General features: G+C 51.2%; 58 protein-coding genes (1 of these 58 running past the window's edge). 31 read left to right on the forward strand and 27 right to left on the reverse strand.

The window, feature by feature from the left end:
* Positions 1-24: 24 nt before the first annotated feature.
* Both P1U47_RS08815 and P1U47_RS08820 read right to left on the reverse strand, forming a co-directional pair.
* Positions 25-309, reverse strand: coding sequence for a hypothetical protein (locus P1U47_RS08815; protein ID WP_301028400.1), 285 nt, complete (start codon positions 307-309; stop codon positions 25-27).
* A 135-nt stretch (positions 310-444) separates the two neighbouring features.
* Positions 445-1,149: a hypothetical protein gene (locus tag P1U47_RS08820; RefSeq protein ID WP_301028401.1), complete on the reverse strand. Its 705-nt coding sequence runs from the start codon at positions 1,147-1,149 to the stop codon at positions 445-447.
* Between the two features lie 695 nt (positions 1,150-1,844).
* Between P1U47_RS08820 and P1U47_RS08825 the strand changes: the two genes are divergently transcribed.
* Entirely contained in the window at positions 1,845-2,750 is a 906-nt protein-coding gene (locus tag P1U47_RS08825; protein WP_301028402.1) for an acyltransferase, read from the forward strand.
* A 104-nt stretch (positions 2,751-2,854) separates the two neighbouring features.
* Here P1U47_RS08825 and P1U47_RS08830 read toward each other — a convergent pair whose 3' ends face one another.
* Genes P1U47_RS08830 through hflK form a run of 3 tightly spaced genes read right to left on the reverse strand, consistent with a single transcriptional unit; the run spans position 2,855 to position 5,068 of the window.
* Positions 2,855-2,977, reverse strand: a complete 123-nt coding sequence (locus P1U47_RS08830) for a hypothetical protein (RefSeq protein WP_301028403.1) — start codon at positions 2,975-2,977, stop codon at positions 2,855-2,857.
* A gap of 25 nt (positions 2,978-3,002) precedes the next feature.
* The gene (gene hflC / locus P1U47_RS08835; RefSeq protein WP_301028404.1) at positions 3,003-3,980 is read right to left on the reverse strand and encodes a protease modulator HflC; all 978 of its coding nucleotides are present in this window, start codon (positions 3,978-3,980) and stop codon (positions 3,003-3,005) included.
* Entirely contained in the window at positions 3,977-5,068 is a 1,092-nt protein-coding gene (gene hflK / locus P1U47_RS08840; protein WP_301028405.1) for an FtsH protease activity modulator HflK, read from the reverse strand. The genes hflC and hflK overlap by 4 nt, the downstream gene beginning before the upstream one ends.
* Positions 5,069-5,273: 205 nt before the next feature.
* Here hflK and P1U47_RS08845 point away from each other — a divergent pair, with 205 nt between their 5' ends.
* Complete coding sequence (locus P1U47_RS08845; protein ID WP_301028406.1) at positions 5,274-6,047, forward strand: TSUP family transporter; 774 nt, start codon at positions 5,274-5,276, stop codon at positions 6,045-6,047.
* Positions 6,048-6,061: 14 nt separating this feature from the next.
* Here P1U47_RS08845 and P1U47_RS08850 read toward each other — a convergent pair whose 3' ends face one another.
* From P1U47_RS08850 to def, 8 genes are all read right to left on the reverse strand, one after another.
* Positions 6,062-6,535: a DUF3465 domain-containing protein gene (locus P1U47_RS08850; protein WP_301028407.1), complete on the reverse strand. Its 474-nt coding sequence runs from the start codon at positions 6,533-6,535 to the stop codon at positions 6,062-6,064.
* A gap of 58 nt (positions 6,536-6,593) precedes the next feature.
* On the reverse strand, positions 6,594-8,474 hold the full coding sequence (locus tag P1U47_RS08855) for an EAL domain-containing protein (protein ID WP_301028408.1): 1,881 nt from the start codon (positions 8,472-8,474) through the stop codon (positions 6,594-6,596).
* Positions 8,475-8,481: 7 nt separating this feature from the next.
* A complete protein-coding gene (locus P1U47_RS08860; protein WP_301028409.1) occupies positions 8,482-9,141 on the reverse strand; it encodes a bifunctional 2-polyprenyl-6-hydroxyphenol methylase/3-demethylubiquinol 3-O-methyltransferase UbiG in 660 nt (219 codons plus the stop codon).
* 2 nt (positions 9,142-9,143) lie between these two features.
* Entirely contained in the window at positions 9,144-10,592 is a 1,449-nt protein-coding gene (locus tag P1U47_RS08865; protein WP_301028410.1) for a TrkH family potassium uptake protein, read from the reverse strand.
* Positions 10,593-10,620: 28 nt separating this feature from the next.
* Complete coding sequence (trkA, locus tag P1U47_RS08870; protein WP_301028411.1) at positions 10,621-11,994, reverse strand: Trk system potassium transporter TrkA; 1,374 nt, start codon at positions 11,992-11,994, stop codon at positions 10,621-10,623.
* A gap of 74 nt (positions 11,995-12,068) precedes the next feature.
* On the reverse strand, positions 12,069-13,364 hold the full coding sequence (gene rsmB / locus P1U47_RS08875) for a 16S rRNA (cytosine(967)-C(5))-methyltransferase RsmB (RefSeq protein WP_301028413.1): 1,296 nt from the start codon (positions 13,362-13,364) through the stop codon (positions 12,069-12,071).
* Entirely contained in the window at positions 13,361-14,347 is a 987-nt protein-coding gene (fmt, locus tag P1U47_RS08880) for a methionyl-tRNA formyltransferase (RefSeq protein WP_301028414.1), read from the reverse strand. Before fmt ends, rsmB begins: the two co-directional genes overlap by 4 nt.
* A gap of 8 nt (positions 14,348-14,355) precedes the next feature.
* On the reverse strand, positions 14,356-14,862 hold the full coding sequence (def, locus tag P1U47_RS08885) for a peptide deformylase (protein ID WP_301028415.1): 507 nt from the start codon (positions 14,860-14,862) through the stop codon (positions 14,356-14,358).
* 206 nt (positions 14,863-15,068) lie between these two features.
* Between def and P1U47_RS08890 the strand changes: the two genes are divergently transcribed.
* From P1U47_RS08890 to P1U47_RS08915, 6 genes are all read left to right on the forward strand, one after another.
* Positions 15,069-16,094 carry a LysM peptidoglycan-binding domain-containing protein gene (locus P1U47_RS08890; protein WP_301028416.1) on the forward strand — a complete coding sequence of 342 codons (1,026 nt, stop codon included), beginning with the start codon at positions 15,069-15,071 and terminating at the stop codon, positions 16,092-16,094.
* A gap of 59 nt (positions 16,095-16,153) precedes the next feature.
* Positions 16,154-17,254 carry a DNA-processing protein DprA gene (dprA, locus tag P1U47_RS08895; protein ID WP_301028417.1) on the forward strand — a complete coding sequence of 367 codons (1,101 nt, stop codon included), beginning with the start codon at positions 16,154-16,156 and terminating at the stop codon, positions 17,252-17,254.
* A 114-nt stretch (positions 17,255-17,368) separates the two neighbouring features.
* Positions 17,369-17,938: a Sua5/YciO/YrdC/YwlC family protein gene (locus P1U47_RS08900; RefSeq protein WP_301028418.1), complete on the forward strand. Its 570-nt coding sequence runs from the start codon at positions 17,369-17,371 to the stop codon at positions 17,936-17,938.
* 36 nt (positions 17,939-17,974) lie between these two features.
* The gene (gene hemF, locus P1U47_RS08905) at positions 17,975-18,877 is read left to right on the forward strand and encodes an oxygen-dependent coproporphyrinogen oxidase (protein ID WP_301028419.1); all 903 of its coding nucleotides are present in this window, start codon (positions 17,975-17,977) and stop codon (positions 18,875-18,877) included.
* A gap of 62 nt (positions 18,878-18,939) precedes the next feature.
* Positions 18,940-19,773, forward strand: a complete 834-nt coding sequence (aroE, locus tag P1U47_RS08910) for a shikimate dehydrogenase (RefSeq protein WP_301028420.1) — start codon at positions 18,940-18,942, stop codon at positions 19,771-19,773.
* 34 nt (positions 19,774-19,807) lie between these two features.
* Entirely contained in the window at positions 19,808-20,776 is a 969-nt protein-coding gene (locus P1U47_RS08915) for a calcium/sodium antiporter (RefSeq protein WP_301028421.1), read from the forward strand.
* A 21-nt stretch (positions 20,777-20,797) separates the two neighbouring features.
* On the opposite strand, the gene P1U47_RS08920 is transcribed toward P1U47_RS08915, so the two are convergent.
* A complete protein-coding gene (locus tag P1U47_RS08920) occupies positions 20,798-21,358 on the reverse strand; it encodes a gamma carbonic anhydrase family protein (RefSeq protein ID WP_301028422.1) in 561 nt (186 codons plus the stop codon).
* Positions 21,359-21,496: 138 nt separating this feature from the next.
* Between P1U47_RS08920 and P1U47_RS08925 the strand changes: the two genes are divergently transcribed.
* The 3 genes from P1U47_RS08925 (at position 21,497) to P1U47_RS08935 (ending at position 24,311) form a co-directional block, all read left to right on the forward strand.
* A complete protein-coding gene (locus P1U47_RS08925) occupies positions 21,497-23,530 on the forward strand; it encodes a M3 family metallopeptidase (RefSeq protein ID WP_301028423.1) in 2,034 nt (677 codons plus the stop codon).
* Between the two features lie 4 nt (positions 23,531-23,534).
* Positions 23,535-23,822, forward strand: coding sequence for a YheV family putative zinc ribbon protein (locus P1U47_RS08930; protein WP_301028424.1), 288 nt, complete (start codon positions 23,535-23,537; stop codon positions 23,820-23,822).
* A gap of 108 nt (positions 23,823-23,930) precedes the next feature.
* Positions 23,931-24,311, forward strand: coding sequence for an STAS/SEC14 domain-containing protein (locus tag P1U47_RS08935; RefSeq protein ID WP_301028425.1), 381 nt, complete (start codon positions 23,931-23,933; stop codon positions 24,309-24,311).
* 37 nt (positions 24,312-24,348) lie between these two features.
* On the opposite strand, the gene P1U47_RS08940 is transcribed toward P1U47_RS08935, so the two are convergent.
* Positions 24,349-25,542, reverse strand: coding sequence for a GAK system CofD-like protein (locus tag P1U47_RS08940; RefSeq protein ID WP_301028426.1), 1,194 nt, complete (start codon positions 25,540-25,542; stop codon positions 24,349-24,351).
* A gap of 268 nt (positions 25,543-25,810) precedes the next feature.
* Between P1U47_RS08940 and P1U47_RS08945 the strand changes: the two genes are divergently transcribed.
* The 6 genes from P1U47_RS08945 to P1U47_RS08970 all read left to right on the forward strand — a co-directional run bounded on the left by P1U47_RS08945 (position 25,811) and on the right by P1U47_RS08970 (position 31,896).
* Positions 25,811-27,448 carry a PhoU domain-containing protein gene (locus tag P1U47_RS08945; protein ID WP_301028427.1) on the forward strand — a complete coding sequence of 546 codons (1,638 nt, stop codon included), beginning with the start codon at positions 25,811-25,813 and terminating at the stop codon, positions 27,446-27,448.
* Positions 27,441-28,331, forward strand: a complete 891-nt coding sequence (locus tag P1U47_RS08950) for a GAK system ATP-grasp enzyme (RefSeq protein ID WP_301028428.1) — start codon at positions 27,441-27,443, stop codon at positions 28,329-28,331. The genes P1U47_RS08945 and P1U47_RS08950 overlap by 8 nt, the downstream gene beginning before the upstream one ends.
* A complete protein-coding gene (locus P1U47_RS08955) occupies positions 28,331-29,461 on the forward strand; it encodes an HprK-related kinase B (protein ID WP_301028429.1) in 1,131 nt (376 codons plus the stop codon). The genes P1U47_RS08950 and P1U47_RS08955 overlap by 1 nt, the downstream gene beginning before the upstream one ends.
* Positions 29,462-29,477: 16 nt before the next feature.
* Entirely contained in the window at positions 29,478-30,212 is a 735-nt protein-coding gene (locus P1U47_RS08960) for a phosphoglycerate mutase family protein (RefSeq protein WP_301028430.1), read from the forward strand.
* Between the two features lie 86 nt (positions 30,213-30,298).
* Positions 30,299-31,609, forward strand: coding sequence for a metallophosphoesterase family protein (locus tag P1U47_RS08965; protein WP_301028431.1), 1,311 nt, complete (start codon positions 30,299-30,301; stop codon positions 31,607-31,609).
* Between the two features lie 17 nt (positions 31,610-31,626).
* On the forward strand, positions 31,627-31,896 hold the full coding sequence (locus P1U47_RS08970; RefSeq protein WP_301028432.1) for an amphi-Trp domain-containing protein: 270 nt from the start codon (positions 31,627-31,629) through the stop codon (positions 31,894-31,896).
* A 148-nt stretch (positions 31,897-32,044) separates the two neighbouring features.
* On the opposite strand, the gene P1U47_RS08975 is transcribed toward P1U47_RS08970, so the two are convergent.
* The 3 genes from P1U47_RS08975 to P1U47_RS08985 all read right to left on the reverse strand — a co-directional run bounded on the left by P1U47_RS08975 (position 32,045) and on the right by P1U47_RS08985 (position 35,162).
* Complete coding sequence (locus P1U47_RS08975; RefSeq protein WP_301028433.1) at positions 32,045-32,446, reverse strand: MaoC family dehydratase; 402 nt, start codon at positions 32,444-32,446, stop codon at positions 32,045-32,047.
* 121 nt (positions 32,447-32,567) lie between these two features.
* A complete protein-coding gene (locus tag P1U47_RS08980; RefSeq protein WP_301028434.1) occupies positions 32,568-33,326 on the reverse strand; it encodes a 3-oxoacyl-ACP reductase family protein in 759 nt (252 codons plus the stop codon).
* A gap of 96 nt (positions 33,327-33,422) precedes the next feature.
* Positions 33,423-35,162, reverse strand: coding sequence for an alpha/beta fold hydrolase (locus P1U47_RS08985; protein ID WP_301028435.1), 1,740 nt, complete (start codon positions 35,160-35,162; stop codon positions 33,423-33,425).
* Between the two features lie 496 nt (positions 35,163-35,658).
* Here P1U47_RS08985 and P1U47_RS08990 point away from each other — a divergent pair, with 496 nt between their 5' ends.
* Both P1U47_RS08990 and P1U47_RS08995 read left to right on the forward strand, forming a co-directional pair.
* The gene (locus P1U47_RS08990; protein ID WP_301028436.1) at positions 35,659-36,630 is read left to right on the forward strand and encodes a transposase; all 972 of its coding nucleotides are present in this window, start codon (positions 35,659-35,661) and stop codon (positions 36,628-36,630) included.
* Positions 36,631-36,774: 144 nt separating this feature from the next.
* Positions 36,775-37,128: a hypothetical protein gene (locus P1U47_RS08995; RefSeq protein WP_301028437.1), complete on the forward strand. Its 354-nt coding sequence runs from the start codon at positions 36,775-36,777 to the stop codon at positions 37,126-37,128.
* A gap of 702 nt (positions 37,129-37,830) precedes the next feature.
* On the opposite strand, the gene P1U47_RS09000 is transcribed toward P1U47_RS08995, so the two are convergent.
* The 7 genes from P1U47_RS09000 to P1U47_RS09030 all read right to left on the reverse strand — a co-directional run bounded on the left by P1U47_RS09000 (position 37,831) and on the right by P1U47_RS09030 (position 43,444).
* Positions 37,831-39,048: a saccharopine dehydrogenase NADP-binding domain-containing protein gene (locus tag P1U47_RS09000; RefSeq protein WP_301028438.1), complete on the reverse strand. Its 1,218-nt coding sequence runs from the start codon at positions 39,046-39,048 to the stop codon at positions 37,831-37,833.
* A 189-nt stretch (positions 39,049-39,237) separates the two neighbouring features.
* Positions 39,238-39,405, reverse strand: a complete 168-nt coding sequence (locus P1U47_RS09005; RefSeq protein WP_301028440.1) for a hypothetical protein — start codon at positions 39,403-39,405, stop codon at positions 39,238-39,240.
* Between the two features lie 181 nt (positions 39,406-39,586).
* Positions 39,587-40,300 carry a divalent cation transporter gene (locus tag P1U47_RS09010; RefSeq protein ID WP_301028441.1) on the reverse strand — a complete coding sequence of 238 codons (714 nt, stop codon included), beginning with the start codon at positions 40,298-40,300 and terminating at the stop codon, positions 39,587-39,589.
* A 4-nt stretch (positions 40,301-40,304) separates the two neighbouring features.
* A complete protein-coding gene (locus tag P1U47_RS09015) occupies positions 40,305-41,159 on the reverse strand; it encodes an alpha/beta hydrolase (RefSeq protein WP_301028442.1) in 855 nt (284 codons plus the stop codon).
* Positions 41,160-41,216: 57 nt separating this feature from the next.
* Entirely contained in the window at positions 41,217-41,642 is a 426-nt protein-coding gene (locus tag P1U47_RS09020) for a CBS domain-containing protein (protein ID WP_301028443.1), read from the reverse strand.
* Positions 41,643-41,928: 286 nt separating this feature from the next.
* On the reverse strand, positions 41,929-42,792 hold the full coding sequence (locus P1U47_RS09025; RefSeq protein WP_301028444.1) for a pirin family protein: 864 nt from the start codon (positions 42,790-42,792) through the stop codon (positions 41,929-41,931).
* Positions 42,793-42,841: 49 nt separating this feature from the next.
* Positions 42,842-43,444, reverse strand: a complete 603-nt coding sequence (locus tag P1U47_RS09030) for an NAD(P)H-dependent oxidoreductase (protein ID WP_301028446.1) — start codon at positions 43,442-43,444, stop codon at positions 42,842-42,844.
* Between the two features lie 115 nt (positions 43,445-43,559).
* On the opposite strand from P1U47_RS09030, the gene P1U47_RS09035 reads away from it, so the two are divergent.
* From P1U47_RS09035 to P1U47_RS09045, 3 genes are all read left to right on the forward strand, one after another.
* The gene (locus P1U47_RS09035; protein WP_301028447.1) at positions 43,560-44,456 is read left to right on the forward strand and encodes a LysR family transcriptional regulator; all 897 of its coding nucleotides are present in this window, start codon (positions 43,560-43,562) and stop codon (positions 44,454-44,456) included.
* An 86-nt stretch (positions 44,457-44,542) separates the two neighbouring features.
* A complete protein-coding gene (locus P1U47_RS09040; RefSeq protein ID WP_301028448.1) occupies positions 44,543-45,082 on the forward strand; it encodes a DinB family protein in 540 nt (179 codons plus the stop codon).
* A 134-nt stretch (positions 45,083-45,216) separates the two neighbouring features.
* Positions 45,217-45,714: a hypothetical protein gene (locus P1U47_RS09045; RefSeq protein WP_301028449.1), complete on the forward strand. Its 498-nt coding sequence runs from the start codon at positions 45,217-45,219 to the stop codon at positions 45,712-45,714.
* Positions 45,715-45,755: 41 nt separating this feature from the next.
* On the opposite strand, the gene P1U47_RS09050 is transcribed toward P1U47_RS09045, so the two are convergent.
* The gene (locus tag P1U47_RS09050) at positions 45,756-47,036 is read right to left on the reverse strand and encodes an MATE family efflux transporter (protein ID WP_301028451.1); all 1,281 of its coding nucleotides are present in this window, start codon (positions 47,034-47,036) and stop codon (positions 45,756-45,758) included.
* A 596-nt stretch (positions 47,037-47,632) separates the two neighbouring features.
* Here P1U47_RS09050 and coxB point away from each other — a divergent pair.
* The 4 genes from coxB to P1U47_RS09070 are packed head-to-tail and all read left to right on the forward strand — an operon-like array spanning position 47,633 to position 51,971.
* Positions 47,633-48,790, forward strand: coding sequence for a cytochrome c oxidase subunit II (coxB, locus tag P1U47_RS09055; protein WP_301028453.1), 1,158 nt, complete (start codon positions 47,633-47,635; stop codon positions 48,788-48,790).
* A gap of 11 nt (positions 48,791-48,801) precedes the next feature.
* A complete protein-coding gene (gene ctaD, locus P1U47_RS09060) occupies positions 48,802-50,361 on the forward strand; it encodes a cytochrome c oxidase subunit I (RefSeq protein WP_301028455.1) in 1,560 nt (519 codons plus the stop codon).
* A 15-nt stretch (positions 50,362-50,376) separates the two neighbouring features.
* A complete protein-coding gene (locus P1U47_RS09065; protein ID WP_301028457.1) occupies positions 50,377-50,946 on the forward strand; it encodes a cytochrome c oxidase assembly protein in 570 nt (189 codons plus the stop codon).
* A gap of 41 nt (positions 50,947-50,987) precedes the next feature.
* The gene (locus tag P1U47_RS09070; protein ID WP_301028458.1) at positions 50,988-51,971 is read left to right on the forward strand and encodes a cytochrome c oxidase subunit 3; all 984 of its coding nucleotides are present in this window, start codon (positions 50,988-50,990) and stop codon (positions 51,969-51,971) included.
* A 101-nt stretch (positions 51,972-52,072) separates the two neighbouring features.
* On the opposite strand, the gene P1U47_RS09075 is transcribed toward P1U47_RS09070, so the two are convergent.
* Complete coding sequence (locus tag P1U47_RS09075; protein ID WP_301028459.1) at positions 52,073-52,324, reverse strand: DUF2909 domain-containing protein; 252 nt, start codon at positions 52,322-52,324, stop codon at positions 52,073-52,075.
* 53 nt (positions 52,325-52,377) lie between these two features.
* Between P1U47_RS09075 and P1U47_RS09080 the strand changes: the two genes are divergently transcribed.
* The 5 genes in view from P1U47_RS09080 to P1U47_RS09100 are tightly spaced (at most 41 nt apart) and all read left to right on the forward strand, a layout consistent with a single transcriptional unit that may run on beyond the window.
* Entirely contained in the window at positions 52,378-53,124 is a 747-nt protein-coding gene (locus tag P1U47_RS09080) for an SURF1 family protein (protein WP_301028461.1), read from the forward strand.
* The gene (locus tag P1U47_RS09085) at positions 53,124-53,744 is read left to right on the forward strand and encodes a hypothetical protein (protein ID WP_301028463.1); all 621 of its coding nucleotides are present in this window, start codon (positions 53,124-53,126) and stop codon (positions 53,742-53,744) included. The genes P1U47_RS09080 and P1U47_RS09085 overlap by 1 nt, the downstream gene beginning before the upstream one ends.
* Positions 53,745-53,785: 41 nt before the next feature.
* Complete coding sequence (locus P1U47_RS09090; protein WP_301028465.1) at positions 53,786-54,835, forward strand: heme A synthase; 1,050 nt, start codon at positions 53,786-53,788, stop codon at positions 54,833-54,835.
* Positions 54,832-55,740 (forward strand): heme o synthase, encoded by a 909-nt coding sequence (gene cyoE, locus P1U47_RS09095; protein WP_301028466.1) that lies wholly within the window; start codon positions 54,832-54,834, stop codon positions 55,738-55,740. The genes P1U47_RS09090 and cyoE overlap by 4 nt, the downstream gene beginning before the upstream one ends.
* A protein-coding gene (locus tag P1U47_RS09100; RefSeq protein ID WP_301028467.1) for an SCO family protein crosses the window boundary here: on the forward strand, positions 55,740-55,802 show its start. The gene runs 612 nt beyond the window's last position; the window shows 63 of its 675 coding nt (coding positions 1-63); it begins with the start codon at positions 55,740-55,742; the stop codon falls past the right edge of the window. The genes cyoE and P1U47_RS09100 overlap by 1 nt, the downstream gene beginning before the upstream one ends.

Raw genomic sequence — 55,802 nt, forward strand, 5'->3', positions numbered from 1 at the left:
ATCAGAAGTGAAAAGAGAAACCACCTAACCGGCCATCATAGTTGTCGCCGACCGGACAAGATAGTTGACGCCAGACAGTAGTGAAAGATTTTCAGATATACCGCCTTTAACTCTAGTATCGGCAGGATCCATTAGCCTAGCAAATGCCATAAACATCCTTTCACTAAGACAGAACTGAAGTCTACCAAACACAAACCCATTAAATTCATTGAGAATATCGACTGACTCTTGAGGGCCATATATTTCAGAATACAATGTGACATCTTTAGATATTTCGTCCAATAAAAACTTAATATGCTTCACATCCATGCTCTGACTCTCGTATTCGTATAACGCCCATGTAACCGCGCGATTTTTTGTGGAGTGCTTTTGTGACAAAATGTAGCGAAGCGGAATTCACAAAAGCGCGTAGCAAAAAATTGTCCGGTTGACATGTTTGTTAGCTTACTTGAATACACGATGAACCTCTTGACCGAGAATTTCCCTTGCCCCTGACTCCAGCAACTGGCCATGTGCGGCAATAATTGAATCAAAGTCTAGTAATAGCAGCTTCTCAAAATCCGGCTTCAACGAAGAACCTTTAGGGGTTACACGTTTTAGCCACGGAGGGCCAATGTTGATACCGGCTTTGAAGCCTAGTAGTTTAAACACAAACTTCGTGAACCCAGTGAAATAACTCCAATCAGCGTGGTATTGCACACTGTCAGTGGTAATAAGAAGTTTATGTTCTTTCAGAAGCAAGGCTGCCTCAGGAAACTTTGCTGACTCGAAGATAAAAAATTGTGAATTCGGTAAAGGAGGTTCAACGGTAGAGGTAATAATTGTCGATGCTTTTGGTGATTTGTAGGTATCTTGGCCAGTCTGTGCCCAGAATTCACATTTGTACCTATCAAGATAAAATGCATCATCAAGACCGTGAAAATCTCCCAGCCTCAATATGTGCTTCACACTGCCAAGCTCATCTAATCTAGCAAGACTCTGACTATTCATACGAACTGGATTAATCAAGATTAAGTCGCATTCATTTTTGAGAACGACCATGTTTCGATTCATCCGCATTCCTGGCCCCATTTTTATACTGCCATGCAGAAGATAAACATCGGAATGTAACGCCTTTAATTCATCATGTGGATACGCAGGTGGGTACATTGCTCCTCCTTAAGTAAGCTAACAGTTTTGTTATAGAGACTCGCGCCCCTCTATAACTTTGGCCCCCTTATCAAAGTCGGGGCTTCAGCATGGATTAAAAAATGCAAGGAAATTCAATGAGGTAGCAACCCCGCTATTAGCGAGTGCCGGTCAAACGAAGACTAACTCCCTTTATTTCTGTCAGATATTCCACTCCCTTGATCATATCCTGATTTTTATAAATTTCAACGAGTTAAGTAGCGATCTGAGGTGTTAATGGGAGCGGCGCTATTGTTCAAATGCCTTGACGGTGTAAAGCGGCGATTGATTTCTAGTTGTGTCGAGGCTGTCATGCCGGACTTTGATCCGGCATCTGGTGGGGTAACCGTGAATTACTTCAGTGGTAGTGGATTCTGAATCAAGTTCAGAATGACGATGTGGCGTTCAGAATGACGATGTGGGGTGTTCAGAATGACGATGTGGGGTTCAGCGTGACGATGTGGGGTTCAGCGTGACAATGTCGGGAGTTCGGAGTGACTGCGCGTAGCGCTTGTATTGTTGTTGTGTTGAATTTAATGGTAAGTGGGTGCTTACTATTATCTAAGGCATTGTATACGGCAATAAGCCCTTTTTTTTTCGTGTATCGGGCAAGGTTCCGCAACAATGTGTTCATGCGTTACAATGGCGGCTCTTGTGCCGATAACAGATAAGAACTCATGCTGAATTTTCTTCCCCACTGGCTGCGCGGCAGCCTGACCATGCTGCTGATTATTTGCTCTACCTTAGTATTGGTACCCTTCCTACTGTTGGTGGCGGTGCTTAAATTATTGATTCCAATTGCGCCGTGGCGGCGCTGGTGTACGGTGGTATCAATTGAGATCGCCAATTTATGGGTGGGCTTTAATAATGTGTTGCTCGATGTTGTTAATGATATTCATTGGGATATTGAGGGCGCCGAGGACTTAAGCCTTGATGATTGGTATTTTGTGACCTGTAATCACCAGTCTTGGGCCGATATTTTAGTGGCGCAAAAAGTCTTGTTTCGCAAAATTCCCATGCTCAAGTTTTTCCTTAAGCAGCAGTTGATTTGGGTGCCGGTTATTGGCTTGGCGTGGTGGGCTTTAGATTTTCCGTTTATGAAGCGCTATTCTGCCGCCGACATTGCCAAGAACCCCGCTTTAAAGGGTAAGGACTTGGAAACAACGCGAAAAGCCTGCGAAAAGTTTAAATACACGCCGGTGACGGTGTTTAATTTTTTAGAAGGTACGCGCTTTACCCCTGCAAAACAGCTACAGCAGCAGTCGCCCTACCAGCATCTGCTAAAACCCCGTGCGGGTGGCGCGGCTTTTGTATTGGGCGCCATGGGCGAGCAATTGCACACCATGCTCAATCTTACTATTTACTACCCCAGCGACGACCGCAGTTTTTGGCATTTCCTGTCTGGTCGCGTTAAGCATGTTGTGGTGCGTGTAGAAAAGCAGGCAATTGCCCCGCGCTATTTAAGCCGCGATTATTTGAACGACGAGCAATTTCGCAGTGAATTTCAGCAGTGGGTTTCGGCGTTGTGGCTTGAGAAGGATCGTTTGTTAGCAGAGCTTCATCAGGGTGTGAGGGCAGCGTAATAAGCGTCGCACTCGCGCTTGTTTGAGCTGTTGCTAGGGGTGTGTTCGGGGGAATAACAAGTAAGGATGAATGCGGGGCGCTTGCGCGCCACCGCCCTGCGGTATTAAAGCTTTGCGAAAGGATCTGGCCTTGAACCGGCCTTAGACTTTTTAACCTGGCGCTTTTCTTTTTGCGACAAGACCGCCTTCTTTTTGGTTTCCTTATTACTTTTCTGCTCTTTACTCATGGCAATGCTCCTTTACACGGTGGTGTTACTTTGCCGCTGGTCGCGGCGTCATACCTTTTAGGAACTTGAACAAATCACTGTCGGTAGACAGCACCAAGGTGGTCTGCTTATCAACAAGTGAGGAGTAGGCCGCCATAGTTCGAGTAAATTCATAAAACTCTACCGACTGTGGGCTCTGATTATAGGCGCTTGCGTAAATTTCGGTAGCTTTAGCGTCGGCTAAACCGCGAATTTCTTCTACTTCGCGATAGGCTTCAGACTGGATCTTGTTTAACTCCCTAACGCGGTTACCTCTAATCCGCGCTGCCTCGCCGTTGCCCTCAGATAAAAAGCGTTCGGCTATCTGGCGGCGCTCACTAATCATGCGGTCGTAAATTTTGGGTCGTACGCTGGCATTGTAATTAATGCGTTTAAAGCGAATGTCGAGCAGTTCAATTCCAAACACGCCCACTTTTTCTGCGGCCTCCTTAAATATTTCTTGCTCCACTAATTGCCGGCCTTTTTCAATGGGCACTAAGGCACCCATGTTTAGGCCCTGCGATGAGGATGCCAGCACCGCATCGCGCAGGGGAACGCGATCTTTGGTGGTGCGAATAATCTCAATTAACTCGTGTTTGGCCACCGCATTGCGGGTTTCACTGCCAAGAATATCGTCTAGGCGTGATTGGGCGCTGCGCTCGTCGCGTAGCCGCAAAAAGTATTGCAGTGGGTCAACAATGCGCCAGCGCGCAAACAGGTCAACCGAGATATACAGCTTGTCTTTGGTGGGCATATCCGACGGCGCACCATCCCATTCCAATACGCGCTTGTCGATAGGGTTCACTTCTTGAATAAAGGGCACTTTAAACTTAAGGCCCGCCTCGGTAACGGGTTCGCCAACGGGTTTACCGAACTGAGTAATAATAACTTGTTCAACTTCATCAACCGTGTACGTTGAGTTCATCAATACAAATAAACCACCAAATACCACTACCATGGCTGCGACAGATTTAAAGTTTTTCATTTTTTGCTGCCCTTTTGTTCGCCAATGTTTAATAGCGGAAGCAAACCACTCATATCGTCGTCGACCAAAATTTTGTTTTGAATATTGGGCATAATCTCCTGCATGGTTTCTATGTAAATTCGGCGCCGCGTAACTTCGGGCGCTTTACGGTACTCGGTAAACAAGGCGTTAAAGCGGGCAACATCACCTTCGGCCTCATTAATACGTTTTAAACGATAGCCGTCTGCCTCGCGAATGCGCTGGTCTTTCTCACCTTCGGCGAGCGGAATCACTTTATTGTATTCCCTGCGCGCTTCGTTAATGAGCTTCTCTTTTTCCTGCTGGGCTTGGTTCACCTCGTTAAAGGATTCTTGCACCGGCCGTGGTGGATTGATATTTTTCAGTTGAACTTGATCGATATTGATGCCCATCTCATATTTGCTGGATAGGTCCTGCATTTTTACGAGGGCTTCGACTTCAATTTCTTGGCGGCCAATGGTGATGACCTCGTCAACAGTGCGGTCGCCGACCACTGAACGCATGACCGATTCCGATACATAGCGCAGGGTCTCTGCCGGCTCGCGCACCGCAAATAAGAATTTTACGGGATCTGATATCCGATACTGCACCACCCACTCAACTAAGGCCGCATTCAGATCACCTGTTACCATTTGGGTCTCTAGGTTGCCGTCGCGGCTGCCTTGATACGCGTCTCTGGCGCCCGGTGTAGAAAAACCAAACTCCTGCTTAAGCTGACGTTTTACCGGCACTATTGTCGATTTATCAATGCCCAGCGGCAGTTTAAAGTGCAAACCTGGGGGCACTTCTTTTAGGTACATACCAAAGCGCTGTACTACGGCGACGGAATCGCTGGGTACGGTGTAATAGGCAGACCACAGGCTGATGGCCGCAGCAAACAATAGAATTATTGGCAGGGCGCGACCAAGCCCCGCAGCGCCACCGCCACCGCCTTTGCCGCCCGCACCGCCACCCGAAAATTTGCTTTTCAAATTCTTAATGGTGTTGTTGATAATTGCGTCTAAGTCGGGGGGCGACTGTTGGCCAGAGCCCCAAGGGTCTTTGGCGCCGTTATTGTTCTGAGCAGACATTGAATCAGCCTTTAATTAGAGTTCAGCACATCTATTAGTGGGGGTATGGGCCGTAGATTGCAAGCCGCATAGCGGTCTATACCGTAATGAGTGCTAAAACGTCATAATACGGGCGGCTCCGCTCAACTAGGATTTTAGTGTGCAGACCATTACAATCTGCATACTGCCCGCCGCTTTTTTTACCTCTCGATTAAACAGGATTTTCATGGCCGACCTCGCCCTCTATCAGTACGTGCTGATTGGCATTATTTTTATTTGGAGCGGCTTTGTGCGCTCTGGCTTAGGCTTTGGCGGCGCGGTACTCAGCCTGCCTTTCCTGCTGTTGGTAGACAACCAGCCACTGGTTTTTTTGCCGCTGATTTCGGTGCAGTTGTTGATCTTTTCTTCCATTACTTTAGTGTTGAATAATCGCAGTAGCCAAGCGGTTGGTCGCGAACACGCGAGTACCGTAGATTGGCCATATCTGCGCTATATGCTCGGTATTATGATTGTGCCCAAGCTCTTGGGTGTATTTGGCTTAATCACGCTGCCTGCCAATGTGCTCAGCATCATTATTTTTTCTATTGTCTCGGTCTACGCGCTCTCGTACATTGCAAACAAACCCTTTAAGAGCAATAGCAAATTTATAGACGCGGTATTTCTTATTGTTGGTGCCTATATTAGCGGCACCTCGCTAATTGGCGCACCACTGATTATTGCCGTTGCCGCGCAGCATATTGCTCGCGAGCGCCTGCGTGACACGCTTTTTGCACTGTGGTTTATTTTGGTTAGCATTAAGTTGGCGGCGTTTATTTATGCAGGTATAGACTTGCAATTAATTCATCATCTTTGGCTTTTGCCCTGCGCTGCAGTAGGCCACTTTATTGGCCTGCGCTTTCATCGGCGTATGCTTAGCGCCGAAACGCCGCTGTTTTTTAGAATATTGGGTTGCACCCTATTATTCATTAGCCTGCTCGGTTTGTGGAAAGCCTTAGCCTAATAATAATTTAAAACTTACTGGTAGCGCCGACCGCGATGTTCTAGCCAACCATTGCGGTGGCGGCCTGCTGGATCGTGATGGGTCCAATGTATTACACCGCCTCGTTGATTCCATTCGTACTCGCCAAAAAAAGCAATGTCGTCTCCGGTCTGCAAGCTAGCAATGCGCGGCGCTAGATCAATATTGTGAGCTACTAATAGTGTCTGCCCAGAGTTAAGGCGAAGAATGAATTTTTGGTGGCGACTGCCGGCAGTGTCGTCTGCTAAGATTTTTTCTACTTTGCCTCGGCCTTCTACTTGAATGTTGCTTAATTTCTGCTCATAGGCGCGTGTGAGACTGCGATCGCTATTGCTGGCGTTTGCAAAATTCGGCGCTGCGGATTTATTAGATAGTGTCGTTTTAACGCTGCTAACAGCGCTGGGCGTATATTGATTCCAACTATAGGCGGCGACGATCGCAATAATCACTACTACAAGGGATTTTCTCATTTCGCGACCCATTTGCTTTAGTGGTGTACGTTAGTTAGTGCCGCGTTATGGCGACTAATTAAACATGCTTGCTATGTTGCATCTCGGCGTAGCGTTTAGCCCACTCTAGAAACGGTCCGGCGGGTAAGGCTGGCGAGTAAAGATAACCCTGCACCATGTCGCAGTGGCGCTCGCGTAGGATTCGGCGCTGATTTAAATTTTCTACACCCTCGGCAATTACCTTCATTTTAAAGCTATGGGCCATGGCGATTATGGCGTTGGTGAGGGCAACGCTGTCTTCGCAGTGATCAATATCTTTAACAAAACTGCGATCAATTTTTAAGGTGTCGAAGGGATAGCGTTTAAGGTAGCTCAGCGAGGCGTAGCCAGTGCCGAAATCGTCTAGCGACAGATGAATACCCAGCGATTTAAGCTCTTTGAATTGGCGGCGAATAGTGGGCGTGTCATTGATAAGCAGACCTTCGGTAATTTCTAATTCTAATTGGCGGGCGGGCAAGCCACTTACCTTTAGCGCGTGAGCAACATTTTTGACAATGTCGCCATCAGAAAATTGTTTATTAGAAATATTAACGGCAACATTTAGATTCGCCAAGCCCGCTTGTGACCAAGCTATAATTTGCTTGCAAGCCTGCTCTAGTACCCAGCTGCCAATGGCAATAATTTGACCGCTGTGTTCGGCCACTGGAATAAATTCGTCGGGAGCGGGGTTGCCGAGCTTACTATTGTGCCAGCGCAGTAATACCTCGACGCCAACGAGCTGATGATTTGTTAAATTAATCATTGGCTGATAATAAAGTTCAAGCTCATTGCGGGCGATGGCATGGCGTAAATGGCTTTCTAAATCTAGGCGACGATCGGCTTGATGGCTCATGCTTTCATCGTAAAAACAAAAGCGATTTCCGCTATCGGCTTTTGCGGCAAACATGGCGGCTTCGGCGCGCCGCATTAAGGTGTTGCTGTCGTTGCCGTCGGCGGGGTATTGACTAAGCCCCACGCTGGCGGAAATATTTACTTCGTGTTGTTCGATATAAAATGGTGTGCGGCAACGTTCCAGGAGGTCTTCTGCTAATTCGCGCGCGCTGTCATTACCGCTCGACGTGTCGAGAATAATTAAGAATTCATCGGCGCCAAGGTGGGCGATTAATTGCTCGTCTGGCACGGCGAGGCGCAGGCGCTCGGCGGTTTCAATAAGTACTTTATCAACCACAAAGTGACCTAGGGATTCGTTGATATAGCGGATGCGGTCGAGGTCGATATAAATCAGCATAAATTGCTGTTGTAACGCCGCACATTTATCGATGGTGGCGCTCAAGCTACGCAGTGCAAATTGACGATTGGGCAATCCGGTTAAGACATTGTAGTGCTCGCGAATAAATAAACGATCGGCAATGGCTTTGTGTTCAGAGATGTCTTCGCAGCACACAATAATATTGCTGAGATCGCCTCGGCTATTATAAATAGGCGTTATTGTGGTGGCTAAATAATCATCAAACTCCGAATCGCCAAAGCGTAATTCACCCTGCCAGGCTTTTCCTTCGGCGATGGCTTCGCGAATGCGGCGCCGAGTTTCGGGCGCGACATGTTGCTTCCATTTGTGGGTATTGATTAGTTTTTTTGGATCTTCAACATCTAATTTGGTTAGGGTAGCGTGACGGTGATTAATATACTCCGGCTCTAATTTAGGGTTAAGCAACAACATGGCAGAGGAGCCGTGTTCTAAGAGCATTTTAAGTTGTTGGTTTTCGCGTTGGTTTGCGCGACGCTTACTATGCAGGGTATCGAGGTAAACACAAAAGCAAAAGCACAAAAAAATGCTGCACGCCGAAAGCGTGGCCAAGGCGAGTAAAGCGGGTTGATAGGGTGTTTCTAGAACAATATAGCTTGCTGCCGACAAGCCGACAGAAATGCATAAGCCAATTGCCAGAAAAAGATATCCCATGTGCCACCTAGTTAGAAGAGCGAGTGTCCGAGCATAGACTGCCGTCGGATGAATTCCACGAGCTTGGTTTGCGTGCAATCAATTCCGCTTCCGCTGCGGCATTATCGTTACGGTCGTGTGGGCCTTCACAATAGTATCGTATTTCCAGACCTTTAAAATGTGATAGCAGTTCCTTTTTGTGTAAGTAAAAATTTGAATTTTTAGGCCCGCGCATCTCGCCAGCGGCGGTACTTACGAAGGTTTGGTAAAACAATAAGCCTCCGGGCTTTAGAGCTGCAATAAGCGCTGGGAACAGGGGGCGGTACAGAAAGTAGCTTACGGTAATTACATCGTATTGTTTGGCGACTAAGTTTGAAACCAAGCCAAGGCCATTGGTCTCGATGTCGGCTTGCCGTGCCGTTAGGGATAAATTCTGGCTGCGGGCGTAATCATTTAGGCGCGTAACGGCAACATCGGAAATATCTACGGCCTCGCACTCTAGCCCCGCTTGGGCGAGCAATACCGCATTGCCACCTAGGCCGCAGGCCACATCCAGCGCTAGCCCAGTGCAGGGCAGTAAATCACGATGGTTTTGTAATACGCGGCACGCGGCTACTGGCAGCTCGCGCTGCTGGTGGCGCTGGTTCCATTTGGCTCTGCTGCTGAGGCTTGGCTGATGGCTGTTCATGGCTATCGCCGCCAGAATGCGGGCATTAATAATACCAGCAGTGTGAATATCTCTAAGCGGCCCAAGAGCATGGCGTAGCATAAAATCCATTTGCCAGTGTCGCTGACGCTGCGATAACTGGCGGCAACCTCGCCGAGCCCTGGTCCCATGTTATTGATGGAGGCGGCGGTAGCCGAGAACGCCGAGAGTGAATCTAAGCCGCAGGCCATCATGGCGAGCGTGATAATAATGAAGGAGATCATATACACGCCAACGAAGCTCCACACTGCGCTGACGACTTTGGCTTCGACGCGGTGGGCGCCAATTTTTAGGGGGATAACCGCGCTGGGGTGAATTAGCTGGTTCATTTCGCGCATGCCCTGTTTGGCAACCAACATCACTCTCACCGCTTTCATGCCGCCACCGGTGGAGCCAGCGCAGCCGCCCATAAACGACAGCATAATAACCGCAACGGGTAAAAAGCTCGGCCATATAGAGAAGTCTTCGGCGCCAAAACCGGCGGTGGTCGCGACCGACACGGTGTGGAATATACCGTGCACAATACTGTCGTTGAGGCTGTAGGTGCCGCTAAAAAACAAATAAACCGAGATGGTTAAAATGGCAATGCTAATAATCGCCAAGTAAAATTTGGTTTCAGAGTCGCGAAAATACTGCCTTACAGAGCGGGCCCGCCATACGTGAAAGTGAATGGTAAAACTCATGCCTGCAAAGAGCATAAAGGCGCTGCAAATCATTAAAATAAGCGGGCTTTGAAAATAGCCCATACTGGCGTCGTGGGTAGAGAAACCGCCAATGGCCACCGTGGAGAATGAGTGGCTAATGGCGTCAAAAATGCTCATTCCCGCCAGCCAGTAAGCCAACGCGCACACGGCGGTTAAGGCTAAATACATTAAGAATAGTACCTTGGCGGTGCCGGTAATGCGGGGTGTGAGCTTATTGTCTTTAACGGGGCCGGGCGTTTCGGCGCGGTATAGCTGCATGCCCCCAATGCCGAGTATCGGCAGAATGGCAACGGCAATAACGATAATCCCGATGCCACCCAGCCACTGCAAAAATTGGCGATAAAACAAAATAGAAATTGGCAGTTCGTCGAGGCCGGTAATTACCGTGGCGCCGGTGGTGGTTAGCCCCGAGATCGATTCAAACACCGACTCGCTAATGGACAGCCCAGGGCTGTCGGCCAGGTAAAAGGGCAGCGCGCCGAATAGGCCGAGTACGGTCCAGAACAGCGAGACCACTAAAAAGCCGTCGCGAATACTCAGTTCTTGGCGCTTTTTTAAATTGCCTATCCACAGCAGTAGGCCGCTACAGAAGGTTAGGCTAAATGCCCATACAAAGGCGTTTAGGGCGCCGTCGTCGAACACAAGGGCGAGCACCGCTGGCACTGCCATGGTCAGGCTAAAAATCATCAGTAGCATGCCGATAATTCGGCAAATAATACTCAGATGCATGCTTGGCCTTTAGCGGCTAAATTTGCCATTAGAAAAAGCTGAAGCCAACTTGAAAGAGTTTCTCAACCAGTTTGATTTTGCTCTTATCCACAAGGAATAAAATTAAATGATCTTCTGGCTCCACCGTTAAATGACTGTGGGCGATCATTACCTCTTCGCCGCGCACTAGCGCGCCAATACTCACGCCCTCGGGCAGTACAATTTCATCTAAGCGGCGGCCAACCACCTTAGACGAGCGACTGTCGCCGTGGGCAATAATCTCTAAGGCCTCGGCCGCGCCGCGGCGCAGGGCGTGTACATTGTAAATGTCGCCGCGCCGTACGTGGGTGAGCAGGCTGCCAATGGTGATTTGCTGGGGTGAAATAGCAATGTCGATATCGCCGCCCTGCACCAAATCCACATAGGCGGGATTGGTGATCAAGGTAATTACCTTTTTTGCGCCCATGCGCTTTGCCAGTAGCGACGACATGATATTGGCTTCGTCGTCATTGGTTAGGGCGAGGAAAACATCGGTCTCTTCAATGTTTTCTTGGGCGAGCAAGTCGTGATCAGAGGCGCTGCCGTGGAGTACGATGGCTTTCGACAACTGCTCAGACAGCGCCCTGCAGCGTTCATAGCTGCGCTCAATAATTTTAACGTGGTAGCGACTTTCTACGGCGCGGGCCAAGCGCTCGCCAATATTGCCGCCACCGGCAATAACCAAACGCTTATAGGGTGTGTCGAGACGGCGCAGCTCGCTCATCACTGGCATGATGTTCTTTTTGGCGGCGATAAAAAACACTTCATCGCCCGCCTCTACTACGGTGTCGCCGCTGGGCATAATGGCGGTGCCACGCCGAAAAATAGCCGCCACGCGGGTGTCAACGGTGGGCATGTGCTCGCGAATCGCCGCCAGTTCATTGCCCACCATGGGGCCGCCGTAATAGGCTTTTACCGCCACCAGTTGCACCCTGCCGTCGGCAAAGTCCAGTACCTGAAGGGAGCCAGGGTATTGTAATAAACGCTTTATGTACTGGGTGACTAGCTCTTCTGGGCTGATAAAAACGTCGATGGGAATCGCATCATTGCCAAATAATTTTTCAACATTGGTGTAGGAGTTGGAGCGAATGCGCGAAATTTTGGTTGGGGTGCGAAATAAGGTGTAGGCGACTTGGCAGGCGATCATATTGATCTCGTCGCTATTAGTTACTGCAATCAGCAGGTCGGCATCGGCGGCGCCGGCGCGCTCCAGCACATCGGGGTGCGAGGCTTGGCCGGTAACGGTGCCAATATCGAGGCGGTCTTGGAGTTCACGCAGCCGTTCGGGGTCTTTGTCGACCACGGTGATGTCATTGTGTTCGCTGGCGAGATTCGCCGCCAAGGTGCCACCGACCTGCCCTGCGCCAAGTATTATGATTTTCATCGTTCGCTATCGCCTGCGCTATCGCTGATGTTGCTAATTGTGTGATCTTCTAGTGTGGCACTCAATAGCGCCGTTTACAGTTTTTTCCGCAGCACCGCATAGAAAAAACCGTCGTGACCCTGCTCTTGGGGAAATAACTGCCGACAGCCGTCGCGATTTACGCCCCAATCTGCCGCGATGGGCAGCAGTTCGGCCCCGGCCTGCCTGCTAAGAAACGCGCTAATCTGCGCCTCGTTTTCGGCGGGCAATAATGAACAGGTCGCGTACACAAACACGCCGCCTGGCGCCAAGCACTGCCACAGCTGGTCGAGCAAGCTCGCCTGCAAGCGGCACAGCGGCGCAATATCGCTGACTACTCGGTTGAGCTTAATGTCGGGGTTGCGGCGAATCACGCCGGTTGCCGAACACGGCGCGTCGAGCAATATGCGGTCAAAATGGCGGCCGTCCCACCAGCTGTCGAGGTCGGCGGCATCCGCCGCGACCAAGCTGGCGCTGAGCTGTAGGCGCTGTAAATTATCGCTAATTCGGCTCAGGCGCTGCTCGTCGATGTCGAGCGCGACCAGCTCGGCCAGCGCGGGCTCGGCCTCGAGTATGGCGCCGGTTTTACCGCCCGGCGCGGCGCAGGCATCTAAGACCCGCTGGCCGGCGTGTAAATCCAGCAGCTGAGTACAGAGTTGGGCGGCTTCGTCTTGCACGCTTATATGGCCATCGGCAAAGCCCGGCAGCTTGTCTACCGCGCAGGCTTTGTCGAGGCGAATACCGTAGGGGGCAAATTCGCAGGGGCTGGCGTTCATCTCTTGCTCGGCGAGGCGCTGCAAATAACTATCGCGGTCTTGGTGCAGGCGATTGAGGCGCAGGCAGAACGGTGGATGAGCGTTGCTGGCAGCCATGATGTCGGTCAGCTGGTCGGGCCAAGCTTGGGCAATGGCCTGATAGAGCCAAGCTGGAAACGCCGCTTCGGCAGCGGGCTTTAAATCTTTAAACAGCGAGTCTTGCTCGCGCTGACAGCGCCGCAGTATGGCGTTGGCCATGCCCGCCGCCCATTTTTTACCCAAGCTGCGGCAGCCTTCAACCGCGCTATTAATGGCGGCGTGGGGTGGAATGCGAGTGTAAAAAAGTTGGTAGGCGCCGATTAAAATCAGCATTTTTACATCGCTGTCTTTCGGTTTAAGGCCTTTGCTGAACAGCGGCTTGAGGCCGGCGTCGAGGCGCCAATAATAGCGCAGAGTACCGTAGCACAGCTCTCTGTACAGGGGCCGCTGCGCGGGGTCGAGGTCTTGCTCGCCGCGGGGTAATTGACGAGACAGCGAGCTGCCCTCTTGGGCAATACTGGCGAGGCAGCGCGCTGCAGCGACCCGGGGACATTTCATAAAGAGCCTTGTGCAGAGGCAAACAGGGTGCCGGGGCTAAATTGCTCGGCGCGGGAGTTGAGTACGTCGCGGGCGGCCAATACTTTGCCGCCGGGCATTTGCAGTTCCAAAATACGCAGGCTGTTTTGGCCGCAGGCCACTAAGATGCCGCTTTTGTCGGCGCTAATAATTTCGCCGGCAGCCTGACCATTGCTGGCGCTATTCTCGGGCTGGGCGCGCCAAATTTTTATACGCTCGTCGGGCTTGCTGGTGGCAAAGCGGGTATAGCTGATGGGAAACGGATTAAAGGCGCGAATTTTCCGATCTAGGCTCAGGGCGTCTAACTGCCAGTTAATCTCGGCCTCGGCCTTGCTGATTTTGGCGGCGTAATTACTCAGGCTGTCGTCTTGGATTTCGGCTTGGGCGGTGCCGTTGGCGAGCGCAGCGATGGTGTTGACCAGGGCGGGGCCGCCAATGTTAGCCAGCCGCGCCAGCAGGTCGGCGGCGCTGTCGGCTGGGCCAATCACGCAGCTGACATTGCTGAGCATGGCGCCGGTGTCGAGGCCGGCGTCCATTTGCATAATGGTCACGCCGGTTTCGCTGTCGCCGGTTTCAATGGCGCGCTGAATTGGCGCTGCGCCCCGCCAGCGAGGCAGCAGCGAGCCGTGCACATTAATGCAACCTAGGCGCGGAATATCGAGCACGCTTTGCGGCAGTAGCAGGCCATAGGCGACCACAATCATCAGGTCGGCGCGGTGACTGGCGAGGATCTCGCGGTCGCTGGCATCGCGGAAATTGGCCGGTTGCAATACCGGAATGCCCGCCGCTTCGGCGCAGAGTTTAACCGCGCTGGGCAGGGTCTTTTTGCCTCGGCCAGCGGGCCGGTCGGGCTGGGTGTAAGCGGCGACGATCTGGTGGTGGCCGTCGTTAATGAGTGCCTGCAAGTGATGGGCGGCAAACTCGGGGGTGCCAGCAAAAACCAGCCGTAAAGAGGGCGCGCTCATGTGTAATCCTAGTTGTTTTGCTTATGGAGTTTTTCCATTTTGCTGCGGATGCGATTGCGTTTGAGCGGCGATATATAATCGACAAACAGCTTGCCAAGAAGGTGGTCGTTCTCGTGCTGAATACACACCGCGAGCAGCCCCTCGGGTTGCATTTCAAAGGCGTCGCCGTTGCGGTCGAGGGCCTTGACGCGGATGTGCTGGGGGCGTTCCACGGTTTCATAAAAACCGGGCACCGACAAACAGCCTTCGTCGTATTGAAAGGTGTCTTGATCCAACACGGTAATTTCGGGGTTGATAAACACCAGCGGCTCGCTGTGGTCGTCGCTGGTGTCGATAACCACAATCCGTTCATGCACATTAACCTGACTGGCGGCCAAGCCAATGCCGGGCGCCTCGTACATGGTTTCGAACATATCGTCGATCAAGTTGCGGACACGCTCGTCGACTATTTTTACGGGTTTTGCGATGGTTCGCAGTCTCGGGTCAGGAAACTCGAGAATTTCAAGTACAGCCATAACAGTTTGTGACCATTTTTCGTGTAAGTTGTGTAAGTATTGCTAAGATGATACTTGTGTGGGCATAACAAGCCACAATTCCTCTACAAATCATTCGCCTGTTGCAGAGTATCCTCTATATTATACAGCGAGCGTTTAAGAAATGCCTGATTCTTGCGATATTGCGGGTAGTTGGCGACCAGATCAGAGTGCTATAGGAAGCGATTATGAAGAACACGGTAATGGGAGTATGTCTTGGCTTGCTGATGGCGTTTGCTCAGGCTGGGGACGTACTTTCTTTGAAAGCTGGGCATCCACAAACCTATGTGGTCGTTAAGGGCGATACCCTGTGGGACATTTCGGCGATGTTTCTAAATGACCCTTGGTATTGGCCCGAGCTTTGGCACTATAACCCGCAGGTCAAAAATCCGCACCTTATCTACCCTGGCGATGTATTAAAGCTGATGTGGATCGACGGTAAACCCGTGCTGGTGCGCAATCCTGGTCCAGACGACGGCATCGTTAAACTCACCCCGCAGATGCGCATTTCTGACGTGAAGGACGCCATACCGGCGATACCGCTAGATGTGATTGCGCCCTTTCTCACTCGCAGCCGTGTGGTAAGTGACGAAGAACTGGCGGCAGCACCCTATGTGCTAGCCGGTAAGCGCGGCAATATTGTGGCGGGTGCCGGCGATCAAGTGCTGGGCCGCGGTGATTTTAGCGCCGAGGAAACCTTTGGTATTTACCGCCGCGGCCAGGTCTATATCGACCCAACTAGCGGCGAAGTGCTGGGTGTTGAAGCCACCGATATTGGCACGGCAAACCTTCTTGCTACCGAAAAAGACGTGGCCACCCTCACCTTAAATCGCAGCACCCAAGAAATCCGCCGCGCCGACCGTTTTCTGCCCCTTGAAATTCGTCAGTTGCACGCGCGTTTTGAACCCAAGGCCCCAGTCGACAATACCAATGGCTTTATTATTGCGGTTGAAGGCGGTTTGACCCAAATCGGCAGCATGGACGTGGTGACCTTGAACCTTGGTGAGCGCAATCAAGTTGTGCCCGGCGATGTAATGGCAATTTACACAACTGGCGTGGTGGTAACTGATCCGGTGACCAACGAGCGTGTAAAAACGCCAGATGTTCGCTCGGGATTGCTGATGGTGTTCCGAAGCTTTGACAAGGTGAGTTATGGCTTGGTGTTAAAAGCGGAAGAGCCGTTAAAAGTGGGCGACAAGGTAAAAAATCCCTAAGGAATCAATTTTCGGGGTCAGCAGTGCTGGCCCGCCCTACAGATCGCAAGGATGCGGATGTGGAAAATATTGCTTATCTGTGGCTGCTAGCCCAGCAGACTTTAGCGCTGCCGCCAGCGGGATTCCGTAAATTAATTGAGCGTATAGAGGATCCTCGCCAGCTCTTGCACTTGCCGCCCGAACAATGGGCGGCGCTGGCCCTGAGTACACAACACCGCCAAGCCCTAGACCGCGCACTGTCGCGGCACCATCCCGACGAAATCATTGCCGAAAGCTTGCACCAGGCCAATGCCGACCTATTGTGCTGGCATGACGCCGATTACCCCGCGCTATTAAAAGAGATCTACGACGCCCCGCCTCTGCTCTATTATCGCGGCCGCCGCGAATTGCTCGGCGGCGCGCTATTTGCGGTGGTGGGCAGTCGTCGCCCCAGTCGCATTGGCCACGGCGATGCCCACGCTTTTGGCAAAGCCTTGAGTAATACGGGGCTGACGGTGGTGAGCGGCATGGCGCTGGGGGTAGACGGCGCCGCCCATCTTGGCGCGCTAAGTGGCGCGTCATCGACGATTGCGGTGCTGGGTACCGGCGTTGATCGCTGCTACCCGCGGGGTAATGCTGCGCTGTATGAACGCATTGCCGCCGAGGGCTTGCTGCTCAGTGAATTTCCCTTAGGAAGCCCGCCGTTGCGCCACCAGTTTCCGCGCCGCAATCGGCTTATTAGCGGCATGAGTTTGGGGGTGCTGGTGGTTGAAGCAGCGGTGCGCAGTGGCTCGTTAATTACCGCCCAGCAGGCGCTGGAACAAAATCGCGAGGTCTTTGCGATTCCCGGTTCTATTCACAACCCCGCTAGCCGCGGCTGTAATCGTCTTATTAAACAGGGGGCGAAACTGGTTGAAAGCCTTGATGATATTTTGGAAGAATACAGCGCGTGGTTAGTGCACACTCAGGCCGAGGCGTTGTCTGGCGTTGAGGCAAGGTCTCTGCCGGGGGCCAATTCCAACTCTCCCGTGTATCAAGCCTTGGGTTTTGAGCCGGTTGCCGCCGACCTGCTCGCCCAGCATCTTGGTCTGGCTATTGCTGAGCTATTGAGCTTGCTTAGTGAACTCGAAGTTGAGGGCTGGGTTGAGCAAAACCAAGGTGGCTGGCAACGCTGTCGCTAGGTGCTGCGCCGCGTTTAGGATCAATTTTCGACTTGTTTTGCCGCAAAAGCCTGTATACTTTGGCCGCATTCAATTGCCGTTATTTATACTCGCCGTCCTCATTGCGGATTAATCATGATACCTCTGCCCGCCCAATATCGTTTGCGCCGCGCTGCCGCTTTGCTGCGCGCCGGCAAAGTGATTACTCACCCCACCGAAGCGGTGTGGGGCTTGGCCTGCGTGCCTTGGAGCCGCCCTGCGGTGACACGTATACTGCAATTAAAACAGCGTGATCCGGCCAAGGGCTTAGTGCTGGTTGCAGACCATGTTTCTCGGTTTCAGGGCGTAATGCCCCTGCTGCCAGACGATGTACAAGAATTATTAATGGCTAGCTGGCCCGGACCCAATACCTGGGTGGTGCCCGATACTGGCTGGGCGCCAGAGTGGATCCGCGGCAGCCATCAGAGTGTTGCCATTCGGGTGAGTAATCACCCGCTCACCGTGGCGCTCTGTCAGGCGGCCAATACCTGTTTGGTGTCTACCTCGGCCAATCCCGCGGGCATGGCGCCAGCGCGCAGCCAAGTCGAGGCCCAGCGCTATTTTCGTTCAGCAGTAGATTATTATTTGCCCGGTTGCACCGGCGGCCTCGCCCAGCCCACCGCTATTCGCGACGCGCTAACGGGGCAGGTTTTTCGTGGCGCCTGACAATATGGCGACCGTCAGGGTCGTTGGGGAGAAGTAATGCAACAAATAGATATTGAAGCAGTAAAGCAGTTTTTCTTGGCTTTGCAAGACCGCATCTGTGCGCAGTTAAGCGCCTTAGACAGCGATGCCGATTTTGTAGAAGACGATTGGGGTCGCGGCCGCAGCCGAGTGATTACTAACGGTGCGGTGTTTGAAAAAGGCGGCGTGAATTTCTCCCATGTGCAGGGTGACGCCATGCCTGGCAGCGCTAGCGCCCATCGCCCAGAGCTGGCGGGCCGCAGCTATCAGGCCATGGGCGTGTCCTTGGTGATGCACCCACTTAATCCCCATGTGCCAACCAGTCATGCCAATGTTCGCTTCTTTATTGCCGAAAAACCTGGCGAAGAGCCAGTGTGGTGGTTTGGCGGGGGCTTTGACTTAACACCTTACTACGGGGTTGAGGACGATTGCCGCCATTGGCACCAAACGGCGTTAAACGCCTGCGCACCCTTTGGCGACGATGTGTACCCGCGCTATAAAAAGTGGTGCGACGAGTATTTTTATATGCCCCACCGCCAAGAAGCGCGGGGCGTGGGTGGTCTGTTCTTTGACGACCTAAACGAAGGTGGCTTTCAGCGCTGCTTTGACTTTATGCAGGCGATAGGCAATGCCTACACCGCAGCTTATGTGCCCATTGTTGAGCGCCGCAAAGACACGCCTTGGGGCGAGCGCGAGCGCGACTTTCAGCTGTACCGGCGCGGTCGCTACGTTGAGTTTAATCTGGTGTGTGATCGCGGCACCTTGTTTGGTTTGCAAAGTGGCGGCCGCACCGAATCAATTTTGATGTCGCTGCCGCCCTTGGTGAGATGGGAGTATAATTGGCAGCCCGAAGACAATAGCGCCGAAGCAGCGCTCGCGTCGCAGTTTTTGCCAGTTCGAGATTGGCTGGCTCCACAGTAGTGGTATTTGGCAGTTTAACGGTCAGAGTCCGAAGCCAAAAATAAAAGGCAGTACCCTTTGTTATGGAAAAAATAGATCATTACGCAGTGTACGGAAACCCGGTTAAGCACAGCAAATCGCCGCAAATTCACGCGGCTTTTGCCGAGCAAACCGGCCAGCAGTTGCACTATCGCGCCCACAAAGTAGAGCTTGGTCGCTTTGCCGAGGTGGCGGCTCAGTTTTTTGAGCATGGCGGCAAGGGCTTAAATATCACCGTGCCTTTCAAACTCGATGCCTTTGAATTTGCCGACCAACTCAGTGGCCGCGCCCGCCGTGCGGGCGCGGTAAATACCCTTGCTATTCAAGATGATGGCACCATCTATGGCGACAATACCGACGGTGTGGGCTTGGTACGGGATATTCACGACAATTTAGGTTGGGACATACAGGGCCGGCGCATTCTGGTGTTGGGCGCGGGTGGCGCGGTGCGCGGCATTCTTGGGCCACTATTAAAGCAAGGCCCAAGTCATGTATTAATTGCTAATCGCACCGAAGAAAAAGCCCAGAAATTGGCTGAGCAATTTCAGAAGTTGGGTAACGTTGCCGGTGGCAGTTACGCCGGTTTGGCGGCTGGGCAGTTCGATTTGATCATCAATGGCACCAGCGCCAGTATGAGCGGTGACCTGCCGCCGTTGCCCTCGCATATTTTGAGCAACGATGGCTGTGCCTACGACATGATGTATGGCGCCGAGCCAACACCCTTTATGCGTTGGGCGGCGGGTGAAGCGGCATGGGCAGTTTCCGATGGTTTGGGGATGTTGGTTGAGCAAGCTGCCGAGTCCTTTTGTATTTGGCGCGGTGTGCGGCCAGACACCAAACCCGTTATTGAATTAATTCGCCACTCCCTGTCAGCTTAACCAATACAACGATATACATTCTGGAAATATTGCTATGTTAGTTACTGTAGTCGCCCTGATTGTTGGGCTGGTTTTACTGGTGTGGAGTGCTGATCGCTTTGTTATAGGCGCTTCAGCAACCGCCAATATTCTTGGTATATCGCCGCTGGTGATTGGTATTTTGGTAGTGGGTATTGGCACCTCGGCGCCGGAAATGTTGGTGTCGGCAATTGCCTCTAGCGACGGCCAAGCCGGTTTGGCAGTGGGTAATGCACTGGGCTCCAATATCACCAACATCGCCTTAATTTTGGGTTTTACCGCCCTGCTTATCCCCCTGAATGTGCAGTCTAAGCTGGTTAGCAGAGAAATCCCGCTGCTGATTATGGTCATGTTAGTAGGCTATTTTTTACTGCGTGACGGCGATCTTGGTGTGATGGACGGCAGTATTTTGCTGTTTGGTTTTGCGGCCGTGGTATTGCGCCAATTGTGGGAAGCTAAACATAGCAGTGGCGACAGTATTGAAGCCGAATTTGCAGCCGAGATACCCAAAGACATGGGCATTAAGGCGGCCTTGGGCTGGCTATTACTTGGTTTAATACTGTTGATTGGCTCGGCGCGCTTATTGGTGTGGTCGGCGGTGGATATTGCGCATTTCTTTGGGCTTAGTGATCTTATTATTGGCCTGACCGTGGTGGCAGTTGGCACCAGTCTGCCTGAACTCGCGGCCTCGGTGGCGGCGGCGCGCAAAAATGAGCACGATATTGCCATTGGCAATGTGGTTGGCTCCAATTTGTTTAATTTATTAGGGGTAATGGCGATACCAGGCGTATTAGCGCCAGGCCCCGTAGACGCGGCGGTAATTAGCCGCGACTACCCCGTAATGCTCTTGTTAACGGGCATTTTCTTTTTAGTAGCCAGAGGCCCGAGCGGTGCGCGGCGCATATCGCGGTTAGAAGGCGGTGGCCTGCTGTGTATCTACGTTGCTTATATAAGCTATCTGATTTACGACGCAGGGGTGTTTTAACACCCCTCACTCGCTTAAGTTTTAGTCGCGGTTCAGTTCCGCAATGTGGCGGTCTTTGAGCTTGGCGTAATTGTTGGCGCTATAGCTAAAGTACTTAAAATCGCCCTCGCTGAGTTCGCGCACCGGCTTGGCGGGGCTGCCCACATAGAGCCAGCCGCTGGTGAGGCGTTTGCCCGGTGGCACTAGCGAGTTGGCGCCAAGCACCACGTTGTCTTCAATTACCGCGCCGTCCATCACAATACTGCCCATACCAATCAACACCCGATTGCCTATTGTGCAGCCGTGCAGTGTCACGCTGTGGGCTACCGTTACCTCATCGCCAATGGTTAGCGGGTAACCCTCTGGGTTATAGGGGCCAGCGTGGGTAATATGTAAAATGCTATTGTCTTGGATACTGCTGCGCGCGCCAATGCGAATGCGGTGCATGTCGCCGCGTACTGTAGTATTGGGCCAAACCGAGCTGTCGGCGCCAATTTCTACATCACCGATTACGACTGCGCTGGGGTCAATAAAAACCCCATCGGCAAGCTTGGGCTGGTGTTCTTCAAAGCGGCGCACATAATTTTGGGCCTTGTAAGTCATCAATTTGTCTCCATCTCTAACCTAGGGTTTCTGTGCCGTCCGTTATTCGCGGTATCGGCTTAAATACAGGCGCTAAGCGGCCAGTGGATTTGTTACACTGGGTGCATTCACTGCCATTATTACAGGGTTTCAGTTGTTATGACTGCCAATAGTTTACCGTTGTTTTCGAGTCTCGACCCCCAGCAATTAGCCGCCGGCTGCGAGCAGCTATTAAATACCTCGCGCCAAGCCGTGGCAGCGGTGGTCGCCTGCGAGGCGGCACCTAGCTGGCAAAATTTAATGGCGCCGCTGGAAGAGGTAGACGATAAAATTGGCCGTTTCTGGGCGCCGCTCAGCCACTGCCACAGCGTGCTAAGTGGCGATGCTTGGCGCAGTGCTTACAGCGCCTGCCTACCCCTACTCACCGCGTATAACAGCGAAATGGGCCAAAACCGGCCCTTGTTTGAGCGGGTTAAAGCACTGGCAGAAAGCGCCGAGTTTGCCGGTTTGAGTGGCCCTCGTCAGCAGGCGATCCGCCATATGCTCCGCGACTTTACCCTGTCGGGGGTGGCGCTAGAGGGCGACGACGCCACGCGTTTTTCGGCTATTGCCCAGCGCCTCAGCGAGCTGTCTACCGCGTTTTCAAACAATGTGCTGGACGCTACCGACGGCTGGGAAAAGCTGATCGAATCGGCAGACGACTTAGCCGGCGTGCCGACAACAGTGCTGGATAATCTGCGCGAAGCGGCAACGGCTAAAGGCTTTAGCGGCTACCGTTTAAGCTTAGACATTCCCAGCTACTTACCCATTATGCAGTACGCCGACAAGCGCGAGCTGCGCGAAGAATTGTATAAGGCCTACGTTACCCGCGCCTCAGCACTTGGCCCCCAAGCGGGCAAGTGGGATAACGGCCCGCTGATGTTAGAGATTTTGCAGCTGCGCCAAGAGCAGGCGAAATTACTGGGCTTCGACAACTACGCGGCCTATTCGCTGGCCAGCAAAATGGCTGAGTCCAACGCCCAAGTAATTGCGTTTCTTGAAGAGCTAGCGGTTGCCAGCAAGCCCATGGCCGAGCGTGAATACGCCGAGCTAAAAGCCTTTGCTGCCGACCGTGGCGTTGACGATATGCAAGCTTGGGATGTGCCGTATTTTAGTGAGAAATTAAAAGAAGCCTCGTTTGCGATCTCCCAAGAAGATTTACGCCCTTATTTCCCCGCCGAGAAAGTCATTAGCGGTCTCTTCAAAATCACCGGCCAGTTATTTGATATCGACATCGCCGCGGTAGCGGATGTCGACCTTTGGCACGAAGACGGTAAGTGCTATCGCATCTCGCGCGGCGGCGAGGTGCTGGCGCATTTCTATTTAGACTTATACGCCCGCAACAATAAGCGTGGCGGCGCGTGGATGGCCAATGCGCGGGGGCGTCGCAGCCTAGACGACGGCACCGTGCAACAGCCAGTGGCGTTTTTGGTGTGCAATTTTTCACCGCCAACCAGCGAGCGTCCGTCCTTGCTTACCCATAATGAAGTGACCACCCTCTTTCACGAATTTGGTCACGGCCTGCACCATATGCTCACCCAAATCGACTGCCTCAGCGTGTCGGGTATTAGCGGCGTGGCCTGGGACGCGGTGGAGCTGCCCAGTCAGTTCCTAGAAAACTGGTGCTGGGAAAAATCGGTGATTCCCGATATCTCCGCCCACTACCAGAGCGGCGAAGCGCTGCCCGTTGATATGCTCGACAAGCTGCTCGCCGCCAAAAATTTCCAGTCGGGCATGCAAATGCTGCGGCAGATCGAATTCTCATTATTTGATTTTAGCCTGCATATGCAGGCTGAGATTGGCAGCGAAGCCGAAGTGGATGCTGTGCTCAACGGTATTCGCAAGCAAGTTGCCGTGAGTCAGCCTCCAGAATTTAACCGTTTTCAAAACAGCTTCTCGCACATTTTTGCGGGCGGCTACGCGGCGGGCTACTACAGTTATAAATGGGCAGAAGTCTTGTCTGCCGATGCGTTTTCGCTGTTTGAAGAGCAGGGCGTGATGAACCCAAAGGTTGGCGAAAAATTCCGCCGAGAAATACTCGAGCGCGGTGGCTCCGAAGAGGCCGCTGTGCTGTTTAAAAACTTCCGCGGTCGGGCGCCGGCCAACGACGCCCTGCTGCGTCACGCCGGCATTACTGCCGGTAAAGGAGCTTAAGCGAATGGCTACTGTATTTAATCAACGCCGGTTTATCGCCGGCGCAGTGTGCCCAAAATGCGCTGAAATGGATAAAACCGTGATGTACCGCATTTCGGATCTTGAGCAAATTCGCGAGTGCGTGCGCTGCGGTTTTAAAGAATCGATTCGCGATGACACCGGCAAAATCGAAGAACCAGCCACCCGCGTGAACACCCCGCGACTGGGTGAGCAGGCGCTGGCCCACGAAGATGAAATACACGTGGTTTCGCTTATCGACCCCCGCGAAGGCAAAGTTCGCAAGGATCATTAATCGTCCTAGCGCACAGTGCAGGGATAAGCGGTAAAAATTACATGTTAGGGAACGCATTTCCCAGCAGCAAGCCTATACTTGCAGTACTGAATTTATGGAGGAATAAAAATGCTGGAGTTGTTACCCCTTCCCTTCGCCCATATTGTGGGTGTCAGGGTATCCGGCAAGGTCAATCACACCGATATCGAAATCATTTTAGCGGAGGTTGAGCGCAAGCTTGCCAGCGAAGCGTATTTGGGTGTGCTTATCGAACTTGAACATTTCGACGGCTTCACGATACGGGGCTTGGTTAAAGAATTTAAATTCTTGAGCAAGTATATAAATCGTCTTACCCGCACTGCCATAGTTGGCGAGCCGCGCTGGTTTAATCGCGGCACCGAGCTTATTAAGCGGGTATACCCAAACATTGAGATTGAACACTTCATTCCGCTGCAAAAAGACGAAGCACTTCTCTGGGTGAGTGAGCGAGACGCGGGCACTTTTGGTTGATGCTCCGCGCTTAACGAGTCGCGGCGCATTTGCGGCGTTACGTTAATGACAATAGCGCTGATACCAGCAATTGACTGTCGTAGTATGGCGCGCTGTGTTTGCTAACTAGTTTAATGTCGATAAGCTCGATGTTGTTCGCCTGTAAAAATGCTTTAGATAATTCGCCAGAGTAGTCGCCATTCTTGCTGTCGATAATGACAAAATCCAGCAAGCGGCCTTCGATTTCCCTCCTTTCAAAATCACTGCGAAGTTGATCTAGTAAGCCAGTGACCATGTCTTCTAAGCTCATGCCGATCTGCTCTGGGTCAAAACCTAAATTGGGAATATACACTTTAGGGCAGTCGTTGGCGGCCACTGCGCGGCCTATCCCCTTGGGCATTAAATTTGCGATTAAGCTCGAGTAGTAGCTGCCTGGCGGAAAACAGATTAGCTCAGCGGTCGCGATTAGCTTGCGGTTTTTTTTGCGTAAACTTGGGCTGACTGCTTGCCGCAGATCGCGGCTGCTAGAGAGAAACAGGGTTTCAATCGCCGAATTTAGCGGCGGCTGCTCTTTGCCGCTTAAACGGTGTTGACCAATAATTTCTGTGCCATCACGCAGCACCGCGCCGAGATGCAAATTATCATTCACCACGGCCCGAACAGTACCTAGCACATTGACCAACTTAGAAAACAAAAAAATGATGGGATCTAAATGCTGCTGATTATTTAAGTAGCCGCCGGCTAAAATGAGATTGCCAATGCTGGCGCCACGCAGGTCGAAATCATCTGGCATTGCATCGCAAAAAAATTGCAGATAATTGCAAATAAGCTGACGCATGGGATTATTAATGTCCACAATTTGTGGCGCCAGGCCCTGCGCAAGCTGATGTAATTCTAGCTGTAATGCTTTATTGCTGGCGCTTACGGAAAGCCGATAGTTAAATAAAGTGTAAATCTCGGGATGACCCAGCACCGACTCATCTGCCAAGGCCATTAAGCGGCTGCGTAAATCACCAATTGCCGGCATAGCAAAGGCCAGCCTTAGCTTGGCAGAGCTGCCGCCGGAGTCAAAGGGTGTGACTAAGTGAATTGAGTTGTGGGTGTAATTCTTCAATTCGCGGCATAGGCCATTCAGCGCAGAACCGCCACTAAAAAACAGCAGTTTTGGTCCAAGCTCCGGCATCTTATAGTAGCGACTAATCCGCAATAAATCGGGAATAGCGACGCTCCTCGTCACTTTTATGTTTGGCATGAAGTAAAGCCTGTTTACACTAATTGGATTGCGCCTGTTGTGGCCAATACAGGCAAAAGAACGCCATTGTCTAATAAAACCATGACAGTTTCAGGTGGCATGGGGAGCCTAAATGCGGTGATATGCAGTGAATCTAGGCTGTCACATTTTTGTAACAGACAAGCGCCGTGGATTGCTTCAAAATGAATTATACCGTTTTGATGTATGAGTCGTATTTATCCATGAGGCCATCTGCTTTGAATAGCGCCGTAGTTAGCGATAATTCAATATGCCATTGAGCAAAAGTATTAGTGATAATTTTCGCTTTCTGATTATTGAAGTCGATTCTCAGTTGGCTAAATTACATCGCTATATTGCCGCGCCAGAAGCGGCCTTGGCGCGCAGAATATTTGATCGCAGCGGCTACGCCCACAATTTAAAATCTCGTATTCACCGTAGTTGCCGCAGCCAATTAAGTGACTGTGTTGAGCACGATATTATTGCCCATAAACTGCGCGCTGTAGAATTTATTGCCACCGAGCTAGACCGTATCGCCGAGCTATGTCGCGACTGCGTAAAGCAAATTTCATATGTAGATAGCTGGCAAATATTGGCAGACGAAGATTGTCAGGCGATGGTAGAGCGGCTTAGGCGCGGTTTGGATTTAGTCGAAACCGCGGTGCTGGAAAGCGATAGTAATCTGGCGTTAAAAATGGCCCAAGTTGAAGCCAAGCTCGATCGTGACTACCATAAGCTGCTGCGTTTTCATGTTGCTGCGCTAAAGCAAAAAGACAATACCAACGACATTATTTGCTCGCTGTTTGTGGCCCATAGTATTGAACAAATGGGCGACGTGTTACTGGCTATTAGCGAGTCGATTATTTCGGCCAATCTTGGTCAAACGGTTAATTTTGAGCGCTTTAATACCTTGCAAGCCAGCATGGAAAATATGGATGTTGGCGAGAAGGTGAATGAGCTAAAAATTAAGGCAATTGCAGAAACCCGTTCTGGCAGTGCTATTTCGGCAATTACTAAAGCTGACGGCGAAGATGATTTTCTCGGAATTTTTAAAGACGGCGAAAAGCGCAAACTGAAAGGTGAGCGCAAGGGCCTAGACAGCTGGAATACAATTTATCCAGGTTTGGCGCCCAAAATTTTGTCTTATCAAAAACGCGGCCAATCGGCAGCGCTCCTTATTGAACACCTTCCCGGCCTTACCTTTGAACAGATTGTACTGAATGAGTCACCGGCGCTAATCAACGAGGCTTTACAACATCTTGAGATGACCCTGCGCTCGGTGTGGCAGGAAACCCACAGCAAGAAAGTCATTGCTGCTAATTTTATGCAGCAATTAGCAGCGCGCTTGCCGGACGTTTACGCTATTCATCCCGAGTTTCAGCACAGCGATATACAGTTCTGCGGGCTAGATATCGCCTCGTTCAATCAATTGCTCGGGCGTGCAATGGAATTTGAGCGCGGGCTAAACGCGCCGTTCGCCGTGTATATTCACGGCGATTTTAATATTGATAATATTATTTACGATCCATTAGAGCAGCGCATTAATTTTATTGATTTACACCGCTCGCGCTATACCGATTATGTGCAAGATATCTCTGTGTTTATGGTGTCGAACTACCGCTTACAAATACTTGATGTTGAACATCGCCAGCGCATTCTTGGGGTGGCGATGGCATTCTACGAGAGCAGTCGCCGCTATGCGGTGGAGCACCAAGATCACAGTTTTGATCTACGTCTAACACTTGGGCTGGCGCGTTCTTTTGTAAGCTCAACCCGCTTTATTTTGGACAAGAGTCTTGCGCGCAGCATGTTTTTGCGCGCTCGTTATTTGCTAGAGCAGCTTCTGGCCTTAGACCCTAAACAAACGGCAGGCTACACCTTAGCGATAAAGGATATTTTTCGTGCATGATGTAAAAATTGCAGTTATTGGCATTCCTGGAAAATGGTCTAGCGAGGTGTTGGCCGATGCGCTGGCCGAGCGCACCGGCTTTCGGCTGCTAATTGATATGGCGGACGTGTCATTAGATTTACGTCGCAATACTTTAATGGCGGGCGATGTTGATCTTGGTGAATTAGACGCCATTGTGGTTAAAAAAATCAGCGCTCAGTACAGTCCCAATACCATCGACCGGCTGGAATTATTGCGTATTGCTGAGCACCGCGGCGTTCGGGTGTTTAGCGGCGCGGAGCAAATGTTGCGCTTGGTAAACAGGCTCAGCTGCACGGTTACGCTGCGCAAGGCAAATATTCCAATGCCAGACACCGTCATTACCGAAAGCCTCAGCGATGCAACCGCAGCGGTAAGGGAGTTTGGCAGTGCGGTATTTAAGCCTTTGTTTTCTACCAAGGCGCGGGGCATGTGTATTATTGACAGCGCACTGCCAGACCCTGCGCTACGCGCTGCGATTGCTGATTTTATGGCCAGTAACCCGATGATGTACATTCAGCGCAAAATTGCGCTGCCTGGCCGCGATTTGGGTTTGGCCTTTCTAGGCGGCGAATTTCTAGCTTGCTATGCGCGGGTGAATCAGGGTGATGCTTGGAATACCACCATACACAGCGGCGGTCGCTATGAAGCGTATACGCCGCCTCAAGCGCTAATCGACTTGGCCCGCCGCGCCCAAGCACCGTTTAATATGGACTTTACTACTGTGGATATCGCCGAAACTGACACCGGCCCCATTGTTTTTGAGGTGTCGGCCTTTGGTGGCTTTCGCGGTGTAAAAGAAGGGGCTGGCATCGACGCCGCGGCTGCGTATAGTGACTATATACTCAAGGAAATACGTCGATAATGCCAAACTCTGCAACACAGCAAGACCTCGCTGAAATCCTCTGCGGTGGCCACGCCATAACGGCGCGGTATTTAGATTTAAAAATAGGTGACTTTTGCCTGCGGGTGCGGAGTAATTCCGAGGCCTTGCTCGATATATTGGCCAACTATTTTGGCCATATTGTAAATTCTTTTGAACACACGCCACTTGAGCTGATTGCGATTGACCGCGATGAGCCAACAGTAGATTTGGCGTTTGCTGACTGGCGCCGCGAAGGTAATAAGCAGGGCCGCAAAGACAGCTATATCGACCTGGCTAATGCGCGGCTGCTGCGTAAAGTTCGCACTGGTATGGTGTTTTTGCAAAGCACAGACTTACTTTTTGCCGCTGGGCCCAGCGTGCGTAACGACAATCAAGTAATCAATTTTATTATTGCCCAGTATATGAACTGGCTACAGCAGCGCGACTGGCTAATATGTCATGCGGCGGGCATTGTTTGCGATGGCCAAGCCTTCGGTTTGGCAGGCTTTTCTGGCGGTGGCAAATCCACTTTAATGCTGCAAATGATGGAAAACCCCGCCATTCAATTTATGAGCAACGACCGCTTATTTATTAAGAAAATACCAGCGGCGACCTCCTGCGCTACCTACGCGGCTGGTGTGCCCAAGCTGCCACGTATTAATCCTGGTACCATCGTGCATAATCCGCGTTTAGAAAATATGATTCCCGCGGCGCGGCGAGCGGCTTTATTGGCCATGCCCAAAGATGAGTTGTGGGAATTGGAAGAAAAATACGATGCCAACATCGAATCGCTCTATGGCGCAGGCCGAATGAGTAATACACCATCGTGCTTGGCTGGTTTTGTGGTGCTTAACTGGCAGGGCGACAGCGTGGAGCAAACCCAACTAAATTTAGTAGACCTAAACCAGCGCCGAGATTTACTCGCGGCCATTGTTAAATCGTCTGGGCCGTTTTATCAGCGTGCTGACGGCGGCTTTCAAGACGATTTGCAGGCGATTAACGAGCGGCATTACCTCGATACCTTGGCCGGTTTGCCAATTTACGAAGTGTGTGGCCGCCGCGACTTTGCCGCTGCGCGGCAATTATTGTCGACCAAATTAACATCGCCGCTGGCGACCGCACACCACTAAGCGCAGGAGCCGGAAAATGTCGCGCCAATTTGCTGCCCTTATTCGTCACGGAGCATACCGGCAACTGGCGAATACTCCCAGTGCGCATCAAGGTTTTCCCCTAACGGAACACGGTTGCGAGCAAGCGCGAGACGGCGCAGCGGTATTGGCCGCGCTGGCCAGTGAGCATGGCTGGCAAGTAGAGGCGGTGATCGACTGCTCTACCCTGCTGCGGGCGTGGCAAACGGCGAGTCTATTTTGCGTGCAGTTACAGGCCAATGCGGCGGTGAACAAGCGCGCAGAATTACATCTTGCTAGCTACGATGTCCTCGCTGAGCGCGGCTTGGGCAGCGCCGCTAATTTAAGTGTCGACGCCATTGCCAAACTTATTGCTGAAGACCCGCGCTTTCCGGCGCTGCCCGCCGATTGGAAATCCAATAGCTATTTTCAGCTGCCGCTGCTGGGGGCGGAGTCGTTAATGATGGCGGGCCAGCGCGTTGCCAAGCATATTCAGCAGCAAATGGACGACCTTGCTCTAGTCCGTACCCCGCCACGTGCCACCGCAGCAGATTGCCTAAAAGTTTTTGTTGGCCACGGCGCGGCGTTTCGCCATGCCGCTTTTCAATTAGGCGTGCTTAAGTTTGACGATATTGCCGAGTTAAGTATGTACCACTGCCAGCCGGTGATATTAGAGCATCTTGGTAACGGCCAGTGGCAGCATATAGCGGGAAACTGGAAACGACGCGGCGTAAACGAAGGCGCCAAGGATTAGGGCAAACGGGTCTTGTCCAATGTAAACGCCGATTCTGGATTGATAGCGGCGCGTAAGTCATCAATGTTCACCATACAGGGCTGCTTATGCCACAAGACAGCGATTTACGGTCAGGCGACGAGCCAGACGCATCCCCGCCGGTAAGCCGCCCCAGCGAGCTGGTGGTGTGGCAGTTGGGTAAAGATCCCGTCGATGCTACGGCGTCGACTGCACTCAGCGCTGCGGTACAACAGGGCGCGGGCTTTAGTCTTTGGCAGGCGCCCAAACGGGCGGTGTATTTCTTTGCAGACCCCCACGCCGACGCCGATGCATTTATCAACTCTCTGCGGGTCTCGGGCGGTATTAAAGCCAATGCCGCCAATAAGTTGGTGCTGACCAAGCGCGGTAAAGAAGCGGTGTTTGTTGTGGGCGGAGATTGTTTAGACAAAGGCCCAAGTAACTTGGGCTTATTACGCACCGTGCAGCAACTTATCGAAGCGGGTGCGACCGTAAAATTACTGGCCGGCAATCACGATGTGCGTTTGCTTATGGGGTTGCGCACCATGGGGTCTAAACGCAAGCCCCAGACTGAGCATATGTTTGTGCGCATGGGCGCTAAAGTAATGCCCCTGTTCCGAGAAGTATTCGATCTTTACCTGCGCAATGATCCCACGGCGCTGGCTGATATTCCCGACACCGAAAACTGCCGTAAACAGCTTTACCCCCGCCAAGAATGGTTTAGCGAGTTCCCGTTGGTGGCGGCGGGTTACGCCAGTAACGAAGCCATTGGCCGCGAGTTGGTGCGCATGCAAAAAAAAGTCGATGGTTTCGACAAAGCCTGTGCCGAGGTGGGCTTGTCGTTGCGCGAAGTTTACGCCGCCGCGCTGTACTGCCAGAAATTGTTTTTAGACAGTAAGGGCGAGTTCTCTTGGTTTTTTCGCGATATGCAGCTGGCCTATAAATCGGGTTCGTATTTATTTATTCACGCCGGCTTGGATGACAAGGTAATTGACGTAATTGCCGAGCATGGCCTCGGTGGCCTCAATCGTCAATATCGTAAAATAGTCAAAAATAATTTATTCGACTTTTATTACGGCCCTCTCGCGAACACCATGCGCACCAAATACCGCGAGGTGGATATGCCGCTGACCAATGCGGGTGTGGAGCGCGCCTATGGCTTGGGCATTCACGCCGTGGTGCACGGCCATCGCAACCGCCATAACGGCCAGCGGCTAATGCTGCGCCAGGGTATGTTGCACATCGAAAGCGACACCACCATGGACCGCAACTCTCGCGCTAAGGAAGGACTTGCCGGTGTCGGCCACGGCGTAACCATTGTTCATCCCCGTGGCCAAGTGATTGGCATAAGCGCCGACTACCCCGCCGCCAAAGTGTTTGAGCCAGCGAGCTATTTGTAACAAGGACAATATTGATTATGCGCCAAGAAAAAAACAGCTTTCGTCACGAGTCTCTGCAAGACGCAAAAACCATACAAGACCTCCTCAAGGCCATTACCAAGGGCTTGGCTAGAGGCAGGCTAAGCTTTAGCGACGACGACGGTGATATTGTGTTAGAGCCAGAAGGCTTATTAAAAATAAAAGTCACCGCCAGCCAAGACAGCCATCAAGAGCGCCTCGACATTCGGATTAGCTGGCAGACTGACGATAGTCAGCTTGCGACTAAAACGCTGAAAATTGAGGGCTAAGGCTGCTAAAAATTATTATGGCGGGAGTGGGTGTTTAGTGTAAAGTTTCAAGCCGACTGTCGCAGCTAGGCCCACAAATAGCTGCGTGAGTAACCTAGCTATTTGTGGAGCGTTTCTGGTGGCTCAGGCTGTTTTGATGAGCGACTCTTTACGCGTACTTCACCGTAGCAATGCCATCAAGTACGAGCTTACCTTTCTGATTGAGACAGTAAGTGCGAAGCTTGGCAATTGGTTTATCTTCCCGAATTTCAATGACCTCGACGATTGCAGTAACCTCGTCACCAATATAAATTGGGGCCTTAAAGGCTAAATCTTGGCCGAGATAAATAGTACCGCTGCCAGGTAAATGAGCGCCAAGTAAACCTGAAATAAGGCTGGCCACTAACATTCCGTGTACCACCTGACCGCCAAATATACTGGCTGCCGCCGCCACACTATCGATATGTATGGGGTTAAAGTCTTCCGATAGTGCCGCAAAGTGATTTACATCTTCTGCAGTGAACGACTTAGTAAGTTTGGCCTGATCGCCGACCTTGAATGTTGCTGTCATACCTGTAACTCCCGTCAATCAATTTGATGTTGCAGCAGCAGGCTTCGCATACGCTGAAACCAACGGTGTTCACTTTGCGCCTGTGAGTATTTTGAGAGGCGGATTCTTGGCTTGATTGTGTTTAGTGGCCCATGTAGTAGCCGCCGTTTACGGGTATTTGAGCGCCAGTAATAAACGATGCCTGTGGCGAGCACAAAAAGGTAATGGCGGCTGCAATATCTCGGGGTTGACCAAAACGACCCACGGGAATATTGCTAAGTATAGTTTCTCTAATTTTTTCTGGTACGGCTTGGATCATTGGGCTATCGATGTACCCCGGAGCAACCGTATTAACTGTGACCCCTTTACGTGCGACTTCTTGCGCTAACGCCATCGTAAAGCCATGAACGCCAGCCTTAGATGCCGAGTAATTTGTTTGTCCAAACTGGCCGCGCTGACCATTCACCGAAGACACATTAATTATGCGTCCCCAGCCACTTTCAACCATTCCTTCAACAACATGCCGCGCACTGTTGAACATGCTATTCAGGTTGACGCCCATAACTTGCTGCCACTGATCATTTGTCATTTTTCGTATTGGCGCGTCGCGGGTAATGCCGGCGCAGTTCACGAGGATATCGATGGTGCCGTATTTTTCCTTAATCCCCTCAATTGCCGCGCCAGTTTCATCAAAGTCGGCCGCATCAAAGGTAACAACGTCAACTTCTATACCCGCAGCCATAGCCGCGCGTCCGAGATTATTGGCACTTTCTTTCTCAAAGGGCACCGCAGCGCCAACTACCTTCACTCCGGCTCGGTTAAGGTATAAGCACACTTGTTGTCCAATTGCTCCAGAGCCGCCGGTTACCAGAGCCACTTTGCCTTCTAACGATAAATTCATAATCACCTCATTCAATAGTTGTATCATTTTTGGAAAACAACCAGCACAGAGCAGGCTGCGATTTAGGGCAGACCAAAACCATCTCTGCGTGTTTGGCTAGCGTTGTAAAACGTAAGTCCCTGGCGCATCACAAAGAATCTCGTAACCTTTATCGGGGGCGCCAATTTGCGGGGGAGCGGCTTTCTCGTCGGCTGAATGCAGTGCTAGCCAGCGCTGCCAGTTAAGCCACCATGAACCCTCGTGGAACTCTGCCGCCGCTTGCCAATCATCGGGCGACTGATAGCTCATATTCTGGTTCCAGCTACCTACGGTGTAGCTCCGGCGCGGACGACCAGGTTCAGAAACGATACCGGCATTGTGACCACCCGCCGTTAGGCAGAAGGTGGTTTCACCCAGTTTTTTCAAATTGCGGGTTTTATAAACAGACTTCCACGGGGCAATGTGGTCGGCTGTGGTGCCGACGATATACAGCGGCGCGGCGATGTCACTAAGGGAAATTGCGCGACCGCCCGCAATATATTGGCCTTCAGCCAGCTCATTCTTTAAATACAGTTGACGCAAATAATCGCTGTGCATTTTGTAAGGCATACGCGTGCCATCGGCATTCCACGCCATAATGTCGAAGCCGGAGCCCTCTTCGCCTAAACAATATCGACGCAACAAGGGCTGCCAAAGTAAGTCGGGAGCCCGCAGCGCCGCAAACGCCCCGCCCATTTGTTTCGTTGCCAAAAAGCCCTTGCGCTTCATTTGTTGATCTACCCAGTAAAGGGTCATTTCATCAACAAACAGACGCAGCTCTCCAGCATCAGTAAAGTCGGTTTGGGCTGCAAATAGAGTGATACTTTGTAAGCGCTCGTCGCCGTCGCGGGCCATAACGGCGGCCGCTATCATTAATAGGGTGCCGCCAACGCAGTAACCAACGGAGTGCACTTTCTTCTTAGGCATAATCACGCCAATCGCATCCAGCGCTTCGGCTACTCCCAGTGTCCGATAGTCCTCCATTGTTAGTTGGCAGTCTTCTTTGTTAGGGTTTTTCCACGAGATAGCAAAAACGGTGTGACCCTGTTCGACCAGCCAACGAATCATTGAATTACTGGGTGATAAATCCAGAATGTAAAATTTCATGATCCACGCTGGTACATACAGAATCGGTTCTGCGTAAACATTCTCTGTGCTGGGCGAGTACTGGATCAATTCCATAAGGTCGTTGCGATAAACTACTTTGCCTGGCGTCATCGCCAAGTTTTCACCGACCTTGAACGACCCGGAAATAGTGTGATCGGTATTGGTCACTTTGCGCACTATGTCTCCAATGGCAAAGCGAGCGCCGCGCAGTAGATTTCCGCCTCGCTGCTTAATCGCTTCCTGAAGTACTTCGGGGTTCGTTAATGCGAAGTTGGCGGGCGAAAGCATATCCACCAGCTGTTGGGTGTAAAACTGGACAATTTGAGCGTTGTGAGCGTCCATGCCCGGCAGTGGTTCGGTGGCTATGCGTGCCAGTTCGTCACGGTGCAATGCAGCTTGTACTAGCCATGAATAGGGTCGCTTTTCCCATCCCGCTGCCTTAAAGCGTCGATCTTTTGTTGGCTCGGCACCAAGTAACGCGCATTTGATTAAATCAAACCGACTGCGAATGAGCGCTTCCAGTATTTCTAGCTGCCGGCCTGGCGCTACACTAAGGTTAATAAGCCAGTCGAGATAAGCTTGAACAATACGCGGCCCAGGCAGACCGCCGCTGGAACTGCCTATCCAAGTGACCATGGCGTCGTTCAGTTTGGCGGCCGCTTCCTTATTAAGCCAGAGACGGTTTTTCTTGCGGGTGAGTTCGGTTTGCATAACAACATTGTCCTTTTGCTGCTGAGAAGAAGTCAGTGTGATTAATTGGTTGTAGCAGCCATTAGCTTGGCAATTCTCTTTATATCTACCTATATCGATATGAAAACTATTCGATATAGGTATGAAAATGCTACAAGACACAAAAATGCAACATTGGCGTTGACTTAAAATTTGTGTCTTTCCGATTCACTGTAAATACGCAAAATGCCAATAATGTTAGGTATTTGTGGCTTTGATCGTCATTAGCATTGCCAAAATATTGCATGTTTCATACTTTCTGACGAATATCACGCTACTCAGATTTAAAAGTACAACAGACATGTTGATTAAATAGTAATACGATTCACGACAGAGTACAAATGCATAATTTGATCGCCATGTCTAACGACTTTAAAGCCTCAAATATTTGGACCAAATATTTGGACAGGCACTTTTAAATTGACACTGTAATAGCGCTGTTTTAGCTTAGGGCTATTGCTTCGTAAAAGGATTTGCGATGACTTTACCTAGAAAGGTACTGGTTTGTGTCGATGACACCCCCTTCTATCACGTAACTTCTCGGTGTGTGCGGCGCTCGTTTCTTTGCGGCGTCGACGATGCCACCGGAAATGACTACTCACACCGCCGGCTCTTTATTGAGCAAAGAATCCATTTGCTCAGCAGCCTTTTTGCCATTGATATTGCGGCCTATGCGGTAATGTCTAATCACTTACATTTGGTCGTTAAACTGTCGCCCGAAATAATTAATGAATGGTCTGATCACGAGGTTGTAAGCCGCTGGACGAGTTTGTTCAAAGGGCCATTCTTGATTCAAAACTACCTGAAAGGCGTAAACCTTTCACCCGCCGAACAGGGCGCGCTAAATGACATTATTGCCAGCTATCGTCTGCGCCTCGCCGATTTAGGCTGGTTTATGAAATGCCTTAATGAGCCTATTGCTAGGATGGCCAATCAAGAAGATGGCTGCACTGGCCATTTTTGGGAAGCCCGCTATCGATCTCAGGCGCTATTAAGTGAAGAGGCGTTACTCAGCTGCATGGCGTATGTTGATCTAAACCCGATTCGAGCCAATATCGCTCTCACTCCAGAACAGTCTGAGCACACCAGTGTTAAAGAACGGATTAACCCGTCATTAAATTTAGCGAAAACAATCACTAAGCTTTTGCAAACCCAGCGACTCAATCATTTTGACGTCACTCTAAAACCTTTGCTGTCATTTGAGGATAATCTTACCGACAAGGACCAGTTTGGCATTTTATTCAGCCTAAAAGATTACCTAGAGCTCGTCGATCAAACTGGCCGCATTGTGCACGATGATAAAAAAGGCGCAATTGCACTTCACCTACCTAAAATTATCGAACGCTTAGGCATAGACCGAAAGACGTGGCTGAATAATGTCACGGCTTTTGAAAAAAATTACCGTCAACACTTTTCTAAAAGGCGGCAATTGGCTAAAGCCGCGTCGTAAAAGGTTAGCGCCATATTGTAAAACCCTGTGAGCGATCCAGCTCAGGGTCGCAGGTGCCCTAAAAATTGCTATTAGTAATTATATTCGGCGCCCGCATCGCAGGGATGATCATTTTACGGTCAAGCGAAAAAGGCATTACTAAATGTGGGTGTTATTCTTGTTGCTTTATTAAAAGTGCCTGTCCATAAATTAAGTCTAACCCAGCGACTTAATCATTTTGACGTCACTCTAAAACCTTTGCTGTCATTTGAGGATAATCTTACCGACAAGGACCAGTTTGGCATTTTATTCAGCCTAAAAGATTACCTAGAGCTCGTCGATCAAACTGGCCGCATTGTGCACGATGATAAAAAAGGCGCAATTGCACTTCACCTACCTAAAATTATCGAACGCTTAGGCATAGACCGAAAGACGTGGCTGAATAATGTCACGGCTTTTGAAAAAAATTACCGTCAACACTTTTCTAAAAGGCGGCAATTGGCTAAAGCCGCGTCGTAAAAGGTTAGCGCCCTATTGTAAAACCCTGTGAGCGATCCAGCTCAGGGCCGCAGGTGCCCTAAAAATTGTTATTAGTAATTATATTCGGCGCCCGCATCGCAGGGATAATCATTTTACGGTCAAGCGAAAAAGGCATTACTAAATGTGGGTGTTATTTTTGTTTCTTTATTAAAAGTGCCTGTCCATAAATTAAGTCTTATAAACTAAGATTCATGGGCAAAAATGGGCGAGATGTTTCATTCCTTGTTTTTAAGTGCATCCTCTCGGCTTTTATTATAATCGTCGTAAGGCTGATCATATTCTTTCATGCACGCTTCATATTGTGGTTGCGGAAGTTTTTGGCATTCAAACCTCCGGTTTTCGTGTGTGGCAGAGTAAATCTGTTCGTGACTGCATGCACAAATAAAAAATATCGAGATCACTAATAAAGGGATATGTTTTAACATTAAAAGTTATTCTCAATAAATTGGCACTGATATTAGTATAATTGCACTATTATTAATCGCGCAAGATCGCGTCGCAAATTCTCGGGTTACTGCATTAATACAGGCGGTGATGATCTTTGCGGCAAGATCCCACTGGCCACGTTTAATTGGTGGCTAACGGTTAATATTTATAATTTTTGGTTGTTTTACATAAAAAATGCACAGCTTTCTTTAGCTCAAAATCGGAAGTGAGTTTTGCAACGATTCCTTATATTTCTTACTCAATAACACTAAAGCTAAGGCCTGAGTACGTCTTAAGGCGGTCGATTAGTGTGTCGCCAAAGCAGCTGGCGGGGGTTAGCAGGCCGCCGCTGACTTCGCTTTTATTAATGTCGCGGGCAAGGCAAATACTGGCTTGGCCAAGCATTTTGGCGGTTGAGCCATAGCCTGGGTCGCGGTCACCGGTAACTTTGCATTTTAGGGCTTTGCCCTTTGGGGTGGTGCCGTAAAAGTCGAGATCGAAATAGCCGCTTTGCTGTTCTTCTGGGCTGGGGCCTTCGCCGGGTGCTGGGAGTAGGCGCTCTAATAACCAGCGGCCGGGTTTGAGGCTGGCGGTGACCATAAAGCCCGCAAAGCCGCCGCCTATGGCGGTGGCGCGGAGGCGGCCACTAATACCGGTGCCGACTTGCATGGCCTCGTCGTATAAAAAGGGTTTGGCGTAGGCTTGTTTAAGTAGGAAGTTAGAACGCTGCACAACGCGGGTATTTATGGCCGCCATAATAAAGGGAATGGTCCACGAGTTTGAGGTGGTATCAAACTGGGCGAGACCGGGGTTGATTTGGCGAGCCTTGTTGCTTTCACCGGGGCAGAGCGAATAGGGATCGGCCATTTCTTTGCGCAGCGCGGGATTGCCCGCCGCTTCTTTCATTACATTGATGAGGCTGGCAAAGGTGCCGCCAGACAATCCACCCTTGGCGGCTTTAACCCGCATTTGGATTTTATTACAGCTTTCGCCAAACAATTCTTGGCTCTGTTGCTGGGTGTAGAGCACGCCTAGGTCTGATGGAATCGAGTCGAAACCACAGCAGTTTACGATGCGCGCGCCAGAGGCTTTGGCGGTGTCGTTGTAGCGGTCTACCATTTGGCGAATCCACTGTACTTCGCCGGTGAGGTCGCAGTAGTCGGTGCCGGTTTCGGCGCAGACTTTAAGTAAGGTTTCGCCGTATAGGGCGTAGGGACCAACGGTGGTGGTAACTACCCGAGTTTGGCCGCACAAATTGCGCAAGGCAGTTTCGTCGCTGGCATCGGCAATGATGATGTCGAGGTCGGCTTTGCCAATTTTGGCTTTAACGGCTTCAAGCTTGCTGGCAGAGCGGCCAGCAATGGCCCAGCGCAGTGCGGGTTCTTCTTTGCAGCCGGCAAGGTAATTACAGAGTATTTCGCCCACAAAACTGCTGGCGCCGAAGATCACGATATCGTATTTATACTCTGCCATTGGTCCTATCTCGCTCTAGTTGTTAGACGGTTTCTTTTGGTAGACCTTATAGCTCGTTAAACGCTAGCCGTTGCTAGCACAGCGCGCGTTGTGACGGACTTGGTCGTAAGTTTAGCCCTGAGCTTAGCACCATTTGTTCACTGTCAACATTGCTTCTTAAGAATGGCGGCTATAAGTGACCGCAATACCCTATTGGTAGTGCGGGGTATTGGCCTTGCACTGGCTGCGGTCTTGGTCGTTGAGGACTCGCTCGCACTCTTGTAGGCGCCACTCCCGCGACTGATCGTAGTGTGAGCTGCCACAGGCGCTCAGTGTTGCAAGGGATAGCAGCGGCAGTAGCAGAAAAAACAAACGCATGGGATTTTGGCCTCTTTGTAAAATACGGGTATTTGCTGGGCTTTGACCGGCTTGCGCGGTATTTGTCGCCCGCCGTTGATAATAATTACTTTACAGCATACACGGCTGCTATTTGCTTTGCGCTGTGGGTTTCTTCGGTGGTTTTAAAGGCAGCGAGTGCTTCATTTAGTTAAAGAGCGAGCTAGTGAGTAAAGAGAGTGCCGAGCATAGCCAGCGCAAACCCGATTACCGCCGCGAGGGGTGGGCTACGGTGTTTGCGCAGCGGAACCTGCGGCGCAATGTCTTGAAAAATCAGGTATAGAATCCCGCCGCTGGCAATGAGCAGAATTGCCCCTAATACCGCCGGTAAATCGCCGAGAAAATAATAGCCCGCCACCCCGAAAAGTGGTCCCAATGGAGTAAGTGCCAACATCATCCACAGCACCCTTTTGCGCTGATAGCCGGCAGCGCACAGTTCTTGGTAGGCGTTAAAGCCCTCGGGCAGGTTTTGCATGCCGATTAGTACGGCGAGCAATAAGGTGGTGTCGGTACCCACGGCGGCGAGCCCGCCCAGCGCCAATGACTCGGGTATAAAATCCAGTAACATGCCGGTAAATTGCGGCGCCGCGTGGCGGTGAATATCTAAATAGCGCTCTAAACCATAAAACAGTAGGCCTCCGCCTAGCAATAATGCGGTAGCCCAAATTGAGTAGTGTAGGTGCTGCAAGGCCTCGGGCACCAGTACCATGGCAACGGCGCCGAGCAGAATCCCCGCCCCCAGGGCAATAATGGCGTGTCTAAATTCTTGTGCTAACCAGCGTCGTCGAATATGGCTGTGGCTAGCGATATAGCCGCCCAGCGGAATACAGGCGCCGGCGGCAATGGTGAACGGGATGATTTCACTAACACCTTGCATAGGTTTACTTGGCGGGCTTGAGAAAGGCGCTGAGTGCGGGGTCTAGCCCACGCATAAACGTCTCTACTTGATGGGTATAGGAGTTGTTGTCGCCAAGGGTGGCATTAATTTGATGGTGACTGAGGTCTGCTGGAATTAATGTTGCCAATATTCCGAGCTGCTCGGCCTTGGCCGCAAGGCTTTGCGCTTGGGGGCAGCTGTCGTCGCGCTGGGTAGAGCAGATGAGCGCGATGGGTTTTACGTCTTTGTTGAGGTGCCCAAGGGCGGACACTTTCTGCCAATAATCCGGCGATGTGCCAAAGGCTTTGTCGTAAAAGCGCGGGTGGGCTTGTTGCATAATGAGGTTAACGTCGAGGGCGGCACTGTCTAGCCAAACACTGCCCAAAATTGGGCTGAGCTGAAGTTTGTCGCTAAGGGATTTGTCTGTTGCTAGCAACGACACCAGATGCGCCCCCGAAGAGTGGCCCATAAGGATAAATTTACTGGCATCGGCGTTCCATTCTGCGCTGTGGGCTTGGGCGTATTCTAGCGCCTTGGCCACGTCGCCAGCTTGGGTATAGGGATCAGCGGCGGGCAATAGCCGGTAATTGACGGAAATAAATACCCAGCCTTGGGCCACCCAGCGCCGAACCTTTGTTTTTACAACGCTGTGATTGGTTTTGTCGCCAATGCGCCACGCGCCGCCGTGAACCATAAAAACAACGGGTCGCTTGGTTTGGGCGGTGCTTGGTAGGTAAACATCGAGCACCTGCGCCTTGTCTGGGCCGTAATGAAGATTGCTAAGGGTGTTGCAGTGAGCGGCATGGTGAAAACTAAAACATACGCAGAGCAGTGCTGCAGCCCAGAATTGGCTAGCCATGATCGACCCCCTTGTCTAAAAACCGCTGCCGGTGCAGCAGCGGCGCGTGGTATAGGCTTAAAGCTTGTCGTTGGGTAGATCGCAGCTTTCGCGGTTGGCCCAGAGCGAGGCCAGAATAGCGCTGCGGGTGATAAGGCCAATCAGCTTGCCGTCTTCAGTGACCGGATAAGACTTGGGTTTGAGTTTACCCATTTGCTGGGCCAGATCAATAATAGACGAGTCGGCGTCTACCGCTAAAACCTCGCGGCTCATTACATCATCCACTAGGGGCGCGCCCTCGCAGTGGTAGCTGCTAACGAGCACAGAGTGAATGCAGTCTTGCTCCGAGACAAAGCCAACCAGCTCACGCTGGTCATTGATGACGGGTAGCCCAAATACCCCAAATTTCAGTAGGGTTTCGACTACGTCGCCGAGATCGGTGCCCTGTTTAACAGAAGGCGACGGCGATTTCATGACGTCGCGTACTAACATTGATGTAGTCATAAATCACTCCTTGGGTGTGGTGCACGGTATGGCGTAAGTGCAGTGCTGCAAAGTGCTGTGTAGCCACTATAATTGGCTCTTTTCCATAGCGTAAATACATAAAAAGCAATTAACTTGAAAGGTTTTTGCTATTTAGTGCCTTGCTTTGCTTTGCGTCTTTAGCTTACGCCTATTTTGAGTATGGCATGCAGTTTTTGAAAAAGTGCGGTATTGGGGGATTTTTGACGGGTTTGGGGCAAGAGGCATCTTGGCGGTGGCCAAAGATGCCTGACGCTGGGGCGGTTGCTTAGGCGCTGGTTAAAACGCCGTCGCGATAATCGCGCATGGCCTGCTCGATTTCATCGCTGGTATTCATCACAAAGGGCCCGTATTGCACAATGGCTTCGCCGATGGGGCGCGCCGCCAATAGTAATAAGCGGGTGTCGCCGCTGGCGGTAATACTCAACTCTTCGCCTTGGCTTAATAGTGCGCTGCTGGTGCTGGGTATTACTTGCTCGCCAATCTGGGCCTCGCCTTCATACACGTAGACAAAGGCATTGTGCGCGGTGGGCAAGGTGATATGGCTGCTTTGCCCGGCCTTTAGGCGGAGGTCGATGTATAGCGGGTCGGTGCTCAGGTTTTGGCCGTCTAGGCCATTGATATAGCCGCGCACGGACTCGCCGTTAAGCTGACACCGGCCGGCAATCAAAATGGCCTCGCCGCCGCTGCCAAACAGGTGATGCGGAATTTTGGCTGCGGGGATATCCTCGTAGTGGGCGGGGCGCATTTTTTCTGCTGCGGGCAGGTTTATCCACAGCTGAAAACCACGCATCCGGCCAGCGTCTTGCTGGGGCATTTCGGAGTGAATCACGCCTCTGCCAGCGGTCATCCACTGCACGCCGCCGTCTTTGAGGTGGCCCTTATTGCCGAGGTGATCCTCGTGCAGCATATGGCCGTCGAGCATATAAGTGACGGTTTCGAAGCCGCGATGGGGATGCGAGGGGAAGCCTGCTAAATAGTCGGCGGGCTCGTCCGAGAAGAACTCGTCCAGCATCAAAAACGGGTCGTGACGGGCCGCCTGCGACTGCCCTAGGCTGCGCTTGAGTTTAACACCGGCGCCGTCCGAGGTAGCTTGGGCGGGTATGATTCGAGCCACACTGCGATTAGTCATAATGCTACTCCTATACCAATGTTGAGAGGCTGCTGTGGGCGTGTTGCGCTTAAGCGGCTTTTTGGCGAATGAGGTCTTGGGCGGCCGCCAGTGCTTGTTTGGCAACATCGCCGCCCATATTTAGGCCTTCGGCATAAACAAATTCGATATCGTTGATGCCCATCAAGCCGAGAATATGACGCAGGTAAGCGCTCTGGGTATCCATTGCGGTGCCTTCGTACTTGCCGCCGCGGGCCGCAAAAATATAGACCTTTTTGTTTTCTAGCAGACCTTCTGGGCCATTCGCGGTGTAGCGAAAGGTTTCGCCGGCGCGGGCAACGTGGTCTATATAGGCTTTAAAGGTAGACGGCACGCCAAGATTATAAAGCGGCATGCCAAGCACAATAATGTCGGCGTCGCGCAGTTCATTAATCAAGGTGTCGGACTCGGCGACCACTGCTTGTTGGGCGGTATCGCGCTCGGCGGCGGGGGTGGTGAACGCGGCAAAGCGCTGGCCGTCGAGGTGCGGTAGTGGATCGGCGTGCAAGTCGCGGCGCAATAGCTGGGTGGCGTCGCTATTGGCTTGTAATTGGGTAACAAAGTCATTGGCCATCTTGCTGGATTGACCCTGCTCGCCAAATAAGCTGCTATTAATCTGGAGGATGGTTTTCATATCGTGTAACTCCTGTTGGTCGTGGACAATTACGTGTTGTTGGGGCCATTAAACTATTGATAAAGTTGTTTAAAAAGCGCAATTTACTGGCTTAAACAATCAAGAATATTGATATATGAGCGGACCTAGAACCAGTCTTGAGCAGTGGCACTGCTTTTTAGCGGTGGTAGACGAAGGCAGCTATGCCCGCGCCGCCGAGGTATTGCATAAAAGTCAGTCGGCGGTGACCTACACAATTCAAAAAATGGAGGAGCAGCTGGGGGTGCGAGTATTTGAAATTCGCGGCCGCAAAGCTGAGCTTACTGAGGCGGGGCAAATGCTCTATCGCCGTGGTCGCTCCTTAATTGACGAGGCGCTGCGTCTTGAGAAGTCCGCTAAATCGGTGGCTGCGGGCTGGGAGCCGCAATTGCGTATTGTGTGCGACACCTTGTTTCCCTCGGCGGTGATGTTGGATTGCCTCGAAGATCTCAGCGCGCACTGCCCCGATACCCGTATTGAATGTGTTGAGTCGGTGCTCAGCGGCGCCGAAGAAGCCTTGCTGGAGCGGCGCTGCGATGTGGCAATAACCGGCATTGTGCCGCCGGGCTTTTTGGGTGATCACTTGCTGCGGGTGAAGTTTTTGGCGGTGGCCCAGCGTGACCACGCGCTTCATCAATTGGGGCGAGATTTAGATTACCGCGATTTGCGGCCTTTTCGGCAGGTGGTGGTGCGAGACTCTGGGGTGCGCCGCCAGCGGGATTCGGGCTGGTTAGATGCTGTGCAAAGATTAACCGTAAGCCGCATGGAGACCTCAATTAACGCGGTGGCCAGAGGCGTCGGCTTTGCCTGGCTGCCAGCGGTGGCAATGCGTCAGGAGTTGGCGAGCGGTTTAATCAAGCCGCTGCCGATGATCGAGGGTGGCGAGCGCCATGCCGATTTGTTTTTAATATTGCCCAATCGCGATTTAGCGGGCGCGGCCGCGCTGCGCTGCGAGGCCTTTATTAAAGACGCGGTGGCAAATTTAGTGTGTTAATACCGAAAAACGAGTAGTTAAAAGCCGCGACCTTATTGCTAGGGCTTGGTCTTAACGGTGTGATTACATGGGTGGAGAGAACGGTCATGAGTCGTCAGCAGCAGTTTGCATTAATGGGCCGGTATAACCGCGATATGAACCAGCGTCTGTTTGCCGCTGCCAGCAAGCTTGAAGATAGCCAGCTGCGCAGTAATATGGGCGCGTTTTTTCAGTCGATATTGGGCACCCTCAACCATCTCTATGTGGCCGATGTGATGTGGGTGAAACGGTTTGCGGCAGGGCCATTTGCAGGAGCAAGTTGTTTAGATGGCGTGACCGCAATAGCGAAGCCCACGGCCTTAAATCAAATGATCTATGCAGATTTGGATGCCTTCCTGCCCGCCCGCAAAAGTCTAGACGTAATGATTTGCAGCTGGACCGAGGCTTTACAGGAGCTAGATTTAGATCGCCCGTTTACCTATAAAAACAGCAAAGACGCTGATTTTTGCAAACCCTTTGGCTTGGTTCTGCAGCACTTCTTTAATCATCAAACCCACCATCGGGGGCAATTGACTACTCTGCTCAGTCAGCAGGGGGTGGATGTTGGCATTACTGATTTACTGCTGTGGATAGATGAAGTGCCTTAGTGCCTGCGCTAAGTTCAGCAGAATTGTCCTGTGCTTCATGCCTTGCTAATAAAGATACTTTATAATGTTTGCTCGTGCCGTTAGGTCTATAGAGCTTGCGGCGATGTACCTCATCTTCATAATAATGGACGTATATGAAAGGAATCACTCCCCACTCGTTAGCGATTATATTCGCCGTTCTCGCGCTGCCCGCCACCGCAGAAATTGAATCTATTCAAAATGCTGGGCTTTACTTGGGTGCGAAAGCAGGAAAGATAGCAATTGACGTTGCTGAAATTGAAGACCCTAGCGCGAAAGGCCTGCTTCTCGGCTATAACTTTGGCCATATCGCCGTGGAGTTGGAGCGGAACGCCGCGGACGAGGCCGATTATGGCGGTGCACGACCCTTAGACTATGATACAACCGCTGTCTACGCGGCCTACCGGAGCTCGGGTGTGGCGTATGTCAAATTGCGTGGCGGCCTATTGCGTGAAACGCTTAACGATAATCAGGGCTCGACAGTTTCAGAGAACGGCCTGTCGGCGGGTGTTGGCGGCGGTATTCGATTGTCAAATTTGGCCATCGAAGCGGAATTTACGGTTTTGGATCAAGACGCCAATTTGTTTAGCTTGGGCCTGATTTTCAACTTTTGATAATGGCGCTGCTTGTCTGTGCTTAGTCTTGTCATAGGCCCTTAGGCAAGGTTTTCGCTCATGGCAGAAAGTGGCTTCAATATAGCGGTTTTAAATAATAGGCCCAAACTCACACTGCGGGCCAGATTAAACGCGCAGAAGCTCAGCCATAGGCCGTGATTGCCAAGCTCTTTGCTCAGCAGCCACACCGGCAGATAAATCAGGATAACACTGGCTAACATGGTCCACTGCATTGCCTCGGTTTTGAGGGCGCCAATAAATACGCCGTCTAATAAATAGCTGGGCGCGCACAGCAGTGGTAGCACGATCAACCAAACATAATGGCCGCTGGCAATGTTGCGCACTGCCGCGATATCGGTCATTAGGTTTAAGATTTGCCCTTCCCCAAGCCATAGCAGCAGGCTGGCACCCAGCGCGGTAGCGAGGCAGTAGCGGGTGCAGCACACAACGATTTTTAGCAGTGCATCGCGCCGGCCTTGAGCAAAGGCTTCGCCAATAAGGGCTTCGGCGGCGTGGGCAAAACCATCCATGCCGTAGGCGCTAACCAGCATCAGTTGCAGCAAGATGGCGTTAGCGGCCAGCGTGGCTTGGCCAAAGCTAGCGCCTTGGGCGGTAAAAAACGCAAAGCTAAATAGCAGCGCCGCAGTGCGAATAAAGAGGTGCACATTGCTATTGAGGAGCTGTTTAAGCGCGGGACCATATTGCCAGCTGCGGCGCAGGCCGTGGCCGAGAGTTGCTATTAGGGCGTCGCGCACCGCCCACAGACCAATCGCGAGCCCGCAATACTCGCTGATGGCGCTGGCGAGTGCGGCGCCGTCGCTGCTCATGTCGAGGCCAACAATAAACACATAGTCCAGTGCGATGTTCACGCCATTGGTGGCCACGGCAATAATCAGCGGCCAGCGAGTTTGCTGGCGCCCAATTAGCCAGCCAACAATGACATAGGTGCACAGCACCGCTGGGGCGCTAAACAGGCGGATGTGCAAATAGCTTTGGGCGAGCTCAATTAGTGAGGCTGGGGTGTTCATCAGTCGCAGGCCGATATTGCTCAGTGCAATGCCTCCCAGCCCAATAAATGCGGCAATGAGCAAACTGAGGGCGGCGGCCTTCACTAGTAGGGCGTTGGCGTCTTGGGGTTTGTGGAGGAGCTGAGCGCTGGCGCCAGTAGTGCCCATACGCAAAAAGCCAAAGCCCCAATAAAGAAAGGCCAATAGGCTGGTACTGATCGCCACTGCGCTCAAATAACGGCTGTCGCTGAGGTGCCCTAGAATGGCGGTGTCGACCAATCCCAATAAAGGCACAGACAAATTTGCCAATATCATTGGCCACGCCAGTGCCCAGACGCGAGCGGCGGTCGCAGTTTGCGGTTCTGGTTTGGTATCTACCTGCATTGTGATTGGTGTGAGCCTGTTTAGACGGTAATTCGGCGCTGGGCTGGGCTGCAGAGCAAGTGCGTCGTGCTTGCTTGGCTCTCAGTTTGCGAAGAAGCGAAGCTACAGCGCACAATAATAGGGCTAAGTCTGGGCGAGTTTACAATTACTAACAATTAGTTTTTTGTCTATATCTAGTGGTTTGCGCGCGGCTTGGGCACTTTAGTTAGTATTGTAACGGTTATTTAACGCGCAAGAAGCCCGCAGTCGCTAGGCTTTAGTGTTCAGCGCAGTAGCGCTGGTGTATTCATCGGGTTTATAATTGCGGCGTTTTGTCGCACCCAAAGCGGTCCTAGCGGGTTTGCGCTACACAAATTAATAGATAAACGTCTAAATTCGACCTCCAGAGGCCGGCTAGGTGGCGTTTATCTATGCTTGTTTAAGAGTGTAATTTAACGATTGCGTTCCATAGCGGGGTAAAGTTTGTGTGTTGCAGCTGCAGATTTAGCGGCGGGGTCTTTATTCAACTATACATGGAGACACGGGAGATGTATTTACAAGCGAGACGGCTGTTAAAGCTGGCGCTTAGTCCTGTGCTAATGCTGCTAAGCCTCTTTAGTACCGGCGCATGGGCCGAAACGGGCGCGCGTTGGCAAACTAATATGACCCCTGGAATCACCGAGGTTGGTCATAAAATTTACGATTTGCATATGTGGGTTTTCTACGTCTGCGTCGTAACTGGGATTTTGGTTTTTGGTGTGATGTTTTACTCGGTATTTGCCTACCGTAAAGACCGCCACCCAGAGCCAGCGACTTTCCACGAGAACACCAAGGTGGAAATCGTTTGGACTATCGTGCCGTTTTTGATCCTGTTGATCATGGTGGTTCCTGCCACTAAGACACTGATCGAAATTTACGACACCGATGATGCCGAGCTCGATATCCTCATCACTGGCTACCAGTGGAAGTGGAAATACGAATACATCAATCCAACCGGCGACAATGTTAGCTTCTTCTCGAATTTGCTAACCGACGGTGCAGAAATTGCTAACACTGAAGAAAAAGGCTCTAACTACCTGTTAGAAGTCGATGAGCCAGTGGTTATCCCCGTCAATAAGAAGGTTCGCTTCTTAGTGACTGCCAATGACGTATTGCACGCATGGTGGGTACCTGCACTGGCTGTTAAGCGCGATGCAATTCCTGGTTTCATCAACGAAGCGTGGACGAAAGCGACTGAAACCGGTGTATACCGTGGCCAGTGCGCAGAGCTATGCGGCCGCAATCACGGCTTTATGCCGATTGTTGTAAATGTGGTTGAAGAGCCTGAATACAACGCTTGGCTGGCTGAAAAGCAAGCTGCCGCTGCCGAAATCAAAGCGCTGATGGCGAAAGATTTCAGCTTGGATGAGTTGGTTGCTCGCGGTAAGAATGTTTACACCAGCAGCTGTTCAGCTTGTCACGGCGCCAATGGCGAAGGTGGTGTTGGTAAGGCAATTGCAGGTAGCCCAATAGCAACAGGTCCTTTGAAAGGGCATATGGAAGTTGCTGTTCATGGCGTATCTGGCACGGCTATGCCAGCGTTTGGTAGTCAGCTTAACGAAGTTGATCTCGCTGCGGTTATCACTTACCAGCGCAACTCGTTTGGCAACAACATGGGCGACATGTTGCAGCCAGTTGACATTTACAAATTCAAGAAAGGTCAGTAGGGGGATACACCATGGGTGCTCATCACGGACCTGCTAAAGGTTTAACTCGGTGGTTATTTACCACCAACCACAAAGACATCGGTACGATGTACTTGTGGTTCAGCTTTGCGATGTTCCTGCTTGGCGGCTCGTTCGCCATGATTATTCGCGCTGAATTGTTCCAGCCTGGCTTGCAAATTGTGCAGCCAGAGTTCTTTAACCAGATGACGACCATGCACGGTCTTGTCATGGTCTTCGGTGCCATCATGCCTGCCTTCGTTGGCTTGGCTAACTGGATGATTCCGCTGATGATTGGCGCGCCAGATATGGCTCTGCCACGGATGAACAACTGGAGCTTCTGGATACTGCCACCAACATTTTTGCTGTTGGCATCTACCCTGTTGATGGATGGCGGCGGTCCTAACTTCGGGTGGACGTTCTACGCGCCATTGTCGACGACGTATGCGCCACCGAGCGTGACCTTCTTTATATTTGCGGTTCACGCCATGGGTATATCGTCGATCATGGGTTCCATTAACATCATTGCTACTGTTGTAAACATGCGCGCGCCGGGCATGACTTACATGAAGATGCCAATGTTTGTGTGGACGTGGTTGATCACTGCCTTCTTGCTGGTTGCGGTTATGCCCGTTCTAGCCGGTGCAGTCACCATGATGTTGATGGATATTCACTTCGGCACCAGCTTCTTCTCTGCCGCTGGTGGCGGTGACCCAGTATTGTTCCAGCACGTGTTCTGGTTCTTTGGTCACCCTGAAGTTTACATCATCATTCTGCCTGCTTTTGGTGTGGTATCTGAAGTTATTCCGACCTTCTCGCGCAAGCCGCTGTTCGGTTATGACTCCATGGTTTACGCAACATCGTCAATCGCCTTCCTGTCGTTCATCGTATGGGCTCACCATATGTATACGGTCGGTATGCCGATTGCTGGCGAACTGTTCTTTATGTACGCCACGATGCTGATTGCGGTACCTACTGCGGCTAAAGTATTCAACTGGGTAACTACCATGTTCAAGGGTTCGATCACTCTTGAAACGCCCATGTTGTTCGCGATTGCCAAGGTGTTCTTGTTCACCGTTGGTGGTTTCTCTGGTCTGATGCTGGCAATTGCACCTGCTGACTTCCAGTACCACGACAGCTACTTTGTTGTTGCCCACTTCCACTACACCATGGTTGCTGGTGCGATCTTCGCGCTGTCTTCTGCTGTGTACTACTGGATTCCAAAGTGGACCGGCAAAATGTATAACGAGACCATGGGTAAGACCCATTTCTGGATCTCGTTCATCGGCTTTAACCTGACCTTCTTCCCGCAGCACTTTGTGGGTCTGGCCGGTATGCCGCGTCGTATCCCTGATTACAACCTGATGTTTGCCGACTTCAATATGATGTCGTCCATTGGTGCGTTTATCTACGGCTCTAGCCAGCTGCTGTTCTTGTTCAATATTGTTAGAACAATTACTCATGGCAAGCCAGTGACTGACGCTAAAGTTTGGGAAGGTGGTACAACTCTGGAATGGACAGTGCCAACGCCTGCGCCATACCACACCTTCACTACACCGCCAGAAGTGAAATAAAGAGGCTCGTGTAACATGACGCAAACGACAGACAAAAACATTGCTAAACTCAGTATTAAGTTACTGGGTTTGGTAGTAGTGATGTTTGCCTTTGCCATGTGGGTGATGCCCCCGCTTTACAATGCACTTTGTGAGGTGTTGGGCATCAACGGTAAAACCGGCCAGCAATACACGGTTGTAGATAGTCAGATCGATACAAACCGTACCGTTAAGGTGCAGTTTGTTGCGCAAAATAATGAAGCAATGCCTTGGAAATTTGCACCTAACACCAGCCAAGTTGAGGTTCACCCCGGTGAATCTGCACACGTAACGTATTATGCAAAGAACACGCAGGATCGTTACATGGTGTCACAGGCGATTCCCAGCATTGTTCCGTCCCGCGCCGCTGAATATTTTCATAAAACCGAATGCTTTTGCTTTAACCAGCAGCCGCTGGCAGCAGGAGCCGACGCCGATTTGGCGTTGCAATTTATTGTTGATCGCGATTTACCAGAAGATATCCATGTGATTACCTTGTCCTACACGATATTTGATGTAACCGAGATGGCGGCAAAACAGGATTCTGTTGCGGCGGCGTCTAAATAAGTAAGAGAGTTTTTCTCTAGCGAGAAAATGGAGACTTAACAATGGCAGGTCAAAGCAAAACCGGGTACGAAACATATTACGTACCCGACAGTAGTAAGCTTGCTGTAAGTGCGACGATAGGCATGGTTACCACCGTTTATGGTGCAGCCAGCTTTATCAACGACAACAGCTACCGCCCCGGTGAAGAAACTAATTCCAGCTTTATATTATTTGTTGGTTTAGCTTGGCTCGCCGCGACGTTGTTCACGTGGTTTAGCATCACCATTAAGGAAAACCGCGCTGGCATGAACAGTGCGCAGCTCAAGCACTCTTATGTGCTGGGTATGCAGTGGTTTATCTTCTCGGAAGTGATGTTCTTTGGCGCTTTCTTCGGCGCGCTGTTCTATATCCGCAATTTGTCTGGCCCTTGGTTGGCGGGTGAAGGTGCGGCTGGTGCAATGAATGGTATGTTGTGGCCTGGCTTTGAATATAACTGGCCGATGCTGACCACGCCTCAGGATGCTATTGGCGGTGTTCAGGCTCAGGCTGCTGCTGGTCATTTGGCAAATAATGGTGAATTTACCGGTGCTGAAAAGCACTTGTCTTTCCCTGGTTTTGCCCACATTGCCCACTGGTTGCCGTTGTATAACACCATCATACTGTTAGCTTCGAGCTTTACCTGTCACATTGCCCACGTGGCAATGAAGAAGAATGACCGCAAGAAGTTCAACGTGTGGTTGTTTATCACGGTAGCGATGGGTTGCACCTTCCTGTACTTGCAGTACATGGAATACCACGAAGCCCTGTTTGAATACGGCATTCACCTGAACAGCGGTGTTTACGGTACTACCTTCTTCATGTTGACTGGTTTCCACGGTTTCCACGTGGCAATGGGTACCTTCATGCTGTTGGTGCAATGGTTGCGCTCAACCAGCAAAGGTCACTTTAGTGCAAACGACCAGTTTGGCTTTGAAGCCTCGTCTTGGTACTGGCACTTTGTTGACGTGGTTTGGGTCTTCCTATTCCTGTTTGTCTACATCCTCTAAGCACTCGCTGCTGACGAGACGGTGATACTGGCCGCTAAGGTCTATTTGCAATGCAAATAGACCTTAGCGGCCATTTGTTTACACGGCATTGCTGCCGCGGCTCAGGGCGCTTCTTGCAGCTCTTGGTTTGACTTCATGTAGCGTTGATCCCATGGAGCTTTAGACTCCAGTTTGCCGGAGTAAAACCCATAAACTATAAAGCCCATTAGCAATACGGCCAGCACTAGGCGGACGCTCAGTGACTGCCAAGTGCGCATGGTTTTTCCTTGATCTTGAATGAGGAAAAACAAGCCGCTAAACAGGCTAATCACTAGTCCTACGAACAGTACAACGATGACAACTTTTAACCACATGTTGGCGATTCTCCATAATAGTTCGCCGCAGTATACACAATAGGATTTGAAAAATGCGGCCTTCGCACAGCAGATTCAAATGGCAGTTTGACTGGAAGTCGCTGCTGGTGATTGTGCTGATTTTGCCGATTCTCCTTAGTTTGGGCTTCTGGCAGCTGCGTCGCGCCGACGAGAAGGCCGCATTACTGGCTAATTTTGAGCAGCGCCGAAATTTTGCGCCAGTGGCTATCACTGGCTTGGCGGAATACCCAAATTACCTGCCAGTATTTGCTCTTGGCGAGTTTGATGCCCAGCGTTATTGGTTATTAGATAATCGTATTTCTCATGGCCGATTCGGATATGAGATAATGGCGGTTTTTACCTTAGTGGATGGCCGTGAGTTGTTGGTTAATCGGGGTTGGGTTGCGGGCGATGCCTCGCGCCAGATTTTACCTGCGGTAGTGGTGCCAAGCGGTACCGTGCAAATTATCGGCGAGTTATACCGCAATACCGAGAAAGCCTTTAGCTTGGGCGCCGAGCCGGTGGCGGCAGCTTGGCCACGTCGCCAGCAGTGGTTAGATCTTGACGATCTTGGTGGTGAATTTCCGGACTTGCTGCCCACCACCTTACAGCTTGCAGCAGACAGTGTCGGCGCCTTTGAAATTGAGCGGATGGTCGTTAACGTGACGCCCGCCAAACATACCGGTTACGCAGTGCAGTGGTTCGCGATGGCGATTGCGCTGGGGATAATATTTATTTTTCGCAATAGCAATTTAGGCGAGTGGCTTAAGCGAAGTAAAAGCAATGAGAGCAACGAGTAATGACAATACCGAGTGACAATAAGCGTAGTAAAAAACTGCTAACCATAATTTTGGCAATTCCAATTGCCGTGATTCTGCTGTCCAGTGCGGTTTTTTACCTTGCCAAGCAAGACATTATTTCTTTCACCACGGTGAATCGGGGCACCTTGATTAATCCGCCTATGCAGCTTGGTGATTTGCACCCGCTACGCCGCGACGGTGGCGAATTTCTGTTTAATCGCGCCGAATCCCGCTGGGTGTTTATGGTTGTTGGTGGCCGCGAATGTCGGGATGCCTGCGAACGAATGCTTTATCTCACGCGCCAGACTCACACTGCAATGGGTAAAAAATTAGATCGAGTGGAGCGTATTTATCTCGCGGTAGACGGACCGCTGTCGCCAGCGCTGCGTGATTTTCTCGAAGCTGAACACAGTGACATGACGGTGTTGCAGGCTGATGGCTCGGCCTTTTTAAAGAATCTAAAAAATCTTGAAATAAACCCCTTTGATTCAAGTACATTTTACGTCGTCGATCCGATGGGCTGGGTGATGATGTATTATCGCGCCGCCGATATGGAGCAGCTCACCCTGACGACCTTGGGCAAGGACGTCCTGAAAGATACGGGGCGCCTGATTAAATAGTTGGCGCGAACTATGTGTTAGAAAACAGACGGTATTGAACGATGGCTCTATTTAATACAGCAGCACAGCGTAAAGCAGGATTTCGGCTCACCTTTATCTCTTGCATTATTGCGGTAATTGTCTTGGCAATGGGCGTGTTTACCCGCCTTGCCGACGCTGGCTTGGGTTGCCCAGACTGGCCGACTTGCTACGGTCATATTATGTGGCCGAGTGCTGATCACGAAGTGGCAAGGGCTAACGAAGCCTTTCCAGACATGCCGGTAGAACACGATAAAACTTGGCCGGAAATGATCCATCGCTATTTGGCATCGAGTTTGGGCTTGTTAACGATCGGGATTGTTATTTTCTCGCTGCGCAAACGCAGTCCAGAGCAGCCCCTGAAACTGCCTATTTTCATTTTGGCCTTTATTATTTTACAAGGCATGTTCGGAATGTGGACGGTCACCTTAAAGCTGTGGCCGCAGGTGGTGACCTCGCATTTGCTTGGCGGCTTTACCACCTTGAGTTTATTGTGGTTGCTAACGCTCAGATTGAATAATCAACACTGGCAAGTTCCGGCGATTAGCGAAGTAAAGTTGAAAGCCTTAAAGCCGTTAGTGTTGCTCGGGCTAGTCATCGTGATTTGCCAGATTGCCCTTGGCGGTTGGACCACTTCAAATTACGCCGCCATTGCCTGCCCCGATTTTCCGCAGTGCCAAGGCGCATGGCTGCCCACCATGAATTTTGCCGACGGCTTTAATATTGGTCAGCATATTGGCCCTAATTACTTGGGCGGCACTATGGATAATGCCGCGCGGGTCGCTATTCATTTTAGCCACCGCATTGGCGCCATGGTGACCGGCCTGTATTTATTGTTTTTATTTTTTAAATTGCGCCAACTCAATATTGCACCCGCACGCAAAGCGGCTGGGGCGATGATCGCGATTTTGGCGCTGCAAATTGGTTTAGGTATTAGCAATATTGCGTTTAGCTTCCCGATTGATGTCGCTGTTGCTCACAATCTTGTTGGTGCGTTTTTATTGCTCAGCCAAGTAACAATTTGTTATTTGGTCTTAACAACGGCGGTAATCCGCGGGGGAGTTCGGGTATGACACAGCCACAGTTGGCGGCAAACTGGCGGGATTATTACGAACTCTGTAAACCCAATGTGGTTTTACTGATGTTGCTAACCTCGGTGATTGGCATGTTTATGTCGGTGCCTGGAATGGTGCCGTGGAATGCCTTGATTTTTGGTAATCTCGGTATTGCATTATGTGCGGGGGCAGCCGCCGCAATTAATCATTTGGTCGACAGCCGCATTGATTTGGTCATGGCGCGTACCCACAATCGGCCAATTGCTCAAGGTCGAGTTACTAACCGCAATGCCGCTATCTTTGCCGCAATTATCGGCAGTGCCGGTATGGCGATTTTGCTTATTTTAGTTAACCCACTTACCGCGTGGCTGACCCTTGCCTCCCTGCTTGGCTATGCGGTGGTTTATACCCTGTATTTGAAGCGTGCTACGCCACAAAATATTGTGATCGGCGGCATTGCCGGTGCCGCGCCACCGCTATTGGGTTGGACTGCAGTAACCAATGAAATTCATGGTCACGCCCTGCTGTTGGTGTTAATTATTTTTATTTGGACGCCACCGCATTTTTGGGCCTTGGCAATTCATCGCCGCGACGATTACGCCAAGGTTGATATTCCGATGTTGCCGGTTACCCATGGCATTGCCTACACTAAATTGCATACCCTGCTCTACACCATTTTATTGTTTGTGGTTACCTTGTTGCCCTTCGCAACAGGCATGAGCGGTTCCTTGTATTTACTTGGCGCGGTTTGTTTGGGCGCAGGCTTTCTGTATTGGTCTATCGTTTTGTTGCGGGGCAAAAATCCAAAAGCGCCAATGGCCACCTTCAAATACTCCATTATCTATTTAATGGCACTATTTATGATAATGCTGTTAGACCATTATTTATTACCAGCAATGACTATTTTTGAGGTTGAAGTTTAATGACTGATGAAACGCAACATGGCGATTCTGCGGTGGTAGTGCGGCAGCGTGGTATACGTTTG

The sequence above is a fragment of the Zhongshania sp. genome, from assembly GCF_029212375.1.
GTDB lineage: Bacteria > Pseudomonadota > Gammaproteobacteria > Pseudomonadales > Spongiibacteraceae > Spongiibacter.

What these genes read in the sequence shown, in the direction of transcription:
- P1U47_RS09020 (WP_301028443.1), bottom strand. Translation starts at nt 41,642, where the DNA reads ATGACTACATCAATGTTAGTACGCGACGTCATGAAATCGCCGTCGCCT.
- P1U47_RS09030 (WP_301028446.1), bottom strand. Translation starts at nt 43,444, where the DNA reads ATGAAAACCATCCTCCAGATTAATAGCAGCTTATTTGGCGAGCAGGGT.
- P1U47_RS09050 (WP_301028451.1), bottom strand. Translation starts at nt 47,036, where the DNA reads ATGATATTGGCAAATTTGTCTGTGCCTTTATTGGGATTGGTCGACACC.
- P1U47_RS08920 (WP_301028422.1), bottom strand. Translation starts at nt 21,358, where the DNA reads ATGACTTACAAGGCCCAAAATTATGTGCGCCGCTTTGAAGAACACCAG.
- P1U47_RS08975 (WP_301028433.1), bottom strand. Translation starts at nt 32,446, where the DNA reads ATGACAGCAACATTCAAGGTCGGCGATCAGGCCAAACTTACTAAGTCG.
- P1U47_RS08865 (WP_301028410.1), bottom strand. Translation starts at nt 10,592, where the DNA reads ATGCATCTGAGTATTATTTGCCGAATTATCGGCATGCTACTGATGATT.
- P1U47_RS08855 (WP_301028408.1), bottom strand. Translation starts at nt 8,474, where the DNA reads ATGGGATATCTTTTTCTGGCAATTGGCTTATGCATTTCTGTCGGCTTG.
- P1U47_RS09000 (WP_301028438.1), bottom strand. Translation starts at nt 39,048, where the DNA reads ATGGCAGAGTATAAATACGATATCGTGATCTTCGGCGCCAGCAGTTTT.
- P1U47_RS08915 (WP_301028421.1), top strand. Translation starts at nt 19,808, where the DNA reads ATGTTAGTTACTGTAGTCGCCCTGATTGTTGGGCTGGTTTTACTGGTG.
- P1U47_RS08970 (WP_301028432.1), top strand. Translation starts at nt 31,627, where the DNA reads ATGCGCCAAGAAAAAAACAGCTTTCGTCACGAGTCTCTGCAAGACGCA.
- hflC (WP_301028404.1), bottom strand. Translation starts at nt 3,980, where the DNA reads ATGAAAAACTTTAAATCTGTCGCAGCCATGGTAGTGGTATTTGGTGGT.
- P1U47_RS08990 (WP_301028436.1), top strand. Translation starts at nt 35,659, where the DNA reads ATGACTTTACCTAGAAAGGTACTGGTTTGTGTCGATGACACCCCCTTC.
- P1U47_RS09075 (WP_301028459.1), bottom strand. Translation starts at nt 52,324, where the DNA reads ATGTGGTTAAAAGTTGTCATCGTTGTACTGTTCGTAGGACTAGTGATT.
- P1U47_RS08845 (WP_301028406.1), top strand. Translation starts at nt 5,274, where the DNA reads ATGGCCGACCTCGCCCTCTATCAGTACGTGCTGATTGGCATTATTTTT.
- P1U47_RS09025 (WP_301028444.1), bottom strand. Translation starts at nt 42,792, where the DNA reads ATGACTAATCGCAGTGTGGCTCGAATCATACCCGCCCAAGCTACCTCG.
- P1U47_RS08955 (WP_301028429.1), top strand. Translation starts at nt 28,331, where the DNA reads ATGCCAAACTCTGCAACACAGCAAGACCTCGCTGAAATCCTCTGCGGT.
- P1U47_RS08935 (WP_301028425.1), top strand. Translation starts at nt 23,931, where the DNA reads ATGCTGGAGTTGTTACCCCTTCCCTTCGCCCATATTGTGGGTGTCAGG.
- P1U47_RS09085 (WP_301028463.1), top strand. Translation starts at nt 53,124, where the DNA reads ATGACAATACCGAGTGACAATAAGCGTAGTAAAAAACTGCTAACCATA.
- P1U47_RS08860 (WP_301028409.1), bottom strand. Translation starts at nt 9,141, where the DNA reads ATGAACAGCCATCAGCCAAGCCTCAGCAGCAGAGCCAAATGGAACCAG.
- P1U47_RS08815 (WP_301028400.1), bottom strand. Translation starts at nt 309, where the DNA reads ATGGATGTGAAGCATATTAAGTTTTTATTGGACGAAATATCTAAAGAT.
- P1U47_RS09040 (WP_301028448.1), top strand. Translation starts at nt 44,543, where the DNA reads ATGAGTCGTCAGCAGCAGTTTGCATTAATGGGCCGGTATAACCGCGAT.
- rsmB (WP_301028413.1), bottom strand. Translation starts at nt 13,364, where the DNA reads ATGAAATGTCCCCGGGTCGCTGCAGCGCGCTGCCTCGCCAGTATTGCC.
- P1U47_RS08945 (WP_301028427.1), top strand. Translation starts at nt 25,811, where the DNA reads ATGCCATTGAGCAAAAGTATTAGTGATAATTTTCGCTTTCTGATTATT.
- P1U47_RS08960 (WP_301028430.1), top strand. Translation starts at nt 29,478, where the DNA reads ATGTCGCGCCAATTTGCTGCCCTTATTCGTCACGGAGCATACCGGCAA.
- P1U47_RS08940 (WP_301028426.1), bottom strand. Translation starts at nt 25,542, where the DNA reads ATGCCAAACATAAAAGTGACGAGGAGCGTCGCTATTCCCGATTTATTG.
- def (WP_301028415.1), bottom strand. Translation starts at nt 14,862, where the DNA reads ATGGCTGTACTTGAAATTCTCGAGTTTCCTGACCCGAGACTGCGAACC.
- coxB (WP_301028453.1), top strand. Translation starts at nt 47,633, where the DNA reads ATGTATTTACAAGCGAGACGGCTGTTAAAGCTGGCGCTTAGTCCTGTG.
- P1U47_RS09045 (WP_301028449.1), top strand. Translation starts at nt 45,217, where the DNA reads ATGAAAGGAATCACTCCCCACTCGTTAGCGATTATATTCGCCGTTCTC.
- hemF (WP_301028419.1), top strand. Translation starts at nt 17,975, where the DNA reads ATGCAACAAATAGATATTGAAGCAGTAAAGCAGTTTTTCTTGGCTTTG.
- P1U47_RS08930 (WP_301028424.1), top strand. Translation starts at nt 23,535, where the DNA reads ATGGCTACTGTATTTAATCAACGCCGGTTTATCGCCGGCGCAGTGTGC.
- P1U47_RS09035 (WP_301028447.1), top strand. Translation starts at nt 43,560, where the DNA reads ATGAGCGGACCTAGAACCAGTCTTGAGCAGTGGCACTGCTTTTTAGCG.
- P1U47_RS09015 (WP_301028442.1), bottom strand. Translation starts at nt 41,159, where the DNA reads ATGGCTAGCCAATTCTGGGCTGCAGCACTGCTCTGCGTATGTTTTAGT.
- P1U47_RS08830 (WP_301028403.1), bottom strand. Translation starts at nt 2,977, where the DNA reads ATGAGTAAAGAGCAGAAAAGTAATAAGGAAACCAAAAAGAAGGCGGTC.
- P1U47_RS09065 (WP_301028457.1), top strand. Translation starts at nt 50,377, where the DNA reads ATGACGCAAACGACAGACAAAAACATTGCTAAACTCAGTATTAAGTTA.
- P1U47_RS09090 (WP_301028465.1), top strand. Translation starts at nt 53,786, where the DNA reads ATGGCTCTATTTAATACAGCAGCACAGCGTAAAGCAGGATTTCGGCTC.
- P1U47_RS09010 (WP_301028441.1), bottom strand. Translation starts at nt 40,300, where the DNA reads ATGCAAGGTGTTAGTGAAATCATCCCGTTCACCATTGCCGCCGGCGCC.
- P1U47_RS08825 (WP_301028402.1), top strand. Translation starts at nt 1,845, where the DNA reads ATGCTGAATTTTCTTCCCCACTGGCTGCGCGGCAGCCTGACCATGCTG.
- fmt (WP_301028414.1), bottom strand. Translation starts at nt 14,347, where the DNA reads ATGAGCGCGCCCTCTTTACGGCTGGTTTTTGCTGGCACCCCCGAGTTT.
- ctaD (WP_301028455.1), top strand. Translation starts at nt 48,802, where the DNA reads ATGGGTGCTCATCACGGACCTGCTAAAGGTTTAACTCGGTGGTTATTT.
- P1U47_RS09070 (WP_301028458.1), top strand. Translation starts at nt 50,988, where the DNA reads ATGGCAGGTCAAAGCAAAACCGGGTACGAAACATATTACGTACCCGAC.
- P1U47_RS08890 (WP_301028416.1), top strand. Translation starts at nt 15,069, where the DNA reads ATGAAGAACACGGTAATGGGAGTATGTCTTGGCTTGCTGATGGCGTTT.
- P1U47_RS08965 (WP_301028431.1), top strand. Translation starts at nt 30,299, where the DNA reads ATGCCACAAGACAGCGATTTACGGTCAGGCGACGAGCCAGACGCATCC.
- P1U47_RS09005 (WP_301028440.1), bottom strand. Translation starts at nt 39,405, where the DNA reads ATGCGTTTGTTTTTTCTGCTACTGCCGCTGCTATCCCTTGCAACACTG.
- P1U47_RS08900 (WP_301028418.1), top strand. Translation starts at nt 17,369, where the DNA reads ATGATACCTCTGCCCGCCCAATATCGTTTGCGCCGCGCTGCCGCTTTG.
- P1U47_RS08985 (WP_301028435.1), bottom strand. Translation starts at nt 35,162, where the DNA reads ATGCAAACCGAACTCACCCGCAAGAAAAACCGTCTCTGGCTTAATAAG.
- P1U47_RS08820 (WP_301028401.1), bottom strand. Translation starts at nt 1,149, where the DNA reads ATGTACCCACCTGCGTATCCACATGATGAATTAAAGGCGTTACATTCC.
- P1U47_RS08925 (WP_301028423.1), top strand. Translation starts at nt 21,497, where the DNA reads ATGACTGCCAATAGTTTACCGTTGTTTTCGAGTCTCGACCCCCAGCAA.
- aroE (WP_301028420.1), top strand. Translation starts at nt 18,940, where the DNA reads ATGGAAAAAATAGATCATTACGCAGTGTACGGAAACCCGGTTAAGCAC.
- P1U47_RS08980 (WP_301028434.1), bottom strand. Translation starts at nt 33,326, where the DNA reads ATGAATTTATCGTTAGAAGGCAAAGTGGCTCTGGTAACCGGCGGCTCT.
- trkA (WP_301028411.1), bottom strand. Translation starts at nt 11,994, where the DNA reads ATGAAAATCATAATACTTGGCGCAGGGCAGGTCGGTGGCACCTTGGCG.
- cyoE (WP_301028466.1), top strand. Translation starts at nt 54,832, where the DNA reads ATGACACAGCCACAGTTGGCGGCAAACTGGCGGGATTATTACGAACTC.
- hflK (WP_301028405.1), bottom strand. Translation starts at nt 5,068, where the DNA reads ATGTCTGCTCAGAACAATAACGGCGCCAAAGACCCTTGGGGCTCTGGC.
- P1U47_RS09080 (WP_301028461.1), top strand. Translation starts at nt 52,378, where the DNA reads ATGCGGCCTTCGCACAGCAGATTCAAATGGCAGTTTGACTGGAAGTCG.
- P1U47_RS08850 (WP_301028407.1), bottom strand. Translation starts at nt 6,535, where the DNA reads ATGAGAAAATCCCTTGTAGTAGTGATTATTGCGATCGTCGCCGCCTAT.